General features: G+C 35.5%; 32 protein-coding genes, 1 pseudogene and 2 riboswitches (1 of these 35 cut by a window edge). Of the genes and pseudogenes, 14 read left to right on the top strand and 19 right to left on the bottom strand.

Features of this window, described 5'->3' with window-relative positions:
* Positions 1-377 precede the first annotated feature (377 nt).
* From msrB to NEH75_RS01930, 6 genes are all read left to right on the top strand, one after another.
* A complete protein-coding gene (msrB, locus tag NEH75_RS01955) occupies positions 378-833 on the top strand; it encodes a peptide-methionine (R)-S-oxide reductase MsrB (RefSeq protein WP_262948435.1) in 456 nt (151 codons plus the stop codon).
* Between the two features lie 414 nt (positions 834-1,247).
* Positions 1,248-2,660 carry a sodium-dependent transporter gene (locus tag NEH75_RS01950; RefSeq protein WP_262948434.1) on the top strand — a complete coding sequence of 471 codons (1,413 nt, stop codon included), beginning with the start codon at positions 1,248-1,250 and terminating at the stop codon, positions 2,658-2,660.
* A gap of 232 nt (positions 2,661-2,892) precedes the next feature.
* Positions 2,893-3,126 (top strand): hypothetical protein, encoded by a 234-nt coding sequence (locus tag NEH75_RS01945; RefSeq protein WP_262948433.1) that lies wholly within the window; start codon positions 2,893-2,895, stop codon positions 3,124-3,126.
* 431 nt (positions 3,127-3,557) lie between these two features.
* On the top strand, positions 3,558-5,621 hold the full coding sequence (locus NEH75_RS01940) for an efflux RND transporter permease subunit (RefSeq protein ID WP_262948432.1): 2,064 nt from the start codon (positions 3,558-3,560) through the stop codon (positions 5,619-5,621).
* Positions 5,622-5,647: 26 nt separating this feature from the next.
* Complete coding sequence (locus NEH75_RS01935) at positions 5,648-7,807, top strand: hypothetical protein (protein ID WP_202966249.1); 2,160 nt, start codon at positions 5,648-5,650, stop codon at positions 7,805-7,807.
* A gap of 918 nt (positions 7,808-8,725) precedes the next feature.
* Positions 8,726-10,234 carry an FAD-dependent oxidoreductase gene (locus tag NEH75_RS01930; RefSeq protein ID WP_262948431.1) on the top strand — a complete coding sequence of 503 codons (1,509 nt, stop codon included), beginning with the start codon at positions 8,726-8,728 and terminating at the stop codon, positions 10,232-10,234.
* Between the two features lie 340 nt (positions 10,235-10,574).
* Here NEH75_RS01930 and NEH75_RS01925 read toward each other — a convergent pair whose 3' ends face one another.
* From NEH75_RS01925 to NEH75_RS01915, 3 genes and pseudogenes are all read right to left on the bottom strand, one after another.
* Positions 10,575-11,162, bottom strand: coding sequence for a DUF1349 domain-containing protein (locus NEH75_RS01925; protein WP_262948430.1), 588 nt, complete (start codon positions 11,160-11,162; stop codon positions 10,575-10,577).
* A gap of 185 nt (positions 11,163-11,347) precedes the next feature.
* Positions 11,348-11,464: pseudogene (locus tag NEH75_RS01920) on the bottom strand (IS1595 family transposase); the annotation flags it as partial.
* A 376-nt stretch (positions 11,465-11,840) separates the two neighbouring features.
* A protein-coding gene (locus NEH75_RS01915; RefSeq protein WP_262948429.1) for an IS630 family transposase occupies positions 11,841-12,873 on the bottom strand; the annotation gives its coding sequence in 2 pieces (ribosomal slippage) (positions 11,841-12,374 and positions 12,376-12,873; 1,032 coding nt in all).
* A gap of 204 nt (positions 12,874-13,077) precedes the next feature.
* Between NEH75_RS01915 and NEH75_RS01910 the strand changes: the two genes are divergently transcribed.
* The 6 genes from NEH75_RS01910 (at position 13,078) to NEH75_RS01885 (ending at position 19,086) form a co-directional block, all read left to right on the top strand.
* Positions 13,078-13,503: a HutP family protein gene (locus NEH75_RS01910; RefSeq protein ID WP_055241747.1), complete on the top strand. Its 426-nt coding sequence runs from the start codon at positions 13,078-13,080 to the stop codon at positions 13,501-13,503.
* 314 nt (positions 13,504-13,817) lie between these two features.
* Positions 13,818-14,798: an ABC transporter substrate-binding protein gene (locus tag NEH75_RS01905; protein WP_262948427.1), complete on the top strand. Its 981-nt coding sequence runs from the start codon at positions 13,818-13,820 to the stop codon at positions 14,796-14,798.
* A 1-nt stretch (position 14,799) separates the two neighbouring features.
* Positions 14,800-15,714, top strand: coding sequence for an ABC transporter permease (locus NEH75_RS01900; protein ID WP_055276171.1), 915 nt, complete (start codon positions 14,800-14,802; stop codon positions 15,712-15,714).
* Complete coding sequence (locus NEH75_RS01895) at positions 15,689-16,483, top strand: ABC transporter ATP-binding protein (RefSeq protein ID WP_068759722.1); 795 nt, start codon at positions 15,689-15,691, stop codon at positions 16,481-16,483. The genes NEH75_RS01900 and NEH75_RS01895 overlap by 26 nt, the downstream gene beginning before the upstream one ends.
* A 444-nt stretch (positions 16,484-16,927) precedes the next feature.
* Entirely contained in the window at positions 16,928-17,920 is a 993-nt protein-coding gene (locus tag NEH75_RS01890) for an ABC transporter substrate-binding protein (RefSeq protein ID WP_262948425.1), read from the top strand.
* A 185-nt stretch (positions 17,921-18,105) separates the two neighbouring features.
* On the top strand, positions 18,106-19,086 hold the full coding sequence (locus tag NEH75_RS01885) for an asparaginase (protein ID WP_055305117.1): 981 nt from the start codon (positions 18,106-18,108) through the stop codon (positions 19,084-19,086).
* Between the two features lie 47 nt (positions 19,087-19,133).
* On the opposite strand, the gene NEH75_RS01880 is transcribed toward NEH75_RS01885, so the two are convergent.
* The 4 genes from NEH75_RS01880 to NEH75_RS01865 all read right to left on the bottom strand — a co-directional run bounded on the left by NEH75_RS01880 (position 19,134) and on the right by NEH75_RS01865 (position 24,423).
* Positions 19,134-20,513 carry a GTP pyrophosphokinase family protein gene (locus NEH75_RS01880; RefSeq protein WP_055305115.1) on the bottom strand — a complete coding sequence of 460 codons (1,380 nt, stop codon included), beginning with the start codon at positions 20,511-20,513 and terminating at the stop codon, positions 19,134-19,136.
* A 114-nt stretch (positions 20,514-20,627) separates the two neighbouring features.
* Positions 20,628-21,311, bottom strand: a complete 684-nt coding sequence (locus NEH75_RS01875; protein WP_055305113.1) for a YiiX/YebB-like N1pC/P60 family cysteine hydrolase — start codon at positions 21,309-21,311, stop codon at positions 20,628-20,630.
* 120 nt (positions 21,312-21,431) lie between these two features.
* Positions 21,432-23,267 (bottom strand): asparagine synthase (glutamine-hydrolyzing), encoded by a 1,836-nt coding sequence (gene asnB / locus NEH75_RS01870; RefSeq protein WP_262948424.1) that lies wholly within the window; start codon positions 23,265-23,267, stop codon positions 21,432-21,434.
* A 280-nt stretch (positions 23,268-23,547) separates the two neighbouring features.
* Entirely contained in the window at positions 23,548-24,423 is an 876-nt protein-coding gene (locus tag NEH75_RS01865; protein ID WP_055241764.1) for an SDR family oxidoreductase, read from the bottom strand.
* A 187-nt stretch (positions 24,424-24,610) separates the two neighbouring features.
* On the opposite strand from NEH75_RS01865, the gene NEH75_RS01860 reads away from it, so the two are divergent.
* Positions 24,611-25,522: an FUSC family protein gene (locus tag NEH75_RS01860; RefSeq protein WP_055305109.1), complete on the top strand. Its 912-nt coding sequence runs from the start codon at positions 24,611-24,613 to the stop codon at positions 25,520-25,522.
* A 25-nt stretch (positions 25,523-25,547) separates the two neighbouring features.
* On the opposite strand, the gene NEH75_RS01855 is transcribed toward NEH75_RS01860, so the two are convergent.
* From NEH75_RS01855 to NEH75_RS01835, 5 genes are all read right to left on the bottom strand, one after another.
* Entirely contained in the window at positions 25,548-26,132 is a 585-nt protein-coding gene (locus tag NEH75_RS01855) for a hypothetical protein (protein ID WP_055305107.1), read from the bottom strand.
* A gap of 81 nt (positions 26,133-26,213) precedes the next feature.
* Positions 26,214-28,229, bottom strand: a complete 2,016-nt coding sequence (locus NEH75_RS01850) for a thioredoxin domain-containing protein (RefSeq protein ID WP_262948422.1) — start codon at positions 28,227-28,229, stop codon at positions 26,214-26,216.
* Positions 28,230-28,283: 54 nt separating this feature from the next.
* Positions 28,284-28,709 carry a DUF3888 domain-containing protein gene (locus tag NEH75_RS01845; RefSeq protein ID WP_068759714.1) on the bottom strand — a complete coding sequence of 142 codons (426 nt, stop codon included), beginning with the start codon at positions 28,707-28,709 and terminating at the stop codon, positions 28,284-28,286.
* Between the two features lie 145 nt (positions 28,710-28,854).
* Positions 28,855-29,268, bottom strand: coding sequence for a hypothetical protein (locus tag NEH75_RS01840; RefSeq protein WP_262948421.1), 414 nt, complete (start codon positions 29,266-29,268; stop codon positions 28,855-28,857).
* Between the two features lie 296 nt (positions 29,269-29,564).
* Positions 29,565-29,942 carry a zinc ribbon domain-containing protein gene (locus tag NEH75_RS01835; protein WP_262948420.1) on the bottom strand — a complete coding sequence of 126 codons (378 nt, stop codon included), beginning with the start codon at positions 29,940-29,942 and terminating at the stop codon, positions 29,565-29,567.
* Between the two features lie 180 nt (positions 29,943-30,122).
* On the opposite strand from NEH75_RS01835, the gene NEH75_RS01830 reads away from it, so the two are divergent.
* Positions 30,123-30,872, top strand: a complete 750-nt coding sequence (locus tag NEH75_RS01830) for a hypothetical protein (RefSeq protein ID WP_262948419.1) — start codon at positions 30,123-30,125, stop codon at positions 30,870-30,872.
* Between the two features lie 178 nt (positions 30,873-31,050).
* Here NEH75_RS01830 and NEH75_RS01825 read toward each other — a convergent pair whose 3' ends face one another.
* The 7 genes from NEH75_RS01825 to NEH75_RS01795 all read right to left on the bottom strand — a co-directional run.
* Positions 31,051-32,412 carry an MATE family efflux transporter gene (locus NEH75_RS01825; protein ID WP_055305097.1) on the bottom strand — a complete coding sequence of 454 codons (1,362 nt, stop codon included), beginning with the start codon at positions 32,410-32,412 and terminating at the stop codon, positions 31,051-31,053.
* Positions 32,413-32,495: 83 nt separating this feature from the next.
* The gene (locus NEH75_RS01820; protein WP_262948417.1) at positions 32,496-34,430 is read right to left on the bottom strand and encodes an LTA synthase family protein; all 1,935 of its coding nucleotides are present in this window, start codon (positions 34,428-34,430) and stop codon (positions 32,496-32,498) included.
* A 233-nt stretch (positions 34,431-34,663) separates the two neighbouring features.
* Positions 34,664-35,425: a S1 RNA-binding domain-containing protein gene (locus tag NEH75_RS01815; RefSeq protein ID WP_055305093.1), complete on the bottom strand. Its 762-nt coding sequence runs from the start codon at positions 35,423-35,425 to the stop codon at positions 34,664-34,666.
* Positions 35,426-35,720: 295 nt separating this feature from the next.
* Positions 35,721-35,822, bottom strand: a riboswitch (purine riboswitch).
* 560 nt (positions 35,823-36,382) lie between these two features.
* A riboswitch (purine riboswitch) is annotated at positions 36,383-36,484 on the bottom strand.
* A 97-nt stretch (positions 36,485-36,581) separates the two neighbouring features.
* Positions 36,582-37,631 (bottom strand): M42 family peptidase, encoded by a 1,050-nt coding sequence (locus NEH75_RS01810; protein WP_262948415.1) that lies wholly within the window; start codon positions 37,629-37,631, stop codon positions 36,582-36,584.
* Between the two features lie 16 nt (positions 37,632-37,647).
* The gene (locus NEH75_RS01805; protein WP_262948414.1) at positions 37,648-38,295 is read right to left on the bottom strand and encodes an SIMPL domain-containing protein; all 648 of its coding nucleotides are present in this window, start codon (positions 38,293-38,295) and stop codon (positions 37,648-37,650) included.
* Positions 38,296-38,416: 121 nt separating this feature from the next.
* Entirely contained in the window at positions 38,417-38,902 is a 486-nt protein-coding gene (locus tag NEH75_RS01800) for a hypothetical protein (RefSeq protein WP_055276135.1), read from the bottom strand.
* Positions 38,903-39,101: 199 nt separating this feature from the next.
* On the bottom strand, positions 39,102-41,271 hold the 3' portion of the coding sequence (locus NEH75_RS01795) for a DEAD/DEAH box helicase family protein (RefSeq protein ID WP_262948411.1). The gene runs 272 nt beyond the window's last position; the window shows 2,170 of its 2,442 coding nt (coding positions 273-2,442); the start codon falls outside the window, past its right edge; its stop codon occupies positions 39,102-39,104.

The following is a 41,271-nucleotide window of genomic DNA, read 5'->3' as shown; positions in this document are numbered from 1 at the left end:
CACTACTAGACCACTATCAAACCGTTCATATTTAGAGATAAAATAGAACCGCCGTATACGGAACCGTACGTACGGTGGTGTGAGAGGACGATGATTAAATTAATTAATTATCTCCTACTCGATTTAGCTCTTTAAAGTTATCTAGTATAGTGGCTAGGTCAGTTAAAGGAAATGAATTAAATTAAATAGTTGATTAAGAGACGATGCTATGATAGGAGGTAAAGATTCATAAGAAAGGGGAAAATTAAATGAAATTTGGAAACAAGCCTCTCATCAGTGGTATAAAGAGAAATAAGGACGGAAATAATGAATCATAGACCGAGGAAATCGCAAAAATCTTACACCATTTAACAAGAAATCAAAAAGGAAATGAAATCATGACGAAATATATGAAACCATCACCAGAAGAATTAAGAATGAATTTGACACCTTTACAATATGAGGTGACACAAAATAATGCAACCGAACAACCGTTTTATAACGAATATGATCAGCATTTTGAAGAAGGGATTTATGTCGATGTTGTCAGTGGGGAACCCTTGTTTTTATCGTGTGATAAATTTAATTCGGGTTGTGGGTGGCCTGCTTTTTCAAAACCTATTTCACGCCAAATGATTAAGGAAAAGGCAGATTGGTCACATAACATGCATCGTATTGAGGTTAGAAGTACACAAGCAGATTCTCATTTAGGCCATGTGTTTAATGATGGACCGATTGAACAAGGAGGATTACGTTATTGCATCAATTCGGCGGCTTTACGATTTATTCCAAAGGAAGAGATGCAAGCAGCGGGTTATGGGGAGTATTTACCGTTATTAGGTTTGAATGAATGACTTTATTGAAACGTAATAAAGATTGTCAGACAAGCAATACGAGAAGTAAAATATGAGGTTTCATCACGAATAGGAGATCCATTGTTTTCTAGGCAGCTTGATACCGCTTTAATACGATCTAATCAATCATTCCAAAGCGTTGAATGGAGTGAAGAAAGATTAATCAAAATACGATTTTAATTTTATTCTAATCAATAGTTTTAATGAAAGAAAGTCTAAATTTAAATGTTAAGGCTTTCTTTTTTTATGACGATTAAGGATAGAATAATGTTAAAAAACGTCTATTTTATCTCTTGATTTTCTAATACGGTATGCTAAAATAGCCATTAATTACCAAATTATGTAATTAAATTCTTGCTAGAGGGGGAAATCTAGTAAGGATCTAATTAAATAAATCATAAGGGGGAATCCTATATGGCACGTCAACAGTGGAGTTCAAGAAGTACTTTTGTCATGGCTGCGGTTGGGTCAGCCGTAGGGTTAGGGAATGCTTGGCGATTTCCGGGAATCGCATATCAAAACGGGGGAGGGGCATTTTTAGTTCCATACTTTATTGCCTTATTTACAGCCGGAATCCCATTACTAGCTTTAGAGTTATCAATTGGTAAAAAGTTTCAATCAGGTGCGCCAGGGGCGTTCGCTCAACTAAATAAGAAATTTGAATGGTTTGGATGGTGGGGAGTAGGAACCGCATTTTGTATCGCGGCTTACTACTCTGTTGTCGTAGCTTGGGTGATTGATTATGTTGCGTTATCTTTTAAAGTACCGTGGATGGATAAAGCTGCAGCTGAAGTGTTTACACAAGGGGTGTTACAAGTCTCAAGTGGGATGTTTGATTTAGGAGGATTTAGTCCTGTTGTTTTACTTGCGCTAGTCTTTGCGTGGCTAAGCATTTGGTATTGTATTCGTCATGGCGTAGCATCTGTAGGGAAGGTTGTAAAATATACTGTTATTTTACCAATTATTTTACTTATCTTTTTAATCATCCGAGCGGTGACTTTACCTGGTGCTTTAGAAGGATTAAGTTATTATTTAGTTCCTGATTGGTCTAAATTATTGGATATTAATGTTTGGGCCGCAGCTTATGGTCAGATTTTCTTTAGTTTGAGTATCTTATTCTCCATTATGGTGGCCTATGGAAGTTATTTGGGTAAAGATGCAGAAGTGACTAAGGATGCAATGATTATCGGTTTAGCTGATGCTGGAATTAGCTTTTTATCAGGGTTTGCTGCCTTTGGAACACTTGGATATCTCGCTCAAATTAGTGGAACACCGATTGCCGAGATGAAGCATACTGGAATTATGCTCGCCTTTGTCACTTATCCTGAAGCGTTAGGACAAATGCCTGGTGGAAGATTTGGAGTCATTTTATTCTCATTAATTTTCTTTATCATGTTATTTACATTAGCGATTGACTCGGCATTTTCTATCATTGAAGCGATTATTACAGCATTTGTTGATAAATTTGGATGGAATAAGGAACGTACAACCTTCTGGTTTTGCGTGGTCGGATTCTGTGCAAGTTTAATTTTCGCCACTCGTGCTGGACTATATTGGTTAGATATTGTTGATCATTTTGTGAATGATTTTAACTTAATCGCCATTGGCTTTGTTGAATGTGTGGCGCTAGGATGGATTTTTGGTGCCAAAAAACTTCGTGAGTATCTCAACTCTAATACAACCTTTAAGTATGGAGTTTGGTGGGATGTTGCGATTAAATATATCTGTCCAGTTATTTTCTTATTTATCAGTGTGACTTATCTCATTACGAATATTAAAAATCCATACGATGGTTATCCGGTAGCACACCTAGTGATAGGTGGATAGGCAGTTGTCGTTTTAACGCTTGTCTTTGGTATTGTGATGAATTGTATTCATACGAAAGATCGTTCAAAGTCTACAAAAAATGAAAAAGCGACTGTTTAATAAAGCAAGGCCAGTCTTAATTAGCTAGACTGGTCTTTTTTATGTGAAGTCACCTTCATCTCATAAAAGTCAAATTCTTGACGCAATAAGGTAAAATTGGTTATCATAGAGTCATTTAGATAGGAGGATTTTGATGGACGATCAATTATATATTCAAAAAGAGGCTGAAATGCTATATCAGTACATGATAGATGATGGAGAAACATTTAAAAAACCAAAACAAATCTATCATCAGATTTTTAAAAGTATCCAAAGTAGTGTCGCCTGTGAATGTGGAGGACTTAATCAATTAGAAATCTCTGAACAAGAAGTCAAAGAGATTATTCAAAAAGTTGTTGATGAGCATCCGGTAAGCTTGATTAAATAAGATGAATAAGGTTAACAATTCCCCAAGTTACTTTATAATTTGGGGAATTTTTTGTTATAGGTGGTAAATAGTCACTGATAAAAGAGATAGCAAATTTATATAAACTTCTAGCGTGACGATATGAAAATCTTACTTAAGTAGGAGTAATTAGAAGTAGAAGGCGATTACTAAATCCAATGAGTCGCAAGATTGGTTGTATGGAGAGTGGGCATTATAATCTTATAGAATAAATGTGATCAGATAGCATCTCATCAATAATTAGTTTTTTTAGCAAACAGTATTTTTTACTGTTCTTTTTTATCACTAAAATACAGGTAATTATTAAAAAAATATCAGAAAATTGATTTTAATTCGCACAAAAAGTAATATTTTGAGGGTATTTTTGCGTAGTATTAATAGGTAATATTAGGAAGGGATTAGGAGGAGGAGGCATGAAAAAATTCTATATGAGTCTCGTAAATCATCGGAAAACGATGGTTATGATTTTTACGATGGTTTTTGTGGTGTGTTTATTACTTGGGAATCTAGTTAAGGTCAATTATGATATTAATGACTATCTGCCAGAGAGTAGTCCCTCTACAGTATCCCTTGAGTTGATGCAAGAAGAGTTCGATGGGGGGATTCCTAATGCGCGTATCATGATTTCTGATGTTACAATTCCAGAGGCTTTGGAATATAAAGAGAAGTTGGAAGCTGTTGAGGGAGTCACAGCTGTTACTTGGCTAGATGATGTGGTCAGTATTTTTGTTCCTATTTCAACACTAGATACTGATACTCTCGAAACTTATTATAAGGATAATAATGCATTGTTTACAGTGACCATTGAGGAAGATCGTCGTATTGAAGCGGTATCTAGTATTCGTGAAATCATAGGTGAAGATAATGCGATGACAGGAAGTGCTGTTTCAACCGCTATTTCAACGACTGAGACTGTTTTAGAAGTCAATAAAATTTCAATTTTTACAGTTTTGTTCGTTTTAGTTGTCCTAGTGATGACGACAAATTCATGGATGGAGCCACTGATTGTTCTGATCGGCCTTGGTCTTGCTATCGTCATTAATAATGGAACGAATTTGATTTTTGGTGAGATATCGTTTGTTACGAATGCAGCAGGAAGTATTTTACAACTTGCAGTCTCGTTAGACTATTCGGTATTTTTGCTTCATCGTTTTGAAGAATGCCGTCAAGAAAATCCAGACGTTAAAGCTGCGATGACGGAGGCACTTTGTAAGTCAACATCCTCGATCCTTTCTAGTGGATTGACAACAGTTATTGGTTTTTTGGCACTGGTACTGATGCAATTTAGACTAGGACCTGATCTTGGTCTTGCTTTGGCAAAGGGCGTGGCAATTAGTTTGATTACGGTATTTGTTTTCATGCCGTCATTTATTTTATTGACCTATAAATGGTTAGATAAAACAAGACATAAAGACTTATTACCTAAGTTCGATTTATTTGGAAAGAGTGTGCAAAAAATGACAATTCCTATGGTTTGTATTTTTGTTATCCTCATTATACCTGCTTATTTAGCTTCTAATGCTAATGATTATTATTATGGTTCATCTAATATTTTTGGTAATGAAACCCAACTGGGATCAGATACAGCTGTAATCGAATCAGTGTTTGGCAAAAGTGATACCTATGTACTGATGGTGCCAGCAGGGGATACAGCCACTGAAACAGAACTTTCTCAGGAATTAAATAACCTACCACAAGTCACAAGCATTATTTCTTATGTGGATTTGGCTGGGGCAGAGATTCCACTGGAATATCTAGATGAAAATACACTCTCACAGTTGATATCAAAAAATTATAGTCGAATGGTGTTATCAGTTGATGTTCCTTATGAGGGAGAAGAGACTTTTGCTTTAGTTGAACAAGTTCGCAACATCGCACAAAAATATTATTCTGATACGTATTATTTAGCTGGTGAGGGTGTCAGCACGTATGATTTGATGGAGACTGTAACCGATGATATGGTTAAGGTTAATTTTATGGCAATTGCAGCCGTATTTATTGTTCTCTTATTATCACTACGATCAATTTCTTTGCCAATTGTTTTAGTACTTAGTATTGAAACAGCCATATGGATAAATCTATCTATCCCATACTTTATGGATACGCCTATTTTTTATATTGCTTATTTGATTATCAGTTCTATTCAGCTTGGGGCAACTGTGGATTATGCTATTTTAATGACCGATCGATATAAGGAAAATCGTGAAATGATGAACAAAAAAGCAGCGGTTATTCAAACAATTTCTGATGTGACTGTTTCTATCTTGACATCAGGAAGTGTCTTAACGGTAGTTGGCTTATTACTTGGATATATTACGACAAATCAGCTGTTAGGACAGCTTGGTATTTTTATTGGACGCGGTGCTATCTTATCATTAATCATTGTATTGTTTGTGCTACCGGGACTTTTATATCTATTTGACCCATTAATTATTCGGAAAAGGAAAATCAAGCAGATACAAATGGGAGCTGATTAAGAATGTTAACAGGAGGTCATCTGAAAATGAAAAGTGTAAAAGGGAATGAAAGTAAAGTGATTGCCACTACATTGGCTGTATTGATGTCTATTTCAATGCTACCAGTGATGGCACATGCCGTATCTGAAAATACACCCAAAGAAGAAGTCGTATATATTAATCTGAATAACGATGGTTCAGTGGAGGAAATTAATGTTGTCAATATTTTTGAGTTGAATGAAAATAGTGAAATAGTTGATTACGGAAAATATAAGTCCATTCGAAATATGACAACAACAGATGAAATTAAAAATCTTGATGATACAATAATAATTGATGCACAGGCAGGAAAGCTTTATTACGAAGGGAAACTTGATAGTCGTGTGATTCCTTGGGATATTAGTATTCAGTATTATATGGATGATAAAGAATATACCGCTGATGAAATTGCCGGTCAGAGTGGAAGTTTGAAAATTAAGATATCTGTAAGTAAAAATGAACTAGGGCAGTCCGATTTTTTTGATACTTATGCCCTTCAAGCCTCTTTAACATTGGATACAAAAAATTGTGCAAATATTGTGGCAAATGAGGCAACTATTGCGAATGTGGGTAGTGATAAGCAATTGACTTATATTTTGCTTCCTGGTCAGGAAGCAGACATTACGATTACGGCTGATGTCACTGATTTTGAAATGGGGGGCATTTCGATTAACGGGATTCCACTTAATCTGAATATTGAAGTGGATGATGAAAAGCTAATAGAGCGAGTCACTGAATTATTAGATGCGATTGAACAGTTGGATGATGGAGCTAACGAACTAAAAAGTGGTGTAGCTGATTTGCAAGAGGGTGTTAAGAATGATTTACAAGCGGGGGTTAACGATTTACAAAATGGTGTTCAAAATTTGTATGCGGGGACTAAAAGTTTAAAAGATGGTGGGAGTTCATTACAGAGTGGCGTGGCAAATTTACAAATTGGAGCAGAAGCATTAAATGAGGGACTTCAGTCGTTGAATGATGGGATTGTCCAAATTCAAACGGCACTTCAGTCTTTGAACGGTCAATCATCTACTTTAACGGAGGGTTCTTCTAAAATCAAATCAGCATTGTCACAGATTCAAGGCGCTCTTAACAGTGTATCAGTAACAACAGATGATTTTAAAGCATTAATCCAAGCCTCTAGTGAACTTAAATCAGGTATAGAGTCTTTGGTGTCTAATGTGTCTTTTTTATATCAAAACGTAAGCTATGAGTCTTATAAATCTGTCATGTTACAAAATGGTCTGGATATTGAGGCGTTAAAACAGAGTAATGATTCAGCGATTAATGCGTTACAAGCCACTATTGTCTCTTTAAGTGAGCAGATTGCAACACTGCAAGCAGCTGGAGTAGATACAACACAGCTTCAATCCCAAGTAGCGCAACTCGATAATATCATTTCACTATTTGGAGCTAATAATGCTAGCATTAGTGGGACAGAAAGCTATCTCTCTACTATTCATGAAAATCTCTCAGCATTGTTAGAGGCGGTAACAGCATTACAAACGAATTATACAATCTTTGATGCAAAAATAGATGAACTTGTTAATATGCTTGGCGGTCTAGCTTATAAGCTCACTGAGTTATCGACGGCAATTAATACTTTAGTGACTGAGTATGAAAAACTTGATTCGGGAATTAATGCTTATACAGAAGGGGTGTCAGAAATCCTTGCCGGTTATTCACAGGTATCTGATGGGGCGACTAAGCTAGTAACAGGTAGCGGGACGCTAAAAAATGGAACAGAAACACTTTATAGCGGAACCAGTGATTTACTTTCAGGAATTGTTGAAGTTTATAATGGGACAGGGACATTAACAGATGGAACTGGCACATTAGATGAGGGAGTTGCTAAATTGTTGACTGGAATCGTTGATCTTTACGATGGAACCGGTGAATTAAAGGATGGAACCACAACAATGCGTGAAGAAACGTCAGGCATGGATACAGAAATCAGTGATAAAATAGATGAATTGTTAGAAAGTATCACTGGAGGAGACAGAGATATTGTTTCATTTGTATCAGAAAAAAATACGAACGTAAATGCGGTACAGTTTGTCATTCAGAGTCAGGCGATTGAGGTATCGGAAGTAGAGGAGAATTACTCACAACCAGTAGAAGAACTTAATTTTTGGGGTAAATTGTTAAAACTATTTGGCATTGAGTAGGCTGAAATATCTTTTATACGAATACTTGAGAATGTTTAAATAATTAAATTCGGTTTACTATAGAAAAAGCAACTAGATGGCAATACGCTACTGAGTTGCTTTTTTTATTAAGACACTAATTTAGTATTTGAAATTAATAGTAAGTATTTAATAGGCTAGATTGGACTTGTCGTGAGAAGATTGAGTTGATTAGATGTGCCAGTGTTGTACGGATATTGAGAAGAACAGGATGGAACGATTAGCTGAAAAGTGGGGATAGATAGTCATTGAAGAGGAGAGCGCACGTTGTAATTCTAAAATCGTGAGCGAATCGAGTTTGAGTATTATCAAATTAAATTCGTAGCCATAAGACTGATTCAAAAGTTGCTAAAATATTAAGTGATAACTTTCTCTTAATTTCAGTGTGTAATAAGAAACCAGATATGAAGGGTGTCCAGTGGATTAAAGCGGACATGTCTAACTTTGTTAAATTCAAATATGACTTTGATCGAATTCTTTCTATAATGTTAAATAACTAAAAAATCGAATCTGTTTTGACTCCGTTATTTTTAAAAACATATAGAAATAACGGAAATAATGAGGTAAGAAAGAGTGTAATATCAAGGGTTGATAAGAATTCATATATAACTTCCTATAATATATATTATGTAAACTTATAAGTTTACATAATGAGGATTATTGGTATTTTAGGCACAATGACTATATAAGTCCAGATAAGTTTTTTACATCGTAAAAACTTTTAGCTGGACTATAGTCTGCCTTGCACGGCATAACCATCTCATATTTCGGTTGATGTATTAAATGTAGAAAACATTTCTGTTTGTATATAGATTTTTGTACATATTTTAGTTTTAGTGTTTAAAACTAAGATTATCTTAATTTTAGTAAGATTATCTTAATTTTAGGAGGTTTTTTTATATGCGTGTTCCTTTATGGTTAGATACGGTTTCGGCACCCAATTATCCGACACTTACACATCCTCTAGATGTTGATGTATGTATTGTTGGAGCTGGAATTACTGGTGTGACGTTAGCTTATTTACTCAAAGATACTGATTTAAAAGTTGTTTTAATTGATTCCGATCATGTTTTACATGGGACGACGGCTTATACAACAGCAAAAGTGACGGCCCAGCATGATATTGTTTATGATGAAATTATCCATTCTTACGGTGAATATCAAGCTAAGTGCTATGCGAATGCTCAAACAGATGCCCTTTATTTCATTGAGCAAACCATTCAGCAATTAAAGATTGACTGTGAATTTGAACGAAAATTTGCAGCAATTTATACGCAAGATCCTACGTATGTTCCTGTGCTTGAAAAAGAGTTTAAAGCTTATCAAACGTTAGGGTTAAAGGGAAATTTGGTAGATGAATTAGATTTACCTTTTGCGATTGAGAAAGCATTGATTTTAGAGGATCAGGCACAGTTTCATCCCTTAAAATATACACTTGGCTTACTCAACTCTATTGCAGAAGCTTCTAATATTGAAGTTTATGAAAATACGCCTGCCACAGATATAAAAAAACAAGATTCTGCTTATGTGATTGAGACAGCTTTTCATGTGGAAATTCGTGCCCAAAAAGTGATTCAAACCTCACACTTCCCTTTTTATGACGATCTTGCCCTACTCTTTGCTAAAATTGAACCTTCTCGTTCTTATTTAATTGCTTGTGAGGGAGCACAAAATTTACCCGAAGGGATGTATTTGTCTTACGAACAGCCGACGCACTCCGTTCGAACCTATCAAGATTTATTACTCATTGGTGGTGAAGATCATCGAACAGGAAATCAAGAAGATACAGTGGCTAAGTATGAGGCATTAAAAGGTTTTGCTCATCAGAATTTTCATGTCGATGATGTGATTTATGAATGGTCAACACAAGATTATGAGACGGTTGATAAGCTTCCTTTTGTCGGTCGGATGCAAGAGAATGATAATATCTTTGTCGCAACAGGTTTTCGAAAATGGGGAATGACGAATAGTACGGCAGCTGCCCTACTTTTACGTGACTTAATTTTAGACAAAGAAAATCCATATGAACCTTTATTTAGTCCACAACGTAAAAATTTAAAAGCACAAATCAAAAATCTAATCTTTTATAATGCTCAAGTGGCGTTTGAATTGTTGAAAGGAAAATTACAACACGTAGAAGGAGTAACCTCACTTAATCCTGGTGAAGCGACAGTTATTTCTACAGATGAAGGAAAATATGGCGTTTATAAAGATGAAAATGAGGAGTTATTTGTTGTCGACATTACGTGCCCTCACTTAGGATGTGAGTTGAATTTCAATCGTGCAGAATGTACATGGGATTGTCCATGTCATGCATCACGTTTCTCATATAAAGGTGAGATTATTTCGGGACCTGCTCATTATTCATTGAAGTCGACGAAAAATAAAATTGATCCGAACCTCTTTTAATTTATCTACAAAATAACTCATAAACAACAACTGATGCTATAAACGTTATGTTTTTAGTGTCGAAACTAGTGGTAAATCGTCAAAAAAGGATGTTATCGACTCCCCTATTTCATTTTATTGTGTTTCATTGAGGGGATTTGGTTGAAGGCAGTTCAAATAGAACGTATAATAGATTTGAGCCTGTTGTGCTCACACTCCTTATCTTTACCTACATTCCTAAAACACCATTGACCGGCAATGGTGTTTTTTCTTTACGCTATGTTTTAGAATAATGTTGATATTTAAAAAGAAAAAAAGCTGAAACTTATATTTCAGCCTTTTTCTTTTTAATTTATTCTAATTACTTATGTTCTTCCCATTTACATTCTGTAAATTGGATTTCTGTAAAAGTGGCTTCAAATGAAGAATCTTCTGGACTACAAGCATATACTCCAATTCTTATTTTGCCTTGCCCCTCAAATAAATGGAAAATCCTCATTTGTTTATAATGAATTCCATCATATGAATTTTCAATACAATAATCACTACTACGTCGGCTGAGCCTATAATACATTTCTTTTTGTTTAGCTGGGATATCTGTTGTTGCCCAATCTGAATACCCATGATTAGTCACAACACTCCCTAATCGTTGATAGTTCTCATTTTCATATTCTATAGATGCTTTAAACCAATTATCACTATCTTGATAAATTATGACCCCACATTGGTCAAATCGATGTTTACTGTTAAATTGTGTTTTCACACTAAAAGAAAAATATTTTTCACTTGTATGAATCAGTAATGCAGGCGCATTGTCATTTTGAAAGCCGTAGTAGGTTCTTTGCCAAAAATCTGTTTTAGGTTCCGTCTTAATCATTAATTTTTCATCTGATAAATTATATTCTTTAGGTTCGTAAATCCAAGTAGAATTATAACCTTTCAACAACATATCTTTCCCCCCTATAAAAGTTATCATTCATAGCCCTTATTTAACAACAATCTAACCTCGATTTCATAGCATTGGTTACTTAATGTTTAGGTTAATTATATACTAATTGTAATAAAATAGGAATATAGCAAAAAAACACTTACTTAAATACCTATTAACAATTTATGTAATTTATAGATGTTAAATTATATAAACTGTGGTTTGCGTCTTTTAATACTTTCATTTGATATGACAGAGTAACTTGCTTGTGATTGAACATATACCTTTTGAATCTTTGAGATTCCTTTTTCAACTTCGACTAAAATTTCTGGTAAATCAACTGATGCTACTCGCTTTAAAAGTGCTAAAATAACTGCTTTTGGTATAAATCAAACCCATCAAACGTATGTTCTAATAATATTATAATGGATATTTTAGGAGTTAGTTATGCAAATTCTGTGTGAAATATCAACACCTTTCTAAAACAGAGCCTTTCTTTATTAAAAAATAAAAAAATGACTATAACATTGTATAACTAATCATAAATAATCTATACTACTAATGAGCACAACTTAGACATTCAACTAGAGCTCACCTTTCTTCTCTTTCTCATACCTCTCTATTTGTAATGATATATTATTAATCTAAAAGACACTGATTCAGTGTTTTTTTTATTATTTATATAAACAGATAAGTTTTTCACATTTTTTCGCAGAGTCTTTGAATCACTTCCGAAGGTCTTTCATTGATATGTTGAATAAATCCTTGAACAGCGTTTCTAATCTCATTTATATTTTTATAAAAGACATGATGAATCACAGATTGTTTTAACCATTTCCATAATCCTTCAATTAAGTTTAATTCAGGACTATAAGGTGGTAAAAAGACTAACCTTAATCTATTTTTGTGTTCGTTTAAAAAAGGTTGTATGACTTTAGCGTGATGAATTCTTGCATTATCTAAAATCAAAACAATCCTTCCAGTTGGATATTCCTTTAAAACATTGTTTAAGAATTTAAGAAAAATCTCAGCTGTGTAACGTTCTTCTTCTTGAACATAAACATGACCTGTCTCATAGTTAAGGATTCCTATTAATTTGATACTTTTATTATTCCCGTAAGTAGGAATAATCCGTTGTTTTCCTTTGGGAAACCAATTATTGACTAATGATTGATAATCTCTAATGGAACTTTCGTCTTGAAACAATAAATGATCAATCTCTCCACGAATCAAAATTTTTTAATTGTTCGAATTCCTGTTTAAATCCCTCTTGTTTTTCTTGACTGGCTCTAGCTAATGAGTAAGTCGGACGTGAGTAGCTAAAACCTAAGCGTAACAACATGTCACGCATTCCTCCTTTAGTAAATGAGATGCCAAATTCTCTTTTTACCCAAAGACATAGAAGCTTACAATTACAAGTCATATAAGGTTCAAGCCCAACACCTGAAGGTGTTTTCTCAACTATCGTTTCAATTAACAAAGCTTCCTGTGAGGGTGAAAGTTTCTTCGGACAGCCTGATTTTGGGCGTGGGTTTAATCCCTCAAGTCCATACTTTTTATAATTTCTAACATGTGTTCCGATGGTCTGAGCAGTGAAGGGAACCATCTTAGCGATTTCTACATTTTTGTATCCTTGTAAGTGTAAATAGATGACTTGATAACGAGTATAAAGTTGTTTAGATGATGTTTCACGCATCGCTGTTTCAATTGATTTTAATTCTGTCTGATTCATAGTTGCCCCAATTTCTATCCTAAAATGTATGTTTAATACCTACTATTTTAACATAGATTTTGACGAATTTTGACCACAAGTGTTTGAACTTAAAAACTATGAATTACATTTCTGTTTATATATTTATAGAAAAAATTCTATTTTTATTTTGTATTTTCTTCTAAAAAGGTGTAACCTTAAATGGTAGCTGAAGGAGGTCTGAAGATGAAAGAATTTAGTAGTTTAGATGTAGCTAAAGCGGCTGTTAAAGTTTCAATGACCGCATCGAGAAGTGAAGAAGATCAATTAGTTCGTGAATTAAGATCGCAAGGTATTTATGCCACTGCAGTGGATATCGGGGGAAATTTACTTCAATCCATTCCGAAAATTATTGAGCGTGCGATTATTGCCTCACGTAAAACAAATGTGACAAAAGAATCTTTTATTTTAGATGGAGCTGTTGCAGGTGCAACACGTGATGCCATTATGCAAGTTTCAATGAAAGCAACTGGGTTAAATGCAGGAGGTAAAGTTGCCATTGCTCGCTGTGGTGAAAATTTAACCGTCTGTATTTTCTTAAGTATTGGGTTACTTCATTTAGATGATGTCGTCATCGGTCTCGCCCATCGTTCAGTACCTGCAAATCTGTAATTTTATAAATAGATAAAAAATCTCTATATCCCTTTTGACATTTATTACCAAAACCCATATAATAATCATAATTTAAAACTACTGAATAGTAGGAAAACATAAATCCACGGGGATTTATGAGGTAGAAATTATATGGGGATTTTGTAGGTTCGTAGAATGGTAGCTCAAGTAAATTAAACCTTTATTTACATAGGGTTTTTAAAGCCTACCTACAACTCTCTTTATAAGAGAGTTTTTTTTATTTCCATATAAGCAGGTGGTGTTTGACTCATCTGAGTTTAACAAGATAAAAAATGAATATAGGGGATGATCGTATGAAAGCCAGCAAACTGTTAAAATTTGTAGGTGTTGGGATGGTTTTTAGTAGTTTTTTATTTGCTTGTAGTCATAAAGACTCAGATGTAAAAACGATAGGTGTTTTACAGTACATGGAGCATGGTGCATTAGATGCAGCTTACGAAGGTTTCATCGCAGGATTAGCCGAGGAAGGATATATTGAAGGGGAAAATATTAAAATTGATTTAAAAAATGCTCAAGGGGATCTTACAACCACTCAAACTATTGCTAATCAGTATGTAAGTGACGATGTGGATATGATGTTCGCCATTGCAACACAAGCTGTTCAATCTGCCTATAATGCAACAAAAGACATTCCTATCTTAATGACTGCGGTGACTGATCCTGTTGAAGCTGGAGTCGTAAAAGACTGGAACCAGTCAGGAACAAATGTGACAGGAACGAGTGATTTAACGCCTGTTGCTAAACAAATGGAATTGATTACCGAGTTAGTTCCAGAGGCGAAAACAGTTGGTGTGATTTATACAACGAGTGAGGTCAATTCGGAAGTTCAAGTCAAGATGGCAGAAGAAGCCGCCTCTAACTTAGGGTTACAAGTGATTCGCGTGGGAGTCACAACGGTTAATGATATTCCTCAAGCAGTTGCATCTGTGATTGATAAAGTTGATGCGATGTATGCCCCAACTGATAACTTAATTGCAAGTTCGATGCCAGTTTTATGGAATGCTTGTTTAGATAAAAAAGTTCCCATTGTTGCTGGAGTGGATACGATGGTCATTGATGGTGGTATTGCAACTGAAGGGATTGATTACTATCAATTAGGATATGAGACAGGTTTAATGGCTGCTCAAGTATTAGAAGGAAAAGATCCAAGTACGATGCCAATTAATACCCTTCAAAATACAACGTTAATCGTGAATCAAAAAAATGCAGAAGCCATTGGATTATCCATTCCTGATTCGATTTTAAAAGGTGCTGAAATTATAGGAGGTGAATAAGATGGGAGTTTTATTAACAGTCTTAGAGCAAGGACTCATTTTTGGGATCTTGGCTCTAGGTGTTTATTTGACTTATAAAGTGTTAGATTTTGCTGATTTATCGGTTGAAGGAACCTTCCCACTAGGAGCGGCTATTACAGCCTTCCTTCTGACACAAGATGTCACTCCCCTACTCGCTGTGTTAATTTCTTTTTTAGGTGGCATGTTGGCTGGAGCTGTGACAGGAATTTTGCATGTTAAGCTTAAAATTACGAATTTGTTATCAGGAATTTTAGTGATGAGTGGTCTTTATTCCATTAACCTACGTATTATGGGAAAAGCGAATATTCCACTGTTTAATGAAGAACGTATTTTTTCAGGTGCGATTCCTATTTTATTAACCATTGTGATCATTGTAGTGTGTGTTAAAATCATCGTCGATTTATTTTTAAAAACGAAGTTTGGATTTATGATTAAGGCCACAGGAGATAATCCCCAATTAGTGACGACATTAGGGGTGAATCTAGGATGGGTTAAAATTGTATGTTTAATGGTTTCGAATGGATTGGTCGCTTTAGCAGGATCATTAAGTGCTCAGTATCAAGGATTTGCTGATGTTGGGATGGGAACAGGAACGATTGTCATTGGCTTAGCCGCCGTTATTTTCGGTGAAGCGATTTTTAAAAAAGCACGTTGGATTCTTCCAACCACGATGGCTATTATTGGAGCGATTTTATATCAAGGATGTACAGCTATTGCGTTACAGCTAGGATTCCCTGCAACAGATTTAAAATTATTAAGTGCGTTAATTGTTACATTAGCTTTAGCGTTAAATAATCATAAAATTAAAGCTTTTCCTACCCTATTATCTAAAACTTCGAAACCATCTAACATTAAAGGAGGGATTGCGCGTGCTAAACATTCAACAATTAAGTAAAACGTTTTATCCGAATACCGTCAATGAAAAGAAAATTTTTCAGGGGTTGGATTTAACGATTGAAGAAGGAGAGTTTGTGACGGTGATTGGAAGTAATGGTGCCGGAAAGTCAACCTTATTAAATCTAATCTCCGGAACGTTAACACCCGATGCAGGGGTTATTTCCTTACTTAATCATGAGATTACCCAACTAAAGGAATATCAACGGACACGCTTTATCTCACGCGTCTTTCAAGATCCAACGCTCGGAACTTCACCTTCTTTAACCATTCAACAAAACTTATCCTTGGCTCGTAATAAGGGAAAACGATTTGGTTTAGCATTTTTAGAATCTAGAAAAGATATTGAAACATTTAAAGCAATCGTTGCGCCTCTCCAACTTGGGCTTGAAAATCAATTGCAAACTCCAGTTGGTCTATTATCAGGAGGGCAACGTCAAGCGCTCTCTTTAATTATGGCGACTTTGGTGAAGCCCGATTTATTACTGCTTGACGAGCATACGGCAGCACTCGATCCTAAAACATCCGCTAAAATTATGGATTTAACGAATCAAATGGTCCAAGAATCAAAGATTACGACGTTAATGATTACGCATAATTTAACGCATGCGATTAAATATGGATCTCGTTTAATCATGCTACATGAAGGACAGATTGTTCTTGATATTAGTGGCCATGAAAAACAAGAACTAACGCCTGAAAAATTATTACATCAATTTGAAAAAAATGTGCATAATGGATCGCTCAGTGATGAATTATTATTCTCATAAAAAAGTGATGTCACGTAGCGACATCACTTTTTTTATGAATGGAAAAGAGACGATTCGATCTCTTTTATAAAACTGATCTAATATCATGATATCGTCGTATCTCCCCTATTCTACGATTTAAAGACTTTATTTTTAGTCGTTGATAGCTACGATTTTAAATACGATAGGCTACTTTTTTAAAACGTATTTAAAAATACTTTTTTGGAAAAAAATAGAAATAAACGTTTGACTTTTATTATTTAAGCTCATATAATAATCATAATTCATTGAAATCCAACTTAATCAATAGAAAATAATCCATGAGGTTGGTGTCTTTAGTAAATAGAGAGGTTTGAGAGACAACTCCTTTATTCTCAGCCAAAAGGTAATGTGATGTGAAGATAAAGAGGATGGTTTTACTCATTATGAGTTGAACAAAATAGATAATGATAGGAGGATGATCATATGAAAGCTAGTAAAGTATTAAAAGGTCTAGGGGTTGGGATGATTTGTTGTTATTGTAGCTTGCTAGCTGGTTGTAGTCAAAAGACGGATTCAGATATGAAAACGATTGGTGTTTTACAATATACAGAACATGCTGCCCTAGACGCTTCTTATGAAGGATTTATTGCTGCTTTAGAAGATGAGGGATATGTTGACGGAGACAACATTCACATTGATTTTAAAAATGCACAAGGACAAAATCCAACGGCACAAACCATTGCCAGCCAGTTAGTGAATAGTAACGTTGATTTAGTTTTTGCCATTGCGACACCAGCGGCTCAAGCGGCTTATAACGCGACAAAAGATATTCCAATTGTGATCACAGCGGTGACTGATCCTGTGGAATCAGGGTTAACAAAGGCATGGGATGTGAGCGGAACAAATGTGACAGGAACGAGTGATTTAACACCTGTGGCTAAACAAATGGAACTGATTCAAGAACTGTTACCTGAGGCAAAGACAGTTGGGATTTTATATACAACGAGTGAAGTGAATTCGGAAATTCAAGTGGCATTAGCAGAAGAAGCTGCGGCTAAGTTAGGGCTTGATATTATCAAAGTTGGAATTACATCTGTCAATGAGATTCCAAATGCCATTGCTTCTGTTGTTGATAAAGTTGATGTGATTTATACCCCAACGGATAATTTAGTGTCAAGCTCAATGCCAGTCGTTTGGAATGCCTGTCTTGAGAAAAAAATTCCAGTTGTCACAGGTGAAGAAGGAATGGCTAAAAAAGGTGGCGTTGCAACCGAAGGTATTGACTACTTCCAGTTAGGATATGAAACAGGTTTAATGGCTGCTGAAGTATTAGAAGGAAAAGATCCAAGTACCATGCCAGTTAAAACGTTAGAAAATACGTCTTTAGTTGTGAATCAAGAACATGCCGATGCGATTGGTTTAACCATTCCGGATAGTATTTTAGAACGAGCTGAAATTGTAACGAGTGAAGAATGACAGGCTGGATTCCCCTACTCTAACATAAAAGGATTAATTTGTTGCTAAAATGTATATCAAAGAAAGAGAGGTCTAAAAATTAGACACCTCTTTCTTTTTTTTGCCAAAAGGTTGCATCAAAGAACTGGAATGAGTAAAATAATTACGTAGTAAGATTAAAAAATAAATAACGTGGAGGCTTTTTTATGGCAAAAAAAGTAGCAGTAGTATTTACAGGTGGAACCATTTCAATGAAAGTAGATCCACGTCTGAAGGCCGCCATTCCGTCAATGTCTAGTGAAGATATTATGTCAATGGTCACAAACATTGATCAAATTGCTGAGCTTGATATTGTAGAGTTTGGAAAACTTCCAGGACCACATATGACACCCGAAAAAATGATGGAGTTAAAACGTGTGGTAGAAGAAAAATTAAATCAGGACGATATTGTAGGTGTTGTCGTAACACATGGGACGGATAACTTAGAAGAAACAGCTTATTTATTAGATATTTGTTTAAATACTGAGAAACCAGTCGTTGTCGTTGGAGCAATGCGCAATGGATCAGAACTTGGTTATGATGGGCCAAGTAATTTAGCAGCTGCTATCTGTACAGCGGTTCATCCTAAATCACGAAATAAAGGAGTCTTAGTTGTCTTAAACAACGAAGTCAATGCAGCCCGTGAAGTGACTAAAACTCATACGATGAGCCTGGATACATTTAAATCGTTAGAGTTTGGTCCAATTGGTATTGTCGATCAAGATGATGTCATCTATTATCATAAACAATCGATTCCAACTAAGCATGTGCAGACGGATCGTATTGAAACGGATGTTCATTTACTGAAAGCTGTCTCAGGAATGGACTCTACCCTTTTAGATTTCTTAGTTGAAAAAGGGGCGAAAGGAATCGTCATTGAGGCGATGGGACGAGGAAATGTTCCACCAATGATGATGGAAGGAATCAAACGTGCCGTTGCTCATCAAATTCCGGTCATTATCGTGTCTCGTTGTCCAATGGGACGTGTACTAGAATCGTATGGTTATGACGGTGGTGGTGCTCAATTAGTTGAAGCGGGAGCTATTTTAGCAAGTAACTTAAACGGTCAAAAAGCTCGTATTCAATTAATGTTAGTTCTAACAGTCGCTAAAAACTTAGAAGAAGTCAAATCATACTTTATAGATTAATTAAAAAGCGCAAAAGGAGGAAATTTCGCCTTTGCGCTTTTTTTCTATTAAGATAATTCTTCAAGTAAATATTGTTTGAAGTCTTCTATCACGACTTCTTTTTGAGTTAGCCATTGATCGTAAGTCGTCATTTGGGCTGTTATATCACGCAACGTATCCGCAATGACAGAGGCAACTTTTGTAATATTGTTTTCATAAATACATTCAACGTCATCAATGGAAACAATTATATGAGCGACGGTTTCCATGAGGGTCTCCATGACTTCATCAGCATGCTCTTCAAGTTGTGAATACAAAATCTTTTTAAGTCGTGTGATTGAAGATGAAGTTTGATACGCTTGTTCGAGGAAGCCTAAGAACTTTTCAAAATCATCGACGCTATCTTGAGGTTCGATTTCAAATAAGATTTTGAAGAAGAGATTCCAATGGAACTCTTTATTCATCACATCCCTAAAATACGGCCCAACAATCTGCGCGAACTTATTCGTATAATGAGGTTCACGTGAGAAAATAATTGGAACGTTGAATTCGACTTCCTCATTTGAAATTTGAGAAATACGTTCAAGTGCCTTAATAAGAGAATCACTAATATTTTGAATTTCTAGCATCCCATTTGGAAAGAATGTGTATTTCATGATGGTTTGGCATGCTTTTTTAATATTAACGTTCATTCCCAGTTGCTCTTTTAACTGTTTAGCAAAGACATCATTACACATTTTAGCCATCACTTCTTCTAGGTTACGACGTTGATACTCTTCATCCGTTTGTCGTTGTTCCACATTTCGGTAAATGGTTAATAATTGTTTATCGAGTAAAGCTAAGTTATTTTTAATCGAGTGCATCATTTCAATTAATAAATCATCGACTAAAAGGAAGTTATAATTTTTATAAATAATTTTATGTTCAATTTCACCCCAGAATGAGTTAACAAGTGATTTAATCTGTAACTCAAAGGGTAACTCATTATTCGTATCTGTGACAATTCCATCAATTCTGAAGATTTTAAATCCATTTTTCTGTTTTTGTGGTTGACGCCCGTCTAAGCTTAATTTAACATTTGGATTCATTTCATTATAATAGTACCCATCATCATTTCTCACATTAAAATGTTTTTTTAAGACTTTATAAATCGCACGTTCATCTTGTTCAAAGCGACATTCAATACGAACTCCAATTAAATCGGATAATTGATAAATCAGGCGGATGGGGTCATTGTATTTTTTATAGTATCCTTGGCGAAGAATTTTTTCTTTTAAGCTGTCTCGTCCTTTCACACGAGTGGTAATATTTAAATACTCCATCGTATGGAGGTTCATAATTTCAGTGAATTCCATCTGAAGTAATTTTGAAATGACTTCTAGTTGATCACGTTCTTTATCAAGTGTCGATAATGCTTTTTCAATATATCTAAATTCTGCTAATGGCAAGGTTAACTCCCCTTTTTGCTTAAAATCTTATATCTTTATTTTAACTCTATTTTTAATATGATGCTAATGAAAAATTAGTATAAATTAAAAACCTAGCAAAATATCATTGCTAGGTTACCAAGCGCGTTCATCTGAAAAACCATAAGATTCAACTTCATAAAGGTATTGACTTTGACTAATATCTTTTGGAGTGACCAACCAGCCACCATTACTATCGATATCCACGCCAATAGCATTAAAAACTTTCCAAACAATATCTGAACAATGCGTGAGATTCATGTTTGTCTTAGTTGCAATCAGATTATAATTAATATCTAAAAAATCTGACATCGCTCGTTTAACGAGTTCACTGATGGTTTCTTCAGTGCGGTTTTTGAGGCGTAGCACTTTCACAGTCGGATAATAGTCCCATTTTTCAAGTGATTCTAATCGCGAACTTGTTCCATACCCTAAGGCTTCAAGAACTAGTCCCGCTTCTGCATCGAGCACAATTCCAGCATGTCCATGGCGATAGAGTAGCGTATGATTAGATTTAGTGATTAAAATATCTCCATTTTGAATATCTTGAAGCTGATGGCACTTGACTTGTTGATTCTGCTCATCGACACAACGTTCTTCTAACGTGATAAGACTAATAGGATAATCTACGACTTTAAAGTCTTCAGTTGTTTGCTTCATCACTGAAATAGAATTCTCAGCATGATTTGGCGTATAAGCATTCAGTTCAACTAAAAAATTTAGCATGGAAATGATTAAAATAAAAAAAAGAAATGTAATGAAATAATAGTTTGGTTTCATTTGATCCTCCAAAAGTGGTATAAGACAAAGTAGTTTCTCTATTATAGCATACATTTCTTTCATTTATACAAGATTTTCTTACTTGACCCATGATTCATACTATAAAATAACAAGATTTTCTTACTTGACCCATGATTCATACCATAAAATAAAGGTCATTAAGGTCCAAATTTTACGACTATGATCCCCTCTTCCTTTAGCATGGGCTTCTAAATAGGAAAGCGCCACCTTTTGATTGATGAGATGCTCACAACTTGGCGCTAAAATGATGTCCCGTGCTTCGTCGAAAAGTTCGTTTTTAAACCATTTTTTTAAAGGGACCGGATAGCCTTTTTTCGGAGCCTCAAGGACATGAGCTGGGATAAAGCCTTCAAAAGCTTCTCGTAATAAAATTTTTGTTTGAACCCCCTCTATTTTTTCACGATGTGTTAAATATTTCGCTAGTTCGAGTACCTGTTGATCTAAAAAGGGTACCCGAAGCTCTAAAGCATGTGCCATCGTTAGTCGATCTGACTTCACTAAGAGATCACCACGAAGCCACGTTTTTAAATCAATCATTTGCATTTGTGTTAGTGGATCGAGATTCTTGATTTGATCATAGATCGGATGGGTAATCTTCGTAAAGGAGTGAGACGGCTCATAAAAGGATAGGAGCTGCTCTTTTTCTTGCTCGTTAAAGACGAAGGCATTCCCAACATATCGATCTCTTAACGGAATACAGCCGCGTCTGATAAAGTTTTTCCCTTTCATATTCGGCAAATGATTCGCCACCCATAGAAGTATTTGTTTCATTGGTTTAGGAATCGGGTTAAACAGTTTTAAGGCATCGACTTCTCGATAAATTCGATAGCCACCGAAAAGCTCATCGGCACCCTCACCTGATAAGATGACTTTGACATGTTTTCTTGCTTCTCTCGCGATGCTATAAATGGCAACACTTGAAGGATCAGCAACGGGGCTATCTAAAAACTCAATGGCTTGCCTAGCTTCTTTCATGAATTCATGAGCATTTAACGTTTTTGTCGTTAAATCTAGCTTTAATTTTTCTGCTGTTTTTATGGCCTCATTGATTTCGCTATAACCCTCTTCTTCAAAGCCGATTGTAAAAGCTTTTAAATCCTCTTTAAACGCTTTAGCACATGTTGTAAGGATAGTAGAGTCTATGCCCCCTGATAAAAAACAGCCAACTTCTACCTCACTTTGTAGGTGAGATTTGACGGAAGAAACAATGGCTTGCTGGAGTTCTTCCTTTAAGACATAGGACGTTTTTTTAGTCGGTAATAATTCTACTGTGGCATACGTCTTTATCCTTAGTCCTTTCTCAAGTGAATAAGTTAAATAAGTCCCTGCTTCAAGTGCTTTAATATCTATGAGGCATGTATCAGGCTCGGGAATGTATTGAAAGGTAAAGTAATGCTGGAGTGCTTTAAAATCGAGAAACTGTTCTTTATCGTATATGGATTTAAACACTTTAAGTTCCGATGTTAGGAAGATTCCATCGTCAAGGTGGTAATAATACAATGGTTTAATCCCAAACCGATCTCGAACAGCAATTAATTCTTGTGTTATTTCATCGTATAGCACAAGGGAGAACATCCCTCGCAGTTGAGACATGAATTCTAACCCTAATAACTGATAAAGAGTCACAATCACTTCCGCCTCACAAGAAGTTTCAAAACTGAATCCTAATTTCTCAAGTTGAGTGCGAAGTTCTAAATAATTATAGATTTCTCCATTAAACACAAGGTGGCACGTCTTATCACTTGAATGAAAAGGCTGTGATCCACCTTCTAAATCAATAATACTTAAACGATTGAATCCTAAAATAAGTTGTTCAGATACATATAATTGTTCATCGTCTGGTCCACGGTACTTTATTTGTTGTAAAGCATACTGCATGAATTGGAGATCCTCAATCGTTGTTTTATTTTTCATCAAGACAACTAATCCACACATGGTTATCACCTATTCAGCTAACTTATAAGATAGTTTACGAACTGATTGTCTTAGAAAGAACTAAAAAACAAAATAATTAACACAAACATTTGTTCGTTCCTTATTCGAACGGTGAGAAAAATAGACTCAGCTACGTGTATTTTTTGCTAAATGAGTGATAAATGACTTATTTTCATGCAATGATAACGCTTAATCAGGTCAGGTGCCATTTTGCCACCGTCTGGATAATCTTAGAACGAATGTTCGGAAATATAAAAAAGATAGCAAATGCTATCTCTTTTTAACAGTTAATAATCGTTCCACCATTGACATGGATGGTAATACCAGACATATAAGATCCTTCATTAGAAGCTAGCAACACGTAAGCACCTGCTAATTCTACGGGATGTCCCATACGTTTCATTGGCACATTCGCTCCATGTTGAGACACTTTTTGAGCATCAAATGACGCTGGAATAAGTGGTGTCCAAATGGGACCTGGTGCCACTGCATTCACGCGAATCCCTTTTTTAGCTAAATTAGAAGCCAGTGAACGAGTGAAGGCTGTTAAGGCTCCTTTTGTAGATGAATAATCCAATAACGTTTCATTTCCTTCATAAGCAGTGACTGATGTTGTGTTAATGATGCTATCTCCTTCAGTTAAATGCGGCACCACAGCACGCGTTAAATAGAAGGTTCCGAAATAGTTGACCGCAAATGTTTTATGAAGGTCTTCATCTTTAATTTGAGTGATTTCATTTTGTGGATATTGAACAGCGGCGTTGTTTACTAAAATATTAATTTGATTAAATTTTGCTAATGTTTGATTAACAATGTCCTGTGCGAAGCTTGGATTCGTCAGATCACCTTGAATTAATAAGCATTCACCGTGCGCCTGCTCAATAGCTTGTTTAGTTTCATTCGCATCTTCTGTCTCATCATAATAAACAACAACCACTTTTGCTCCCTCTTTGGCAAAAGCAAGCGCAACAGCACGCCCGATTCCGGAGTCGCCACCTGTAATAATCGCCACTTTATTTTTTAAGCGTCCAGAACCATTATTGTATTCAGGATGATCATAGATCGGTTTGGGATCCATTTGTGATTCAATCCCTGGTTGTTTCGTTTGAGTTTGTGGTTTTGCGGTTTTGGGAAACTGACTGCATGGGCTAGTCATTTAACAAATCCTCCTTTTGATTAAAACATTCATTGATAGTTTTCACAAATGTCCTATTTTTATAAGAAAACCTTGAATGAAAATATGAACAAAAAGGCCATTAAATGTCTCTTGTCGAACCGCAAGACACATGCTATATTATAAGGTAGCAAAGTTCAAACTTTTTAGAGATTTAGGGGGACATGAGATGGATATTAAGCAACATGTTGGAATGAGAACACTAAAAACAGGAATAGCCGTTGTCATCACCGCCTGTCTCGGAAATACCTTTTTAATTAGTAACCCTTTTTATGCCGTGATTGGGACGGTGTTTGCGATGCAAAATACAGTGAAAAGTTCCTTTGTGGCAGGAAAAAATCGATTACTTGGCACCGTACTAGGAGCTATCATTGGTTACCTATTTGCACTTGTCCATTTTGATCACCCACTTCATCTTGGTTTTGCAGTCATTGTGACGATTATTTGTTGTAATGCTTTAAAAATAAGCTCCTCTATTATCATTGCAGCAACCGTCTGTATTTCTATTTTAATGGGGATTACAGCCGATCAAAATCCACTTATTTATTCTCTTTTACGTACGACAGATACTTCAATTGGAATCATTGTGGGGATTTTAGTCAATTATTTTATTGCACAGCCGAATTACTTAGGGCGTTTAACGGATGAGATTGAAAAGATTGAACAAATGACGATTGAACTGGTCAAAAATATTTTAATTCATCAAGACTTAAATATATCTCCTTTAAATTCTGAATTAAGTCGTTTAAATGCGTTATATCATAATTATTGTGCTGATACAAAATTTCATAAGAATCCTGTTTCCTCTAAAAAATTAAAGAAATCCATTGATGCGTGCCACGACATTTATTTTCATGCTAAGTGTATTGCTAAACTGGAATTAGAGCAAACAGAGATGACGTTTGATAATAAAATGGAGATTATTGAATTTTTTAATCAAGGCTGTCAAGAAAAAGTCAAGCTTAGGGAACCGATTCATCCTATTTTTGAATATCATATTCATAAGATGTTAGACCAAATTTATTTATTAACCTCTACCGTTGAAGATTTAACGGAGCATTTGAATCCAACACAAGAATAAAAGGACTAATCAACGATTAGTCCTTTTATACTATTTTTAGAGTGAATCGGTTAATGACATGATGTTTACCACATCCAGGCATCTGCATCGCAAAGATAAGAGCTTCTTGTTTTGTTTTCCACGCAGAGTAATGACAGATTTTTACGTTATTTTCGGGAACAACATAAAGACAAAGCCAGAAGTATTCTGGATGAGCCAACACCATTTCTAAGTCATCAATATCAATGATGACATCTCCATCTAGTTCTAAAATTAAGATAGCTTGGGCTAGTGTATATTTATTAATATCAATATCTCCTTCATTCCATTTATCTTCGATGGTTTGAATGATATCGTTGATTTCTTTGATTAACTCATGTCCTTCAAGGGTTAAATCTAAGACATAAGGTGTGAATTCAGTCTCTAAATGACTGTAAATGCGATACAGGGCTTTTCGAACTTTTGTTAGCTTGGCACACTCCTCTTTGAGTTTGTGATAAAGCGATCGATTAATCAAGATGATAATGTTATTGTTTTCAAGCAAACTATGACAACATTCTAGAATTTCATCCATTTCGGATAGACAAGTTCCAATATTTGTCTTAATTCGTAACATTGTTTGACTTAACATCGCCTAAACACCCCCTTTTCTATAATATATGACAGTACCTCCTTCCGTGAGAACATAAAAAAAGAAGGCAGTTGCCTTCTTTTAAATAAACTGTTTTAAGTCACCGAGTGTATGGACGGGAGCGTGACAGCTTCCACCTTCACAGACGTAAAATGAGGGATCTTTTGATAAAGGATAGTCTGTTAAAAATGGAATTAAATCTGATAATTTGTTCTCATTTTCAGGGGTTTTTAAGATAACGGTTAAATTAAACAATGGAGATAAAGAAAGAAATGTTTTAAAATCTTCGATTTCATTGTCGTTTGTTAAGATAGCGATGAGTTCTTTACTTGATTCGAGAGCGAATTGAGCAGCGATTAAGTAAAAGGCATGACTAATTTCATAATGGGTCGCATGAGCCGCCATGAAGTTTAGTTGCTCCATCGCTTCTTTTTCTAATGTGGCGTCTCCTGTTAAGCGAGCTAAACGAATTAAGTTATAAGCTGCGACTGAATTCCCTGATGGCATGGCCCCATCGTACGTTTCTTTTGGACGAATCATTAAATGCTCAGCATCACTGCCATATAAGTAATAACCTCCCGCTTCACCATCCTTAAACAAGCGAATCATCTCTTGCGTTAGTCCGATGGCTTGTTTAAGATAGTCTGGGTTAAAAGTACTTTGATAACTTTCAATTAAACCATAGACATAAAAAGCATAATCATCTAGATAACCTAGATAATGACTTTTTCCTTCGCGGTAACGAGCGAGTAATCGTTTTTCTTCAAAGAGATGTTGATTAATAAAAGAGATTGTTTCCTGAATGAGGGTCTCATATTGCTGATCTTGTGTCACATGGTAAGCTTTTGCTAGAGCGACTAGCATTAAACCATTCCATGACGTTAGAATTTTATCATCTTTATGTAAATGATAACGTGACGCACGATACGTTAAAAGCTTCTGTCTTAACGGTTCGATGTGTGATTCGTCAAGATCAATGGATGCATGGAGACGATTGAGAATATTTTTTCCTTCAAAATTTCCAAGTGAGGTTACGCCATAATACGTATTAAAGAGTGCCCCTTCTGTTTCACCGAGTACCTCAATGATTTCTTCTGGTGTAAAGAGATAGTACTTCCCTTCTTCGCCTTCACTATCAGCATCTTCAGCACAGTAAAAACCACCGTCAGGATGATGAAGATTATTGAGGACATACTGAAGGGTTTTAGTGGCAATCATAAGATATCGTTTTTCTTCGGTGACTTCGTAGGCTTCTAAATAAGTGATAATCAGTAGGGCATTGTCGTAGAGCATTTTCTCAAAGTGTGGAACAAGCCACTCATCATCGGTGGAATATCGGGAAAATCCAAAACCTAGATGATCGAAAAGACCACCTTTATACATTTGATCCAGTGTCTTTTTCGCCATTTTGATGGCATTTTGATCACCGGTACGTAACAGATACATGAGACGATGTGGGGTTGGAAATTTTGGAGCATCTCCAAACCCACCGTTTTCAAAATCATAACTCGCTTTAAAATGTTGCATGGCATGGGCAAAAAGTTTTGAATTGACTTCTTGATTAGAGTTTCGCTGTTCATTCATTTGTTCGAGATGTTCTTGAATGCCAGTTGTTACTTGTTCAATTTTTTCACGATTTTCAGACCATGTTTTAACAATGGCTCTTAACACATCTAGTAGTCCTGGTCGACCATAGCGACTATTTTTAGGGAAATAAGTCCCCGCATAAAAGGGATGAGCCTCTGGTGTCATTAAAATGGTGAGTGGCCATCCACCCTGCCCCGTTAAGCTCTGACAAACGGTCATATAAACACTATCAATATCCGGGCGTTCTTCACGGTCCACTTTAATTGAAATAAAGTGCTCATTTAAATAAGCCGCCACTTCTTCATCTTCAAACGATTCATGCTCCATGACGTGACACCAATGACACGTTGAATAACCAATACTTAAAAAAATCGGCTTATCTTCGGCTTTTGCTTTTGTAAAAGCTTCTTCATTCCATGGATACCAATCGACCGGATTATACGCATGTTGCAATAAATAAGGGGATAATTCATGAATCAAATGATTGGGGTGTTTACTTGTTGTCGTCACAAAATCAACTCCTATTCCTTTCAATAGCTCTAGTGTTTGAAAAGATCGGGCTTCCTATTCCATTTCAGGCAAGGTTAATTGAAAACGTTCGATCGTTTCAGGATAAATTTTAAGTGGCTTGAAACTTAATCGCTTAATTTCTCCCGCATTATCTACTGAAAAATAGAGTTCATAATCACCAATGGGATGATGAGCGCCAATCATTGGAGTGATTTTTAGGGTAACGGTCGTTGGTTTATAAGGTTCAGCTGTTAGGTCAAGTATCGACATTTCATAGTTATAGAGTTCCACACGCTTACCTAGGTCTTCTCCATAATACTTCACCATTTCTTCTTCAATAGCAGGTTGTAATAAATTGATAATGAGTTTTTCACAAGATTCAGGATTAACATTCATGGCATGAGCAGTCTTAGGAACTAAGTTGAAGGTAAGAACAAGAGAGAACATGACTAAAAACTGTCTCATTCGGTGAATTTTCATCTATAAAACCTTCTCTTGACATGAGTTTTCTGCTCTTATTTGTCATTCAAGGATTAAAAAAACACGACGTTGAATGTTTTTGATTTTATTCCCCTTCAGTCAGGAAGAATTGATTTAATTTTCAACATTCATTTATAGACTGGCTTCAATTATCAAATATAGGGATGTCGTCTAATTCTTTGGTCTCTTGAAACGTTTGGGTTTCAATGTCTCCTAAAGAATCAATCAAGTACGTGGCGATATAATGAGCATAAACTTTCTCTTCATTTAAAAAAGAGGAAAAGGCTAATTTAATGGAAATTTGTGTTTCATTGATTGGTTCAATGTGAAGAAGATTGATCTCCTCTGAGTTGACTTTTAAGGGTGTAACGGCTTTTTCTTCTCTTATTTTTGCAATAATTTTAGGATATAACAGGTTAATAATCAGTTGACTTTTTAAGTCCATCCTTGTTATGTTTTCCTTTTCCTGAGATTTCTGTTTAGAATCTGGTGGGATCATTAAACATAAAAACATCATACTGATGATTAGAATGAGACTATAAACGAATCGTACATCCATACTGGCTTCCTCCCTTTTAACGCTTAGCTTAATATTTGAAAGAAAACAGTGACTTATTCAAAAAGTGATGATTAAAATGCTAAATAGCCTTACTAACTCATCCGTTCATCCCCAAAGACATAAAGTTGATTTTTTTAGAGGGTCATCATCACTCATGGGATAAGACGACCTTTAATCGATTTAAACAGCCAGTCAAAAAAACAAGCAAGCCAAGGCCTATAAAGCCTTTACTTGCTTGTTCATGATTGCTATGGATTAAAAACTAAGATGATTTATTCTAGAGGAACGAATGGTCATCACGCCAAATGATTTCCACAGTGAGGACAGTATTGGTACGTGGCGTCTACCACTTCGTGACAGTGATGACAACGTCGTTTATTTTCTGATGGGGTATAAACGATTTCTTGATCCCATAAGGTGAGTTCCATCTTCTCATCCGCTTCAAGTGCTCTCCCCTTTTCTAATGGGATTTTAGCAATCGTTTGGCAGGTGTCACAAACAATATAATATTCTAAGCGCCATTTCCAGATTGGAATAAAAAAGAAATGGAATTGATGGTAGTGTTTAAATAATGTGAATTTTTCTGTTCCACGACAGTGCTTGCACATCGTAGCGGGTAGTGGTTTAAGTTCAACGTTTTTTGTCTCTATTCCAAAAATACCAATAAAAAACATAAATCAAAAATCCTTTCTTAACATGCTCTTTCTTTTATTATAATGAACTTTTCGTGTGTTTTAAATAAGAACTCATCAGAAACATTCCAACTTTTAAGAATTTTTACAATCAAATATAGGAATAGAAACACCATCTTTTTGACTTGTTTTTATATAATATAGTAGTTTATAGAAAAGGACGTGAAAAAAGATATGGGTAATACGTATCAAACAATGCCTTTAGATCCCACGACAAATTATCTAAAATATGGTCAAAAATTTCCCCCAACTCAAATGACTTATGATCAAACTTCAAATAATGTAGCAGCCATTAACCAGCGTAACGATTTATCACAGTTGAATGATTTAATTAATTTAAGTAACGCTGACCTAGATAACAATTTTATTTCAACGTTAACTAGTATTTTTCATGTGGGTGATACGATCATTATATATGAAAGTATTTCCGGTTACATTTCTTCTGGAGCCCTTCTTTCAAATATAACGATTAAACCCGGGACTTATGTTATTTCTAAAATAGTAGAAGGTAGTCGCCATCCTATTCGTATTCCAAAAACTGGTAAAGCAGCAGGGGCGTGGATTGATGGCATGACCCTTTATAAACCTTTGTCAGGCTTCTTTGTTGAAGATAGTATATCTACTAGCCAACCACTTGTTCCTATTTTTACTGATACTAAAACACAAGGTTTTTGGGGTGATGATTCAATCGGATTAAACCTTCCCAATCTCTTTATTGAAGGTGAGAAAGTAATTGTGACAAAAAATATCGTAGGTTACAAAACGTCAACCTCATTGAAACGAGCCAAATTTATAAAACCCGGGACTTATTATATTTATAAATACGTTGAAGATGCTACTCATCCTCTCAATATTACTTCAAATCCTGGAATAGCGGGCACTTGGGTTGATACAACTTACATTGAAAAATAAAACAAAAAGGATATGCAAATTTTTACGCATATCCTTTTTGTTTTGATAGAACTGAATTAAACGATAAAAAGTAAAAGTCACAGAAGTGCAATTATGAATCCATTGTTGTTTCTTACTGGGACGATGGGATGTAGAAGATTTATGTGTCTATATACAAAAAAGAGAGAAACTCTCTCTTTTAAACTAATTGATTAATCCATTTTTTCGAGCGTACACGGAACATTCCGAAGAAGACTTTGACTGCTTCTTCTAATTGAACGATAATAGCAACGATCAGAAGTGGCGCATGGAAGAATTTAACCGCGATAAAGGTACCTAAAACACCAACCGTCCATAAGACCCCTAACTCTAAAATCATCGCATATCTCGTATCTCCACCCGCGCGGAAAACACCAACGATATTAATAATATTAATAAAACGGAACGTTAAGCCTACCGCAAAGACAATTAAAACGTGTGACATGAGCGTAAGTGTTGATGGCTCGAAGTCTTTATATAATTGAAGCATCACAGGAATACACATGACAAGCATTAGTCCTGAGATAATTCCAAGGACAATCCCTACCTTTAAGAATAAGATTGCATCTTGATAACTCTTTTCTTTCTCCCCAGCTCCTAGTTTCTTACCAAGCATGACCGTCGATGCATTTCCAACCCCAATTGCTGCAATAAAGAAGATATTAAAGATTGAATTGACAATATTCATAATGGAAATCGACTCCACATTAATCATCCCGTAAATCACCATGTAAGCCGTTGTACCAAGTCCCCAGAAGCATTCATTGATCACGACAGGTAAACTTGTGACAATCAGTTTATTAATGAGCTCACGATCAAACGCTAATAACACCGATAACTTAGGATTCATCGTCTCTGTTTTTAAATAAGCAAAGCCAATCACTAGGATAAATTCAACGATACGTGAAACAAGGGTCGCAATGGCAGCCCCGATGACCCCTAATTGAGGGAACCCGAATAATCCGAAAATTAAAATTAAGTTAAGGATCGTATTTAACGTTAGGGCAATGATCGAAGCAATCATTGAGAATTTAGGTTTTTCGACCGCGCGTAACCCCATACTAAATCCAAACGATAAAATCATGAACGGATAACTTAAACAAGCAATACGTAAATACTTGGCACCGAGTTCTTGAACCGCGACATCTTGAGTAAAGATACGAATAATCTGTTCTGGAATTAATAGAGCTAAGCCCGTAAAAATAGCAGCTAATCCAATCCCTAAGACTAAAGTAAATCCTAGTAAGCGGTGAATGTTCCGAATCTCTTTCTTTCCCCAAAACTGAGCAAAGTAGACCATTCCTCCACTATAAATTCCGAACATCACCATATTTAATAAAAAGTAATATTGGTTTGAAACCCCAACCGCAGCCACTGCATCAACTCCAACTTTTCCAACCATCAGTGTATCAACCATGTTTAAGCTTGAGGTCACTAATTGTTGTAAAGCGATAGGAAGCGCAATAATCCATAAATCTTTGTAAAAGGCAGCATTTTGTTTAAAATGTTGCTTCAAATTCATCATATCACATCCTTATTTTTTCCATTAAAAAGAGGAAGACTCCATGTTCTTCCTACCATTTACTTCTCTATAATCTATCAGATTCAATTTCCCTTGTCAATGACCGTTTCGTGTTCTGCGATTAAATTAATTTCATCACCTAAGACTTCATGGCGACGACTGAGTTGTTTTAACGTGAGTGTGTCAAAAGCTTTACATTCAATCGCTGCCATTAACTCCATATCACTAATAAAAATGGTCTCAACTTTACGATGATCAACATATAATTGCGAATCAATATTAAAGCCAGCTCCATAAACCATGAGCCCCGCTTCCGTCCACTGATAATCCTCTAATCGTTGTTCATTTAATCCAAAATGAAGTGTTGTTTGATGGGTAGTAAACACCTGATTCGTCAAATAAGCCTTTCCTTCTAGCTGATCATATTGCGACAAACGTAAAATATCTTGATAACATTCATGGTCTTTATAGGTAATATGAAGCTGTTGCATCATGGATAAAGGGATATTCAATGTTTTCATCAGCCAAGTCCCTAATTGATAGCACTCCAATTGTTTCGGAAGTGGATAGTCAAAGCTTGGATGAAAGTGTGAGATAAAATAAGGGACTTCATACTGATTATAGGGATACATCGATTCATCATTTAAAATTGGAAGATTAGGTAAATGATCAGCAAACATCATGAGAATTACCTCTTGCTCAGATGCTTGCAGTTCCTGAATTAAACGATGAATTTCTTGATCGAGCTGATAAATACGCTTCGCATAATCTTGTAGGGCATACTTCATCTCTATGGACATAGGTCCTTCTACTTGTATCAAGGGATGATCATCAGGCGTCTCATCATAAGGCTGATGAGTTCCAACCGTAATCCCGTAAATAAAGGCTTTCTGATCAGTTGCTAATGTTTTTAAAACATAATTGACTAAATCCGTGTCATTCATTTGGGATAAATCATGGGGGACCCCTACTCCACTCATATATTCGATTGGAATATAGCGTGAAAAGCCAAGGTTTTCATATGCTAGATGTCGATTATAAAAATTTCCTTCATAATTATGAATTAACGTTGAGCAGTAGCCCATTCGTTCTAATTGAGAAGCCAATGACTCAACGGGTGTATGTTTTAAAAATGAATGATGCGGAATTTCTCCTGGTTTTAATAGCTCTGCATTCATCGACGTCAAAATAGAGAACTCCGTTTTAGCTGTTCCTCCCCCAAAGGTCGGGACACGCATGACGCCACTTTTTTCTTGCTGCATCAACTTACGAAAAGTTGGAATGGGATCTTGGCTAAATGAGACCCCCTCTAACCTTAATGGATCAAAAAATGATTCGAGCTGTAAGAGAATGATTTGCGGGCGATGCACGGGCCCCTTTGAAGGGGGATAAGTGATCCCTTTCAAAATTTGAGTCATCATCTCTTCGTTATAAGTATCTGGTTTACGGTTAAGGTACGGATAAATCGAGTCTGCCATCGCATAGGCAAAGCCTATCTCCTCATCCTCAACGGAAGACGACTCAACAGGCTGCCCTTTCTCGATTCGATTAAAGATGAAGGCAGCAAGTGTCACGTAGATCGACGCTAATAGATAATCAAGAGATTTCACGGAATATTGGATTTGATACCAGCCATATCCAATATGGAGAATGATCGCCATTCCAGCAATAATAAGAGCAATCACCCATGGTTTAAAATAATGTGAAGATAAACTCAGTCCGTCTTTAATCAGGAAGATATCCGAAAACATTAAAGGGTATCCTCGTAAATGGGTCACAATGGCATTCATGATCGCAAGAAATAACCAAAAAAACGTCATAAATCCAATAAAAAAAAGTTTACGTGAAACGAAGAATGAAAAAACTAACGTTGCAGAGACAATTAATAAATTAATGGCAAAATAACCTGGCCGTTTTCTAACAAAGTTGAAAGTCTTAATGATGGATTGAAATTTAATCATCTCCATGATTAAGGTTAAACTAATTGATAAGAATAACCATCCGATCCAATATTCCATATTCTCCCCCCATAAAAGAACATCTGCTTAAAAATAAAAATTAACACAAAATTTGGTATCTTTCAAGTATCTTCAAGATAAATGATTGTATAAATAGAGTGAAACCCCGATGAGTTTGCCTGTCTTTCAGAGTAGAAAGCATCACCCATCGGGGTTTTAAGTTTATGCATGGGTTGAAATTGACTAAACAGATTCATTCGCAACGTTTTATAGGCTAGATTAAAAATAAACCTTTAACGCTCAATAACTTTTATAATTTTACCTCGGACACGTCCTTCCTCTAAACGAACTTGATTAATTCGAAAGGCGACTTTCATTCCTTCTTTGACAGTGAAAAAAGTTGGGACTGGACAAATGGCGTCTAAATTTGGTGCAATATTCACAAAGCAAGCCCACGGTTTCACGCTACGCACTAACCCATAGACGACCGTTTGTGGTTCAAAATCTTCGATAGTGATTGAAGAGTGACACTCATATTTAGTCACTGCTTGAACGTTGATTTTGAGATTATCATTCACTTTCAACAAACAAACTGAAATTTGATCCCCTTCTTTATACACATCTGAAACTGTCGTATAATCATTGGCAAAATCTTGATTTCTTAAAATCACAGAGACACCGTCAATACTTAAGTAAGCGCCAAAGTAAACTAAGCGGGTAACTTTAGCATCAAACGTTTCTCCTGCCTTTAGACGTTCAATCAGTTCTAATCGTTTTTTATGTTTGACCTCTCGACATGAACCGAGATAAACGTGACGATTAGCATCATACGCTGTAATGATATATTGAAGCCTCGTCCCGATATAATGATTTAAGCCGCCCTTAATCTCATATAATTCGAGTTCTTGACGCGGAATGATCACTTTGTCTCCATCTAAATCTAACCAAACGGCATAATCATTTAAAATGATATCGTATTGAACGAGTCTAACAATGCCTTCTTTAATTTCTTTCTTTGTTTTTAATGGAATCATTTGTTGAGAAAATTGCTCCATTATTTATCCCCCCCCACATTTAATCAAAATGATTAAGCGTTATAAAAGCTCGCCTCCTAAAAAGAAAGCGTTTCTAATTATATTTTACCAATAAGTAGAGGAAAATAAAACTCTCATTTTCATAAATAACGGGTATTTATTTTACATTTTTCGAAAATGAGCGTTCTCTGATGAAAAGAAGAGATAACAATCAAAAAAACCTACCAACAGGTAGGCTGAATCATTCATAATATGATAAAAAAGAACACCGAAGGCCATTTCGGTGTTCTACAAGTAAAAAGGATGTATGATGAGGACATACAAATTTTTTACCTGTAGTCCACGAGATAATCGGTCGTGGGTAGAAACTAGTTAACCATATCTTAACAATTATACAAGTAAAATATTATAACTATTTGGAGTAGGAAATAAATTAATTATTCATTTCCAGGGGTATATAATATCATCATCTCACGTTATTTGCAAGCGGTTTTTATCATTTTTTTAAAAAAACACCCTAGAACATTCTGGTAATAAGACATATTTCTAGATTATTCTAAATTTACAAAAAACATGAAATGAAATGAATGATGTTCTTAACATGAGCCTCACTATCTGAATGTATATATCGAAGTGGAATGAAAATAAAAGCTAGTGGGATGCTATCATTTTCAAGGTGATTACAATCAACCATCGGTACCAGTCTGATCAGGTGTAACCCAGTCCTGGCAAAAGCATGTTTAATTCTTGGCTAAGGTCGTTAACTGTTTATTTAAAATATTAATAATGATTAAATGACACGAATAAGTAGCAAAAGATGAAGTGCCCATTTTTATAAATAAACGTTATCTGATGAAAAGAAGAGATAAAAATCAAAAAACCTACCAACAGGTAGACTGAATCATTCATAATGTTATAAAAAAAAGAACACCGAAGGCCATTTCGGTGTTCTACAAGTAAAAAGGATGTATGATGAGGACATACAAATTTTTTACCTGTAGTCCACGAGATAATCGGTCGTGGGTAGAAACTAGTTAACCATATCTTAACAATTATACAAGTAAAATATTATAACTATTTGGAGTAGGAAATAAATTAATTATTCATTTCCAGAGGTATATAATATCATCATCTGACGTAATTTGCAAGAAATTTATCTCGTTTTTCTCGAAAAAGATCATAGAATATTTTGGTAAGGAGAAAGACTGATAGAATCTTCCAAATTAACTAGAAAATGTGCGATTAATTCAATAATCTGCTCAACATCTTTAAGGGATCCCACTTCACTACCTGAATGCATATATCGAAGTGGAATTGAAATAAGTGCTAGTGGAATCCCATCATTTTCAAGATGAATTCGGTCTCCATCTGTTCCAGTACGTCCAGGTGCGGCTTCGTATTGAACAGGGATGTTTAATTCTTTAGCTAAAGTCGCTAATCGTTCATTTAACAGGTTATTAATAATTGAGCCATTAGCTAATACAGGTCCGCCACCCACTTCAATCTCTCCGATTGCTTCGGCGTTCGCATCTGGATAATCCGTCGCAAAGGTCACGTCAACGACTAAAGCTAACGTTGGTTTCACACGTTTAGCTGCCCAAACCGCCCCACGCATCGTTGTCTCTTCTCCAACGGTTGTCGCACTATAAATCCCAACATGTGCCCCTAATTCTTTCGCTCGTCGCAAGGCTTCAATCACAATAAATGCACCTAAACGGTTATCTAACGCACGCCCTGAAATGCAATCATTCATTAATTCGCAATAATCCGTGGCTGCTACAACATAATCACCAGGTTTAACAACCTTTAAGGCTTCTTCCTTGGAACTTGCCCCTAAATCAATGAACAAATCAGTTGCTTCTAACGATTTATTTTTAAGAAGTGAGCGATTCACCCCAACCACTCCATTGACGATGCCAGATGACGTTAAAATTTGAACTTTCTGTCCTAAATAAAGAGCCGGACGAATTCCACCCACATTGGTTACTTTTAATAGCCCAGCATCTGTAATCATCGTCACCATGAGTCCAATTTCATCGACATGTCCTGCTAATAACACCTTACAAGGTGAATGAGGATTTAAAACACTAATCACATTTCCTGTGACGTCTGTCTCAAAGGTGTCAACAGTCTCTTTCATGTAATGGATGATCTTCTTTTGTAAGTCAAATTCAGCCCCTGATGGAGAGGGGGTTTGAATCATTTCATATAAAAAGTCTTTATTCATTTCGGTTACTCCTTTATTAAATTAATTCCCAAACAATCGTGACGTAATCAGTGGCACTGATATCTTGAGGTTGTAAATCCATCATGGCCATTGAATAATTAGCACTCTCGCTTAATAGGAGTTCACGTGGTTGATAACTGATGGTGCTCCAATCATAATCAATGACTTGAATCGGTCCTAATGTCACACCCGCTGCTTGTACTAAAACATTCGCCTGCTCAGTTGCCTGCTTAACGGCATCCTGAAGAATTAACGATTTTAACGAAGATTCATTTTTTAATTGATACTGAATGGAGAACTCTGGATGCGCTGGGCAATTACTAATGACTTGAATGATTTCGCCAAGTTTTTCATGATTAAAATCAAATCCAAACGTTAAACGATGTCTGACAATGTAACCTCGAAAAACACGAACATAATTCCCCTCTTCGTCTTTCACTTGCTCATAATCCGTATCGACTGTAAAACTACTTGTTTTTAAGTCTTCTTTTTTAAAACCAATCCCCTCAAGACAATGCTGTAATTCTTCAAGCTTTTGACTAGCCAACTCGATGGCTTGGTCATACTGTTCATCTCTCGATTCTAAATACAGTGGAATCTCAATATAATCTGGCGGTAAAGACGCTTGCCCCGTTCCTTTCACCGTTATCGTCCGTTGTTTCATCCCATTCCCCCTTCTTTATGATTTATGCCTATTATAGCATACCTTACGTGGTTTAACCAAAAATGACCAAAATAAAAATGATATCCAAAAGGTAGGATGGATATCATTTTCGCAAATTCGTTTAGATGATTGATTCTCTCTCATAATCGCCTAGTTGAAAATCCTTTTCAATATAATAACTTCCCCACTCTACGTTTACTACCAAATCTGGGCATTTGCAGGCGATCGTCTCCGGCATAGGATTAAAGGCACGAACTAATTCAGGATAAATGGCTTGATCATAATCTTTTTCATTTAAATCAAATTCAATCTCATCCGAAAGATGGTGTGTGCCGTAATAAACCATATAATTCACTCGGTATTTGAGTACCTCTTTATTCAAGCGTTGGTATAAGCGAGTTTTATGCTTTAAATTTGAACTAGAAAATTTCCAACACTCATGACTTTGAACCTCTGGTGTTAGAAAAAAAACAGGATCACCTTCATTTTCATCAATTCCCATGGAATAACGATACTCGCCAGATTTTTGAATCCAGTCTAAGTAGACCTTCATTTGTTCTTTTGGACCACTGACCCGGACCTCTACACAATTTTCAATTTCTCTCATAGTCTCTCCCCCTTCATCTCTTATTTATATATTATACTCTATTTTATAATAAAAAAAGGTAATTAACACCAAACTTATATCACGTTAGTTAATTTTATTAAGTATTTGAATTCAAGTAGAAAATCTCCATCTTTAGACAGATTGGATAAACAAAAAAAGCTATCGCAAATGATAGCTCTTTTGTGTTATATGCTCTAATCTATTTAGATTCTAGTTTTTCTAAACGGTTCTTATAAAACTCTTGTTTTCTAAGCTCGATGGCATCTTTGATGTGTTGAATAAATAATAGATTCTCTTGGTATGGGGCTAAAGAATTAGTTAAATACATAAACTCCTCATCTGAACTAAAGATTTCAGATTCACTTTGGCACAAGAAGTGTACTGGATTTTTCCGTGCTAGTTTAACGTATTCTGCTTTTCCCCACTCCTTAAAGGTTTGGCTGTTTTTGTCACGTAATAAATCGACGGCATTTGATCCATGAGAATAGAAATCGTTAAATGATTCATATAAATCATCATCATTAATTTTTAATTCTAAGCGCCCGTTTTTAATAAATGCAAGTATCGTTGGTAACTTATATGTTTTTGACATCGATGTTTTCTCGATCATATTGATAAAGTTGACAGCTGGAGTATCTAACCAGGCTATCTCTTCGTCACTTAAATCATTCTGATTCTTTAAGAAGTTTAAGTAGTTTTTAAACGGATTGATTTTAGCTTTGGATTTGATATTTAAATAAATCGTTTCATCCATATAGGTAAATAGCTCAGTACGTGAGGGACGATGACCTAACTCGGCTTTGATTCGTTCATATTCTTCAACTAAAAGCTTCTCTATTTTAATTGATGAGTGATCCATTTTCTCAAATAAGTCAATTAAGCGGAAATCAAAATCCATGATGCAATCTTCTGGTAATAAGGAGTCTTCTTTAATGACATCACTTGCTTTCTTGAATTGTGACTTTGATGCACCAGTCATTAAATAAGGTGAAAAGTTTGCTTTTTTATAGTTTCCAATAAAATCAAGAACATTTAAATAGTGCTTATCCTTATATAAACGTAACCCACGTCCTAATTGTTGTAAAAAGATCGTTGGTGATTCTGTTGGACGTAACATCATGACCATATCTAAAGAAGCAATATCTAGCCCTTCATTAAACATATCCACCGAAAAAATCACATTAATTTCACCTTTAACTAGTTTACTTAATGCTTTTTCTCTTGCTGTATTATGAACTCCTTCATCTCCACTGTACACAGCACAGGCGCTTACCCCGTGCTTCACAAAGTAATCTGCCATAAATTCTGCATGATGTTTACTCATACAAAATCCCATCGCACGTGTTGAACGATACTTTTTATAATGACTGAAAATTAAATCAGCGCGCTTATGAATACTTAATGCCTCTTCAAGTTGAGTGGTTTGATATTTCCCATTACGATAGTCAATCGTCTCATAATTTACTGTTTCATCAAAGATAGCATAATATCTAAACGGAACTAACCACCCTTGGTTAATAGCTTTTTTAAGGGGTGCTTCATAAACTAAATTATAATCACAAATTGCTAACACATCTTTACTGTCTAATCGCTCAGGTGTTGCGGTTAATCCTAAAAGGAATTTTGGTTTAAAATATTGAATAATATTTTGATAGTTTTGAGCCACCGCATGATGAAACTCATCCACAATGATATAATCGAAGTAATCAGGTTGAAATAGTTTCAAACTATCATTTTTACCTAAACTTTGAACAGATGCAAAAATAATGTCTTTAGTCGTATCTTTTTGAGTCCCGATAAAGAAACCACGTTCACTCATGGGACGAACATTTTTAAAACTCTTCTCTGCTTGTTTCAAGATTTCCTCACGATGCGCCACAAATAAAATACGTCTATACTCACGTGAATCAAAGGCAGCTAAATACGTCTTCCCAATTCCAGTTGCAGCAACGACAAGCCCTTTATCAAACCCTTCTTCTCTTGTTTTCTTTAAATGATAAAGAGCTTCTATTTGAGCACCACGCGGTGAATATAAATCCGTCACATATGATGGTGCCTCATCAGCTGCAACTTCTGTAAAGTTTGTATTTGGAAACGGTGTTGTTTGATAGATTTTATTTTTCTTCCAATTCTTTGAATAGAAATCCAGTTCTGCATCGGTAATTTTAATGGAATGATTATAAAATAAATCTTCAAATACTTGATGATACCGCTCATACTCTACCTGATGCGTCAGTTTATCAAGTTTGAAATTCCATTCTACCCCACTTGTAAAAGCTGATTTTGATAAGTTAGATGATCCAATATACATGTCGGCTCCATCTTCATATTCGAAAAAATAAGATTTTGCATGAAAACTCCGATTAGGC

It is taken from the genome of Turicibacter sp. T129 (assembly GCF_025594975.1).
Lineage (GTDB): Bacteria > Bacillota_I > Bacilli_A > MOL361 > Turicibacteraceae > Turicibacter > Turicibacter bilis.
Note: the sequence above shows the minus strand (reverse complement) of the source record. Positions and strands in the feature narration are given on the sequence as shown.

Bases quoted from the DNA above. Each gene is read 5' to 3' on its own strand.
- NEH75_RS01900 (WP_055276171.1), top strand. From the start codon at position 14,800: ATGGGAGTTTTATTAACAGTCTTAGAGCAAGGACTCATTTTTGGGATC.
- NEH75_RS01930 (WP_262948431.1), top strand. From the start codon at position 8,726: ATGCGTGTTCCTTTATGGTTAGATACGGTTTCGGCACCCAATTATCCG.
- NEH75_RS01905 (WP_262948427.1), top strand. From the start codon at position 13,818: ATGAAAGCCAGCAAACTGTTAAAATTTGTAGGTGTTGGGATGGTTTTT.
- NEH75_RS01925 (WP_262948430.1), bottom strand. From the start codon at position 11,162: ATGTTGTTGAAAGGTTATAATTCTACTTGGATTTACGAACCTAAAGAA.
- NEH75_RS01800 (WP_055276135.1), bottom strand. From the start codon at position 38,902: ATGAGAGAAATTGAAAATTGTGTAGAGGTCCGGGTCAGTGGTCCAAAA.
- NEH75_RS01845 (WP_068759714.1), bottom strand. From the start codon at position 28,709: ATGAAAATTCACCGAATGAGACAGTTTTTAGTCATGTTCTCTCTTGTT.
- NEH75_RS01840 (WP_262948421.1), bottom strand. From the start codon at position 29,268: ATGGATGTACGATTCGTTTATAGTCTCATTCTAATCATCAGTATGATG.
- NEH75_RS01940 (WP_262948432.1), top strand. From the start codon at position 3,558: ATGAAAAAATTCTATATGAGTCTCGTAAATCATCGGAAAACGATGGTT.
- NEH75_RS01820 (WP_262948417.1), bottom strand. From the start codon at position 34,430: ATGGAATATTGGATCGGATGGTTATTCTTATCAATTAGTTTAACCTTA.
- NEH75_RS01875 (WP_055305113.1), bottom strand. From the start codon at position 21,311: ATGAAACCAAACTATTATTTCATTACATTTCTTTTTTTTATTTTAATC.
- NEH75_RS01890 (WP_262948425.1), top strand. From the start codon at position 16,928: ATGAAAGCTAGTAAAGTATTAAAAGGTCTAGGGGTTGGGATGATTTGT.
- msrB (WP_262948435.1), top strand. From the start codon at position 378: ATGACGAAATATATGAAACCATCACCAGAAGAATTAAGAATGAATTTG.
- NEH75_RS01910 (WP_055241747.1), top strand. From the start codon at position 13,078: ATGAAAGAATTTAGTAGTTTAGATGTAGCTAAAGCGGCTGTTAAAGTT.
- NEH75_RS01945 (WP_262948433.1), top strand. From the start codon at position 2,893: ATGGACGATCAATTATATATTCAAAAAGAGGCTGAAATGCTATATCAG.
- NEH75_RS01950 (WP_262948434.1), top strand. From the start codon at position 1,248: ATGGCACGTCAACAGTGGAGTTCAAGAAGTACTTTTGTCATGGCTGCG.
- NEH75_RS01935 (WP_202966249.1), top strand. From the start codon at position 5,648: ATGAAAAGTGTAAAAGGGAATGAAAGTAAAGTGATTGCCACTACATTG.
- NEH75_RS01855 (WP_055305107.1), bottom strand. From the start codon at position 26,132: ATGTTAAGTCAAACAATGTTACGAATTAAGACAAATATTGGAACTTGT.
- NEH75_RS01815 (WP_055305093.1), bottom strand. From the start codon at position 35,425: ATGGAGCAATTTTCTCAACAAATGATTCCATTAAAAACAAAGAAAGAA.
- NEH75_RS01825 (WP_055305097.1), bottom strand. From the start codon at position 32,412: ATGAATTTGAAGCAACATTTTAAACAAAATGCTGCCTTTTACAAAGAT.
- NEH75_RS01835 (WP_262948420.1), bottom strand. From the start codon at position 29,942: ATGTTTTTTATTGGTATTTTTGGAATAGAGACAAAAAACGTTGAACTT.
- NEH75_RS01885 (WP_055305117.1), top strand. From the start codon at position 18,106: ATGGCAAAAAAAGTAGCAGTAGTATTTACAGGTGGAACCATTTCAATG.
- asnB (WP_262948424.1), bottom strand. From the start codon at position 23,267: ATGTGTGGATTAGTTGTCTTGATGAAAAATAAAACAACGATTGAGGAT.
- NEH75_RS01865 (WP_055241764.1), bottom strand. From the start codon at position 24,423: ATGACTAGCCCATGCAGTCAGTTTCCCAAAACCGCAAAACCACAAACT.
- NEH75_RS01860 (WP_055305109.1), top strand. From the start codon at position 24,611: ATGGATATTAAGCAACATGTTGGAATGAGAACACTAAAAACAGGAATA.
- NEH75_RS01805 (WP_262948414.1), bottom strand. From the start codon at position 38,295: ATGAAACAACGGACGATAACGGTGAAAGGAACGGGGCAAGCGTCTTTA.
- NEH75_RS01810 (WP_262948415.1), bottom strand. From the start codon at position 37,631: ATGAATAAAGACTTTTTATATGAAATGATTCAAACCCCCTCTCCATCA.